This window comes from Geodermatophilus sp. SYSU D01186 (genome assembly GCF_054050215.1).
This window is the reverse complement of the sequence record NZ_JBJGYW010000029.1, coordinates 1-55,490: the sequence shown is the minus strand read 5'-3', so window position 1 is coordinate 55,490 and position 55,490 is coordinate 1. Positions and strand designations below refer to the sequence as shown.

Below are 55,490 nucleotides of genomic sequence, written 5' to 3'. Positions count from 1 at the left end.
CCGGCGCGACCAGCGAGAGGTCGGGCTGGGCGAGCACGTGGTCGACCGGCTCGGGCAGCAGGCCCCGCATGCCGTCGGCCGCGCCGTCCTCGCCGGAGGTCAGCAGGCCGCGCCCGCCGGTGGACAGCACCCCGCCCACCAGCACCCCGAGCCGGGTGGCCTCGGCCAGCAGGTCGGGGACCGGGGCGAGCCGGTCGGCCCGCCGCGGGGTGCGCCAGCGCAGCAGGGCGACCAGGTCGTCGGGGGCCACGCCGCTGCCGCGCGGGTACTCGGCCAGGGCCGTGAGCGCCGAGCGCCGGATCGCCGGTGCGGTGTGCCGCACCAGGTCGGGGGAGAGCGCGTTGACCGCCTTGCCGTTCAGGTCGCGCTGCCCGGCCAGCGAGGGCAGCCGGACGGCGTCCAGCCAGCCGCCGGCCAGGGTGGCCCACCGGTCGGGGAGGTCCTGCTCACGCCACACGTCGTAGGCGCGGGTGGGCAGCCACTCGTCGCGGTGCGGCCCGCCGACGTCGAGCAGGCCCGCCACGTGCGCCAGTTCCAGCAGCCACCCGGCCTCGGGTTCGGAGACGTGCAGGGCCCGCGCCAGCCGCTTCTGGTCCCGGACGGCGACCCCGCCGCTGCGCAGCAGCCCCGCGGGCTCTTCCTCCAGCAGGGCGAGCAGCTCGCCGACCCGGCCCACCGTCTCCATGGCCGCCCCGGCCGCCTGCCGGTCCACCACCGCCGGGTCCCGGGTGACGCGGGCCGGCTCGGGGCGCACCCGCGGGGCGCCGTAGGGGCGGTCGCCGCGCAGCAGCAGCCCGATCTCCCGCGGCAGCTCGACGTTGAGCGCGTCGATCCGGGCCAGCAGGCCCTGCTGCACCAGCCGGCGGGCCGGGGAGACGCCGTTGCCGGTGGTGTCGGGCAGGTGGCCGACCGGCCGGTCGCCGGCCAGCCGCTCCAGGACCCCGCGCTCGTCGGTGCCCAGCTCGCCGATCGCCCGCGGCAGGTCCGACGGCAGCGCCAGCCGCAGCTCGGTCGCCCGCCGGCCCAGCCCGGCGGGGTACCGCACCGCCCGGCGCACCGGGTCCGGCGCGTGCAGGACGTCGTCGCCCCACAGCAGCGCCCGCGTCGCCAGCCGCTCCAGCGCGGCGGTGAGCACGTCGTCGGGCACCTCGGGCAGCGCGGCGGGCAGGTCCGCGGCGTCCACCCCGTCGGTGCCGGCCAGCAGGACCACGTCGAGCACCTGCAGCGTCGCGGCGTCGAGCTCGTCGAGCGCGCGGTCGACCGACACCGGGACCGCCAGCCGGCTGGCCAGGGCCACGACGTCGGACGGCGCCGGGCGGGCCACGTCGGGACGGGCGGCCAGCAACGCGCCGAGCTGCTCGTCGCTGCGGGTGCGCAGCCAGGCGGCCAGCGTGGCCGGGCGGTCGGCAGACATCCGGTCAAAGTTACGTCGCCCGCGCCACCCGGTGCCGCCGTGTCCCCAGGTCCTGGGCCAGCATGACCGCGTGCACCCGGCCGCCGACGACCCGCAGACCAGCAGCGCGCTGACCGGCTACCAGGCCGGGGCGCTGCGCTGGCTGGTCGGCGGCGCGATCGCCGTCGTCCTCGGGGTCCTGCTGGGCGCCGCGGCGGTCACCATCGCCCGCGACCGCGGCCAGGGGATCCCCGGCCTGGGCCTGGTCGTGGTGGTGCTGGTCATCTCGGGCACCGTCGCCGCCGTCGCCGGTGCCGGGGCGCTGGTGCGGCACCGCCGCTGGCGGCGGGCGCTGCAGACGGTGCGGTGGCAGACCGGGGTGCTGCGCATCGCCGGCCCCGCGGTGCTGGCGTTCGAGCCGGAGGGTTACGACGAGACCGACCCGCTCGCCGAGCCGGTGCGGCTGCGCCTGGAGAGCACGAACGTCTTCCGCACGCGGGCGGTCCAGCACCTGCACGACGCGGTGGTGCGGGCCGCGCCCGTGGGTGCCCGGGAGTGGGTGATCACCGCCGACGGGGTGCCCACGGTGTACGGCGCCCGGGCGGTCCGGCGCCGCTGAGCCACCCACCCGTGGCGTAGTGCGTGCGTTCTGGGTACCGCGTCCGAGAAGATGTCCAGCGACGCGGCACCGCGTGGTGTCCGCAGACACGGCAACGGAGGCAACGGCGACATGGCCAAGCGGAAGACCAAGCACGCGCACCTGGTGGAGCCCACCTGGGGCCGGTCCGACGACGGCGGTCCCCCGCTGACCGAGTTCACCGCCGAGCCGGCCGGCCCGCTCAACCCCTTCGGCGAGGACCACCAGTTCCCGCTGCCGCTCAGCCGCCTCCGGTACGCGCACCCCACCGACAAGCCCAACCGGGCCGGCGTCATGGCGGGCGAGTAGGCATGACCACTCCCGCGCTGCCGTCCTACAGCAGTGGCACCTCCACCGTCCCCCTCCTCGGGGACACGATCGGGGCGAACCTGGACCGGACGGCGGCGCGGGTGGGCGACCACGAGGCGCTCGTCGAGTGCGCCACCGGCCGCCGGTACAGCTATCCGCAGTTCGTCGCGGAGGTCGACGCGGTCGCCCTCGGCCTGGACGCCCTCGGCGTGGCCAAGGGGGACCGCGTCGGCATCTGGGCGCCGAACTGCGCGGAGTGGGCGTTCGTCCAGTTCGCCACCGCCAAGCTCGGCGCGATCCTGGTCAACATCAACCCGGCCTACCGCACCCACGAGCTGGCCTACGTGCTGAAGCAGGCCGGCATCTCGGTGCTGGTCAGCGCGCCGGAGTTCAAGAGCAGCGACTACCGGGCCATGGTGGGCGAGGTCCGCGACCAGTGCCCCGACCTGCGCGAGGTGCTGTTCCTCGGCTCGCCGGAGTGGGAGCAGCTGGTGGCCACCGGCCGGGCCGGGGACCGCGGCCTGCTCGCCGAGCGCGAGACCCAGCTGTCGGCCGACGACCCGATCAACATCCAGTACACCTCCGGGACGACGGGCTTCCCCAAGGGCGCCACGCTCACCCACCACAACCTGCTCAACAACGGGTTCTTCGTGGGTGAGGGCTGCGGCTACACCGAGGCCGACCGGATCTGCATCCCGGTGCCCTACTACCACTGCTTCGGCATGGGCATGGGCAACCTCGCGGCCACCTCCCACGGCGCGACGATGGTCATCCCGGCACCCGGCTTCGACCCCGCGCTGACCCTGAAGGCGGTGCAGGAGGAGCGCTGCACCTCGCTGTACGGCGTCCCCACGATGTTCATCGCGGAACTGGCGCTGCCCGACTTCGGCACCTACGACCTCTCGTCGCTGCGGACCGGCATCATGGCCGGCTCCCCGTGCCCGGTCGAGGTGATGAAGCGGGTGGTCGCCGAGATGGGCATGACCGAGGTCACCATCTGCTACGGCATGACCGAGACCTCACCGGTCTCCACCCAGACCGGCGCCGACGACGACCTCGACCGGCGCACCTCCACCGTCGGCCGGGTGCACCCGCACCTCGAGGTGAAGGTGATCGACCCCGAGACCGGGCTCACCGTGCCCCGCGGGACGCCGGGGGAGTTCTGCACCCGCGGCTACTCGGTGATGCTCGGGTACTGGGAGCAGCCGGAGAAGACCGCCGAGGTCATCGACGCCGCCCGCTGGATGCACACCGGCGACCTCGCCGTCATGGACGCCGAGGGCTACCTCAACATCGTCGGCCGGATCAAGGACATGGTGATCCGCGGCGGCGAGAACGTGTACCCGCGGGAGGTCGAGGAGTTCCTCTTCACCCACCCGGACATCATCGAGGCCCAGGTCATCGGCGTCCCCGACGAGCGGTTCGGCGAGGAGCTCATGGCGTGGGTGCGGCTGCGGGCCGGTGCCGAGCCGCTGACCGCCGACGCCCTGCGCGAGTTCTGCACCGGCAAGCTCGCCCACTACAAGATCCCCCGCTACGTGAAGATCGTCGACGCCTTCCCGATGACGGTCACCGGCAAGGTGCGCAAGGTCGAGATGCGCGAGGTCTCGGTCGAGGAGCTGGGCCTGCAGGCGGCCGCCGCCGTCCGCAACGCCTGAGGCGCCGTCCGGCCCCGGTCGGCCTCAGGGGTGGCCGGTGGGGACGACGAGCGCGCGGTGGTCCGACAGCGGCAGCCGCACCGACTCCGCCGGCCCGGTCGCGGCGATCGGACCGCGGGCGAGCACGTGGTCCAGCTGCCGGGTCGGGGTGTCCACCGGGAAGGTGGCGGCCCGGCCCAGCGGTCGCAGGCCGCTCACCCGCACCGCCTGGGGTGCCTGCATGTTCAGGTCCCCCATGAGGATGAGCGGCTCACGGGTGCCGGTGAGCGAGCGCACCAGCTTCGACAGCTGCAGCGCACCCCAGCCGGGGACGAACGACAGGTGCGTGTTGCAGACGGTGAACTGCCCGTGCGGCCCGTCCAGGACGGCGGCGACGGCGACCCGTGGCTCGTCGCCGACCATCGTCGGGCGGGGCGCGCCGCGGAACCACACCGGCACCCGGCTGCGCAGGGCCGGCAGCCGCACCACCCGCCAGGACACGACGGGGTAGCGCGACAGCAGCGCGATGCCGTAGGTGGCCGACCCGGGCTGCTCGTCGCCGGTGGCGGCCATCCAGGTGCCCCCCGGCGTGCCGTGCAGCGCCGCCACGAACTGGGAGTCCACGGCGCCCATCGCCTCGGCGGCGACCGCGGTCAGGTCCGCGCCCATGGACCGCGGCTGGTCGCGGTCGACCTCCTGCAGGCCGAGGACGTCGGCGTCGAGGGTCTTCACCGCCGCGGCGAGGCGCTCGACGTCGACGCGGTCGTCGGCGGGGGAGCGGCCGTGGAGGATGTTGAACGTCGCGATCCGCACGCACTCCCAGTGCCCCGACCGGCGGCGTCCACACCGCCACGTTCCGACATCGCAACGCCGGGTAGCAGTTCCGCGTGCTGCCAGACGACCGGGACGAGATCCGTGACCTCCTCAAGCGCACCGCCGTCGCGCTCAAGCAGGGTGATGTGCCCTTCGCGCTGTGCGGGGGCTACGCCGCGTGGGTCCGCGGCGCACCGGAACCCGACCACGACGCGGACTTCCTCGTCCCGGCCGCGGAGTCCGAGCGGGCGGCGAAGGTGCTGGCCGAGGCCGGCCTGGAGGTCGTCGACCCGGCGGAGGACTGGCTGACCAAGGTCGTCCAGGGCAACTCGTTCGTCGACGTGCTGTGGCGCACCTGCGGCAGCCCGGTGGAGATGGACCTCATCGACCGTGCCGAGGAGCTGCCGGTGCTCTCGGTGCACATGCCGGTGCTGGAGGCCACCGACATCGTCGTCACCAAGCTGATGGCCCTCGACGAGCACTACTGCGACTACTCGCGGCTGCTGCCCGTGGCCCGCGCACTGCGCGAGCAGGTCGACTGGGCGCGGGTCCGCCGGGACGTCGCGAGCAACGACTTCGCGGCGGTGTTCCTCGTCCTGCTCGACCGGCTGGGGGTCGTGGAGGGGGTCCTCAGCGAGGGCTGAGCACCGCGACGAGCGCCGCCAGGGCCACGAGGACGACGACGGCGGTGACCAGCGCCGCCATCCCCGGCACGGCCACACCACGGTGGCGGTCGAGGGCCCGGCGTGTCTGGCGGGCGCGCAGCGGAGCCAGACCGCCGAGCACACCGAGGCCCAGCAGTGCGACGCCTCCGGACAGGGCGAGCCGACCCGGCGCCGCGGCCTCGGCCGACGAGTGCGCGAGCAGACCGGCCACGGCGAGCACGCCCAGGCCGGTGCGCCGCCACGCGAGGTCGGTGCGCTCGGGCTGTGTCTCCCGGAGCGGGCTCACCGGCCGACCACCTGGACGCCGACGAGCACCGCCACCACGACGAGGACGGCGGCCACCGCCGCGACCAGCGTGGGCAGGACCCGACTGGACGGGAGCGGGCGGTCCGCGGCGATCGCCTGCTCGTTGCACCGCCAGCGCCGGTACCCGCCGAGCGCGGCGCCCAGGCCGGTCAGCACGAGGGCCACCGCGACCGCCGCGCTGCCCCAGCGCACGCCCAGGTCGGGGGCGAACTGGGCCACCGCCACCCCACCGGCGACCAGGGCCAACCCCGTCCGCAGCCAGGCGAGCAGGGTCCGCTCGTTGGCCAGCGTGAACCGGTAGTCCGGGTGGCCGGCGGGCTCGTCGGCGGTCGGCACCCGGTCAGGCTAGGGCGAGAGCGGAAAGGGCGCGGAGTCCCGGGACGGGGGCGGCTAACCTGGCAGGCGGCGGCCCCGTGCCGCGACCGTCCGCCCGGCCCGGTGCCGGGACCGTCCGCGACCGACTGAGGGATCAACGTGCCCACCGGCAGAGTCAAGTGGTTCAACCCGGAGAAGGGTTTCGGCTTCCTCTCTCGCGAGGACGGTCCCGACGTCTTCGTGCACAAGGACGCCCTGCCGGCCGGCACCAGCGAGCTCAAGCCCGGCCAGCGGGTGGAGTTCGGCATCGTCGCCGGCCGCCGCGGGGACCAGGCGCTGCAGGTGCGGGTGCTCGACCCGCTGCCCTCGGTCGCGGCGGCGCACGCCGAGCGGACGCGCAAGAAGCCCGACGAGCTGGTCCCGATCATCGAGGACCTCATCAAGCTGCTCGACGACGTCTCCAACGGCCTGCGCCGCGGCCGCCACCCCGACAAGGCGGTGGCCCGCAAGGTCGCCTCGGTGCTCCGCGCGGTCGCGACCGACCTGGAGCACTGAAGAAGGACCCCGTCCTCCTCACCGCTCGCAGGCTCGCGGCGAGCCTCTGGACGGGGCCGTTCCAGCACGTCACCCAGAGGGGCCCCTCCAGTACGTCACCCGGCGGGCGTCGCCGTCCCGCCGGTGGCGCCTCCGGCGCGCAGGAAGCCGATCGGCCACGCCCCGCTGAAGCCGTCGCAGTCCTCGTCGGGGTCCTCGACGACGACGAGGTAGAACGCCGGCGGGACGACGTCGGAGCTGTTGATCTCGTCGAACACCGTCGCGGCGCCCTCGACGTCGACCTCTCCGAGTTGCTCCTCCAGCTTCTCGTCGAAGACCTGCACGCTCCACCCCTGCTCGGCGACCGACTCGGGCACGGTGAGCCGGATCGTCGTGTCGGGGGAGACCTCGAGGATCGGCGGGGTGGTCGAGTAGCGCTGCCCCTCGCCGTCCAGACACGCCTGGGTCGGCGAGACGCTGACCTCCTGCGCGCCCGCCACGACCTCGACGTCCTCGGGACCGGAGGGCTCCGAGCCGCAGCCGGCCAGCAGCAGGACGCCGACGGCCAGCCCCGCCACCGGCCTCACTGCTGCCACTCCGGGGCCGGCTCGGCGGTGCCCGGCGACCATGCCTCCGGGGCGGCCGCGGTGCGGCGGCGCGGCCCCCACAGGACCAGCCCGACGGCGAGCACGAGCAGCGCGGCGGCCACGGTGAACCCGAGCCAGCCGGTGGGCGGCAGGGCGATGCCGAGAGCGCCGCCGACCACCCAGGACAGCTGCAGCATCGTCTCCGAGCGGGCGAAGGCCGAGGCGCGCAGGCTCTCGGGCACCTCCCGCTGGATGATCGCGTCGAGGGCCACCTTGCCCAGCGCGTTGGCCACGGCCGCCACGCCGGCGACGACGGCGGCCATCGTCAGGCTGTAGAAGACCGCGGCCAGCACGGTGATCGCGGCCGCGGTGCCGGCCGACCAGAGCACGATCGGGTCCGGGCTCACCCGGTGCAGCCGGGAGCCGACCGCCGTCCCGAGCACGCTGCCCACACCGGCGGCGCCGGCGATCGCGCCGAGGGCGAGGGTGGCCTGCCAGCCGTCGTCCACCGTGGCCTGCACCAGGAACGCGGAGAAGATGGTCAGGAAGCCGCCGAGCCCGCGCAGCGCGGCGTTGGCCCGCAGCGCCACGACCACGTGCGGGCTGACCGGACGCCGCCGCCGTCCGCCGGTCACCGGCTGCGGGGCGGTGGTGAGCACGTCGGCGGGCAGCTCCCCGGTCGGGACGTCGACGTGGTGCGGCAGCCGCACCGCGGCCACCGCGCCGGCCACGAACACCGCCGCGGTCGCGTACAGCAGCCACTCGAAGCCCAGCGCCCAGGCCAGCCCCGCCCCGATGCCGCCGAACGCACCGGCGGTGAGCAGCCCGAACACCGACGTCCGGGCGTTGGCCGAGGTCAGCGACATCGCACTCGGCAGCACCCGGGGGACCACCGCCGCACGCAGCACGTTGTGCGCCTTCGACAGCACCAGGACGCCGAGGGCGGCCGGGTAGAGGACGAAGTCGTCGAAGTGGGCGGCCATCACCAGCGCGAGCACGGCCCGGCCGAGCAGGCTCGCCGCCATCGCCCAGCGACGGCCGCGCTGGAGCCGGTCCAGCAGCGGCCCGATCACCGGGGCGACGACGGCGAACGGCGCCATCGTCACCAGCAGGTAGAGCGCCACGTTGCCGCGCTGGGCGTCGGTGGTCGCGGCGAAGAACAGCGTGCCGGCCAGCGAGACGGCGATCATCGCGTCGCCGGCCATGTGGAGGGCGTTGACCCACAGCAGGTGCGTCAGCCCGCTCTCGCCCGCGCCGTCGGCCCGGCTGGCCGCGCGGACCCGGCGCACCGCCGCGCCGGTCAGCTGCCGCGACCGCGCCGCGGCCACGCGGGTGACGGTCAGCTTGCGCGGCGGCAGCGGCGCGGTCGGCGGCGGGGCGGGCGGCCCCGGCGGCAGCGCGGGAGGCGGCGCACCGGCCCCGCCCGCCTGTGCCTCGGGCAGCGGCCGGGTGGCCGGCCGGGGGACGTCGATGGGGGTGGTGTCCATCCGCTCCGCGGCCGGTGGCAGCGGACGCCCGCGCAGGACGCCGCGCCGGGGCGCGGGTGGGCGGGGGCTGGGCACCCGCCCATCGTGCCGCACCCGTCTGAACAGGCGGTCGGCGAACCGCCCCCGTGCCGACGGCTGGAGCGCCCCCGTCAGGGACAATGGGGGCGTGACCGACTTCTCCGACCCCGCCCCGACGGGGAACGACGTGCTGTCCGCGGCGGTCGAGCAGGCCCGGGCGGCGGCGGTCGAGACCGCCGGCTCGCCGGACGTCGTCGGTGAGCACCTGGGCGCGACCCCCGAGGTGGGCGGAGCCCCTGAGCTCGGCGACGTGGTCACCCACTCCTTCGCCAGCCGGCTGCCGGGCTACGCGGGGTGGCACTGGGCGGTGACGCTGGCCCGGGTGCCGGGGGAGGACGCCGTCACCGTCGACGAGGTCGTGCTGCTGCCGGGGGAGCAGGCCCTGCTGGCCCCGGCCTGGGTGCCGTGGCACGAGCGGCTGCGGCCGGGTGACCTGTCGGTCGGCGACGTCCTGCCCGCGACGGAGGACGACCCCCGCCTGGTCCCGGCCTACGCGGTCGACGACGACTCCGCCGACGACCCGGAGGGCTCGGTGGTCGCCGCGGAGATCGGGCTCGGCCGGGAGCGGGTCATGTCCCGCGACGGGCGCAACGAGGCGGCCGCCCGGTGGAGCGCGGGGGAGTTCGGCCCGGGCTCGGCGATGGCCCGGCACGCACCCGGGCCGTGCGGCACGTGCGGCTTCTTCCTGCCGCTGGCCGGCTCGCTGCGGCACGGCTACGGCGCCTGCGGCAACGTCTACGCCCCGGCCGACGGGCGCGTCGTGGCGGTCGACTACGGGTGCGGCGCGCACAGCCAGGCCACGCTGGTCGCCGACGAGGCCGCCGAGGTGGTCACCTCGGCGCGCTATGACACCGGCGCCTTCGACGTCCTCTGACGTCGCGGCCCTCCGGGCCGCACGGGCTCGGCCGCTCCTGCGGTGTCCTGACCGGTCCTGCGGCGGTGCAGCACCGCAGCCGCGGGCGGAACACCGCAGGAGGGGTGAGACCGGCCGCGGGCGGGGTACCCGTCCCGGCGGCAGACCGCGAGGCGCTCAGTCCCGGCGGCGGTCCCCGAGCTGGCCCTGCCAGCGCATGATGCCGAGCCCGGCGGCGGCCAGGGCGATGCCGGCGACGCAGGTCCAGGTCCAGACCCGGTCGACGCGGTCGCCGAGCAGCAGGAGCACGAGGAGGGCGACCACCCACACCGCCGTCACGGCCAGCACCACGCGGACGGTGTCCACCCGCAGCGGGGGCGGGGCCTGCTTCGTCGGACCGGGCACCCCCCGACCCTAGGCGCTGCGCCCGACCTGCCTGCACAGCGCCGTCATCCGCGTGTGGCACTCTGTCGCCGCTCGTCCGCAGACCTCACCGGCCGGCCGGCGCGCGCTTCCCCCGCCGCTCGCCCGCCCGTCCACCCGTCCGGGAGTCGTTTCCATGGTTGAGAAGACCGGTCCGTCCACGGGCCGCATCGCCTCCGGTGACACACCGGCCGACGTCGCCGCCGGGGTGCGCACGCCACGCCGGACCGACGGCCCGCGCGTGAAGCCGAGGAACGGCCTGGACCGCTACTTCGAGATCAGCGCCCGCCGCTCGACGGTCGCCCGCGAGCTGCGCGGTGGCCTGACCACCTTCTTCACGATGGCCTACATCGTGATCCTGAACCCGATCATCCTGTCGGGCACGGACGTCACCGGCGGCACGCTGCCGTTCGCCTCCATCGCCGCGGTGACCGCGCTCATCGCCGGCGTCATGACGATCCTCATGGGCGTCGTCGGCCGGTACCCGTTCGCGGTGGCCGCCGGGCTGGGCATCAACGCGATCGTCGCGGTCTTCGCCGCCACCCAGCTGTCCTGGCCGGAGATCATGGGCCTGGTCGTCCTCGAGGGTCTGCTGATCACCGTGCTGGTGCTCACCGGCTTCCGCCGCGCGGTCTTCGAGGCCATCCCGCCGCAGCTGAAGACGGCGATCGCGGTGGGCATCGGCTTCTTCCTCACGATCATCGGCCTGGCCGACGCCGGCGTCGTCCGCCCGGGCTCGCCGCTGATCAGCTTCGGCGTCAACGGTCAGCTGGCCGGGTGGCCGCTGCTGGTGTTCGTCGTGGGCCTGCTGCTGACCGCGGTGCTCGTCGTCCGCCGGGTCAAGGGCGCCCTGCTCATCGGCATCGTCGTCTCGACCGTGCTGGCGATCGTCATCGAGGCCGTCGCCGAGATCGGTCCGCGCGTCGGTGAGGAGAACCCGCACGGCTGGGCGCTGCAGGTGCCCACGCTGCCCGAGGACGTCGTCGGCACGCCGGACCTCTCGCTGCTCGGCAACTTCTCGCTGTTCGGCGGCTTCGAGCGGATCGGCGTCGTCGCCGCCCTGCTCATCGTCTTCTCGATCATGATCGCCGACTTCTTCGACACCGTCGGCACGGTGACCGCCGTCGGCGCCGAGGGCGACCTGCTCGACGAGGACCGCAACCTGCCGAAGTCGCAGCCGGTCCTGCTGGTCGACTCGCTGGCCGCGGCCGCCGGTGGCGCGGGCAGCGTCTCCTCCAACACCACCTACGTCGAGAGCACCGCCGGTGTGGCCGACGGCGCCCGCACCGGCCTGGCCAGCGTCGCGACCGGCGTGCTGTTCCTGCTGGCGATGCTGTTCACGCCGCTGGTGCAGGTCGTGCCGTCGGAGGCCGCGGCGCCGGCGCTGGTCATCGTGGGCGCGCTGATGATCAGCCAGATCCGCAACCTCGAGTGGGACGACATGTCCCTGGTCATCCCGGCGTTCCTGACCATCGCGCTCATGCCGTTCACCTACTCGATCACCAACGGCATCGGCGCGGGCGTCATCAGCTACGTGTTGCTGCGCTCGGTCGTCGGACGGCGCCGCGAGGTGCACCCGCTCATGTGGGTCATCGCCGTCCTGTTCCTCGTCTACTTCGCCCTGGAGCCGCTGCAGCAGCTGTTCTGAGCCGCCCGAGAGACCGTTAGCTAGGCTGAGGAAGTGAGCCGGACGACGCTGGAGACCGCGGCGCTGGCCCACGACCTCCGCCTCGCGGTGATGCGGTTCTCGCGGCGGCTGCGCAGCCAGCGGGTCGACCAGTCGGTCACGCTCACCCACCTCGCGGCGCTGTCCACGCTCCAGCAGCACGGGGCGATGAGCCCGGGGGAGCTGGCGGCGCACGAGCGGGTGCAGCCGCCGTCGATGACCCGCGTCGTGGTCGCCCTCGAGGGGATGGGCCTGGTCACCCGGAGCCCGCACCCCACCGACGGCCGGCAGGTGGTCATCGACCTCACCCCCGCCGCCGAGGAGTTGCTCGCCGTCGAGGCGCGCGCCCGCGAGGCGTGGCTGTCCGGGCGGCTGCAGGAGCTGACCGCCGAGGAGCGCGCGGTCCTGCGCGAGGCGGCGGCGATCATGGGCAAGCTGGCGAGTGGGTGAGCGCTCGCACCGACAGCACGGGCATGTTCCGGTCGTTGCGCGTCCGCAACTACCGGATCTACGCCTCCGCCAACCTGCTCAGCCTCACCGGCACGTGGATGCAACGGATCGGCCAGGACTGGCTGGTCCTGCAGCTCTCCGGTGACAGCGGCATCGCGCTGGGGCTGATCACCGCCCTGCAGTTCGGGCCCACCCTGCTGCTGAGCATGTACGGCGGGGTGCTGGCCGACCGCTACGCCAAGCGGCGCGTGCTCGTGGTCACCCAGGCGCTGATGGGCCTGCTCGCCCTCGTCCTGGGGGTGCTGGTCGCCGCCGACGGCATCGAGCTGTGGCACGTGTTCGTCCTCGCCGGGGCGCTGGGGTCGGTGTCGGCCGTCGACGCACCGGTGCGGCAGGCCTTCGTGTCGGAGATGGTGGGGCCCGAGCTGCTGACCAACGCGGTCAGCCTCAACTCCACGATCTTCAACGGGGCGCGGCTGGTGGGCCCGTCGATCGCCGGCCTGCTCATCGGCGCCGCCTCGGGGGACACCGCGCCGGCGTTCTTCGTCAACGCCGCCAGCTTCGCCTTCACCATCGGCGCGCTGCTGAGCATGCGGCCCGGCGAGCTGCACCCGAGCCCCCGGCTGCCCCGGGCGAAGGGGCAGCTGCGCGAGGGGCTGGTCTACGCCTGGGCCCACCCGGACCTGCGGCTGGCCATGGGGCTGGCCTTCGTGCTGGGCACCTTCGCCTTCAACTACCAGGTGACGATCGCGCTGATGGCCCGCGAGGTGTTCGACCTGGGCGCCGAGGCGTTCGGGCTGCTGTCGACTTGCTTCGCCGTAGGCTCGCTGTCGGGCGCGCTGCTGTCCACCCGCCGCAGCACCCGCCCGCGGCAGCGCTTCCTCGTCGTCTCCGCCGCCGTCTTCGGCCTGCTGACGATCGCCTGCGGGCTGGTGCCCGGCTACTGGGCGTTCGCGGTGCTGCTGGTGCCCACCGGCGCGGCCGGGCTGGTGTTCAGCGTCGCCAACAACAGCTTCGTGCAGCTCGGCGCCGACCCGCAGATGCGCGGGCGGGTGATGGCGCTGTACTTCATGTGCTTCATGGGCGGCACCCCGCTGGGGGCGCCGACGATCGGCTGGATCTCCGAGCACCTCGGGGCGCCGTGGGGGCTGATCATCGGCGGTGCGGTCGCCGTCCTCGCCGGGTGCGTGGGTGCGGCGTGGCTGGCCCGGGGGCGCCGGGTCCGGCTGGAGGCCTCCCTCGCGCCGCCGCGGCTGCAGCTGCACGTGGGCCCGCGCGCGGTGCCGGCGCCCCCGGTGCGCGCCGCGGCGGCGGCCGCGCCGCAGGCACCCGGCCAGCGGGCGGCCAGCGGCGGGTGAGCGCGCGGCTGCCGGTGGACGCCGCCCCGACGTACCGTGACGCAGGTCCCCGTCGAGTCGTCCGCGGAGGCGACATGGCCGCGTCACTGCTGTACCTCGGATCGATCGTGGCGGGCGTGGTCGGTGCGGTGGCCGGCCTCGGTTGGCTCGCCCGCTGGCTGTTCGGGTCCGCGCGGCTGCCGGTGTCCCACCGGCGGCGGGTGCCGGAACCGCCGGCGCCGGTGCACCGCCCGCTGGAGGCGGTTGCGGCGGACCTGCGCCGGCTGGGCCGCCAGCTGGCCCGCGTGCCGGCCGGCGTCCCCATGGCGCGCCGCCGCGGGCTGCAGGCCGCCTACGACGACGTCCTCGTCGAGGCGGCGGAGCTGCTGCAGGTGCCGCACACGATGACCGGCACCCCGCCCGGGCGGCCCCGCGACGTGGAGCGGCTGCGGGTACGGGCGGCGCTGGCCGACGCCGGCCTCGTGGAGCAGGACTGAGCGGCCTGGCGACGCGGCGGCTGTTCTTCGCGGTGACCCCGCCGCCCGCGGCGCGCGACGACCTCGACCGGGCACTGGAGCCGCTGCGCGACGCCGCCGGCGCCCCCCGCTGGACAGCTCCCGGCCGCTGGCACCTCACGCTGCTGTTCCTCGGTGCCGTGCCCGACGCGACCGTGGAACCGCTCGTCGCGGCCGCCGGGCCGGCCGTGGCCGGCACGCCGCCGCTGCGCCTGCAGCTGGCCGGTGCCGGCCGGTTCGGCTCGCGACGGCGGCCGCAGGTGTGCTGGGCCGGGCTCGGAGGGGACGTCGGCGAGCTGGGCGCGCTCGCCGTCCGGCTGGCCCGTGCCGCCCGCCGGCTGCGCCTGGCGGTGGAGGACCGACCGTTCCGGGCGCACCTCACCCTGGGGCGCTGGCGACCGGGGCGTCCGGGGGACGGCGACCTGCCCGACCGGCTGGCCGGCTACCGCGGGCCGAGCTGGCCGGTGACCGAGGTCGAGCTGCTGGAGAGCCACCTCGGACCGGCGGCGCGTTACGACCGGCTCGCCGCCTGGCCCCTCGAGGGGTGACCGGCCTCAGACGACGGGACCCTCCACGGGGGACGTCGCGTCGGGGTTGATCTCCTCGCCCGGCTCGAGCGGCTCGGGCTCGAGCGGCTCTCCCTCGTCGACGTGCTCGCCCTCCTCCTCGCCCGCTTCCTCCTCGCCCTCCACCTCGGGCGGCACGACCGCCCGCGGGTCGATGGCGTCGGCCCGCAGGATGAAGTGGCCCATCGTGGGGCCCGCGCTCGGGGTGTAGGTCGGCTTGGCGTTGAAGTACGAGGTGGGGTCGCAGGCCAGCAGGCCGAGGATCACCTCGGCGACGATCGTCGCGCCGACGGGGCCGAGGCGGTTGCCCCCGAGCAGCTCGGACTCCTTGAGGATGTAGAACCACAGCGGCGCCTTGCCGCCCCATCCCGGCTCGGTGAGGCCGAGCTCCGCGTTGGTGTAGACCTTCTTGGCTCCGATGGCCGTGGCGACGTCCTGGCCGGCGGGCAGCCCCAGCCGCTTCCCGCGCAGCAGGTTCCGCTCGATCAGCGAGACGATCGCGCCCGCGGTGGGGGCGACGACCGTGGGTGGCAGCTTGGTGAGCGGCAGCGACAGGTGGGTGTCGATCTTCCGGGCCATGTTGCGGTCGTCCGGCGCGCTCATGCCGGGGATGTCGAAGAAGTAGTTCCAGTCGATCCACAGGTCGGCGGGGACCGGGCGGTGCCCGCGGAGGTCCTGGTAGCCCTCCTGGGCGAAGATCGGCACGGTGCGCAGGTCCTGCACCTCGTACTCCGCGCGGATCATGCTGTGCCCGAAGCGGTAGGCCGCCCCGGAGTGCTCGATGGGCATGTAGGGGCGCTGCCGGTCGCGGGGCTTGTAGAACTTGCCCACGAACTCGATGGGGCCGCCGCGGCGCTGGGCGATCTTGCTCCGCACGACCTCGCCGCCGACGATGCGGGTCAGGAAGTCGTTGACGATCAGCCACTGGAAGTTCCACCGCAGCTCCTGCTGGGCCTGCTCGAAGGTCTTGCCCTCGTCCCGCAGCTTGTTGTGCATGCGCAGGAAGACCGCGTGCAGTTGCGCGACGATGAGGTTCTCGTCGTTGCGGGGGTCGCCCAGGTACGCCGCGCCCGTGTCGTCGCGGGGCAGGTCGTGCACCCCGTCGTGGTCGTTGACCCGGAGGTACCCCGGCCGGGCCGGGTCGTAGAGCTCCGGGCTGAGGACGGGGCCCTTGCCGTAGACGCTGGCCAGGTCGAAGCGGGGCGTGTCGTAGTTGGTGACGCCCCGGGGGTCGTACTCCTGCTCGGTCAGCGGTGTGGTGTCCAGCGTCATGTCGTGGTCGATGAACTGACCGAGGTAGATGTACCCGGCGGGGATGTTCGAGATGTCGAACTCCGCGTCGGAGAGGGCGACGTCGCTGAGCGGCAGCTTGCCGTCGTTCATCTTCGCGGCGAGCGCCGTGAGCAGCGCGTCCGGCGGGCTGAACGCCGGCAGCTGCTTGAACATGACGCCGAAGCGGGCCTCGCGGTCGCGCCCGACGCGCACCGCGATGTCCGAGCCGCGCGGGTTGCCCACCGCGTGCTCGGCGCGGGCGGCCGGTGGCAGCCGGCGCGTGGGCTGGAGCGTGGTCGTGGTCGCCGGCGCCGCGGTGGTCGCGGTCCGCCGCTCCGGTGCCGCGAACGCCGTCCCGCCCATCGCCGGGACCGCGGCCAGACCGGCCAGCCCGGCGGCCAGCACCGACCGCCGGGACAGCCGTCCGGGCGCACCCCCGTCGTCCCTGGCGCCTGCTCCGCTGAAGGGGCAGCCGCCCCCGGACCCGTCCCCGAACTCGCGCATGAACGCCCCCCGGCGCAGTGAGAGCCCGCCCCCAGCAGCAGCTCTCGGTGCCGTCGACCCTCCCTGGAGCCGAAACCGCAGGCCACACACGGAAGCGGGGGCGGGGAGCCCCCAGAGTTGGGGAGAGAGGGGGCGGCGTGTCGCGCTTCGTGCTCAGCCGGTCACGATGGGTGCGGCGAACTCACCAGGCGTACTCCATGGGCGCCGCACGGTAGCCGGGGAAGATCTCGTCCAGCCGGGCCAGCTGGGCGTCGTCCAGGCGGACGTCGAGGGCACCGAGGGCGCCCTCCAGCTGCTGCGTGGTGCGCGGGCCGACGATGGGTGCGGTGACCGCCGGCTGGTGCAGCAGCCAGGCGACACCGACGTCCGCCGGGGCCAGGCCCCACTCCCGGCAGGCGTCCTCGTAGGCCTGCAGCGCCGGCCGGTGCCGCTCGACGCGCTCCCCGGCGGCGCGGCGCCGGTCGCCGCCCTCCTTCGCGAGGACCCCGGCGAGCAGGCCGCCGGCCAGCGGGCTCCACGGGATGATCCCGACGCCGTAGTGCTGCGCGGCGGGCAGCACCTCCAGCTCGACGTGCCGGGTGAGCAGGTTGTAGTGGGACTGCTCGCTCACGAGGCCGAGGAAGTGCCGGCGGGCGGCCGCCTCGTTGGCCGCCGCGATCTGCCAGGCGGCGTGGTTGGACGAGCCGACGTAGAGCACCTTGCCCTGGGCGACGAGGGTCTCGCAGGCCTGCCAGACCTCCTCCCACGGCGTGGCCAGGTCGACGTGGTGGAACTGGTAGAGGTCGATCCAGTCGGTCTGCATCCGGCGCAGGGAGGCCTCGCAGGAGCGCACCAGGTTGCGGGCGGACAGGAACGTGTCGTTGGGCCAGTCGGTCATCGAGCCGTAGACCTTGGTCGCGAGGACCGTCTTCTCCCGCCGCCGGCCGCCCCGGGCGAACCAGGTGCCGAGCACCTCCTCGGTGCGCCCCTTGCCGGCGTCGAAGCCGTAGGTGTTGGCGGTGTCGAAGAAGTTGACGCCGTCGGCCTGCGCGCGGTCCATGATCGCGTGCGCGTCGGCCTCCTCGGTCTTCCACCCGAAGTTCATCGTGCCCAGGCAGAGGCGGGAGACCGACAGGCCGCTGCGCCCCAGGTGCGTGTACTCCACGGGGGTCCACCCTGGCAGTCTCGGAGACGTGCCGCAGACCGACCCCGTGCTCGCCGCGTTCGACGCCGCCACCGCCGTGACCCGCACCGAGGGCGGCGGCCTGGCCGCGGAGCTGGACCCGGGGTGGGACGTCGGGCCCGGCATCCTCAACGGCGGCTACCTGCTCGCGGTGGTGGCCCGGGCCGCCCTGACCGCGAGCCCGCACGCGCACCCGGTCGCGCTGGCCGCGAGCTTCCTGCGGGCCACCCCGCCGGGGCCAGCCACGCTGACGGTCACCCCGGGTTCGGCCGGCCGCACGCTGGCGCACTCCTCGGTGCTGCTCGCCCCGGCCGGTGGGCCGTCGCTGGCGGTCCAGGTCACCACTGCGACGCTCACCGACGAGCCGCCGGTGTACTCCGGCTGGTCCGCGCCGGTGGCCACCCCGGTGGCCGACTGCCTGCCGGCGGTGGACGACGGCACGCTGGCCCACCCGCTGCCGGAGGTCGGGCTGCGGACCCGCGTGCACACCCGGCTGGACCCGGAGACCGCCGGCTGGGCGATGGGCCGGCCCGGGGGTGAGCCGTACCTGCGCGGCTGGGTGCGGCTGGCCGACGGGCGGGAGCCGGACCCGCTGGCGCTGCTGCTGTTCGCCGACGTGCTGCCGCCGACCAGCTGGGCGACCGGGCGGTTCGGCTGGGCGCCGACGGTGCAGCTGCAGGTGCTGGTCCGCGCCCTGCCGGCGCCGGGCTGGTGCCTGGTGGAGGCCCGGGCGAACGAGGTGGCCGGTGGCTGGCTGGACGAGGACTACCGCATCTGGGACTCCACGGGCCGGCTGGTGGCGCAGAGCCGGCAGCTGGCCCGCCTGCCGCGCTAACGGACCTGCGGCAGCTCGACGTCCCCGGTCAGGTACCGCTGCACGGTCGGCCCGACGGCGGCGACCAGCTCCTCCCGGGGCGCGGAGGCCAGCGGCTCGAGGCGGAACACGTAGCGGGCCATCACCAGCCCCATCAGCTGCGAGGCGACCAGCGCGCCGCGCGCCTCCCGCTCGGCGACGGGCAGGTCGAGGGTGCCGACCACGCGGCGGATCACCCGCGCGACGAGGAACTCCCGCAGCAGCTTCGCCGTCCACTGGTTGCCGACGGCGGAGCGGATGAGCGCCAGCCCGGCCGGGCGGCCCGGGCCGTCCCACACCCGGAGCACCATGCGGACGACGGCCGCGCCGAGCTCGCCCGGGGCGGAGGCGAGTACCTCGGGCAGCAGCTCGCCGGGGTCGGCGGGCGCCTCCACCGCGGCGAGGAAGAGCTTCTCCTTGGTGCCGAAGTAGTGGTGCACCAGGGCCGGGTCGACCGCGGCGGCGGTCGCGATGCCGCGGATGGACGCACCGTCGTAGCCGCGCTCGGCGAAGGCGGTGCGGGCGGCGGCCAGCACCGTGTCGCGGGTGTCCGGGTTGCCGGGACGGCGGCCGGTGGGCCGGCGGCGGGCCTCGCTCAGCTGGTCCTCCTCCGCAGGGTCGCCGCCGCCAGCGCGAGGGCGAGCAGGGCGGCCCCGGCGACGACGCCGAGGTCGGCCCACGTGCCGCCCGTCGGCTCCGGGAAGCGCCCCACCTGCTGCACGGCGTCCACGGCGTAGGTCAGCGGCAGGACGTCGCTGACCCCCTGCAGCCAGCCGGCCATCTGCGCCCGCGGCACCAGCAGGCCGCACAGGAAGAACTGCGGCAGGACGACGACCGGCATGAACTGCACCGCCTGGAACTCGCTGCGGGCGAAGGCGCTGGCCAGCAGCCCGAGGGCCACCCCGAGGACGGCGTCGGCGACGGCGATGAGGACCACCGCCCACAGCGGGCCGGCCACGTCCAGGTCGTAGAGGGTGGTGGCGACCGCGACCGTGACCGTCGCCTGCACCGCCGCGGCGAGGCCGAACGCGATGCCGTAGCCGAGCAGCAGGTCCAGCCGGGCCAGCGGGGTGGTGAGCAGCCGCTCCAGCGTGCCGGTGGTGCGCTCCCGCAGCATGGCGATGCTGGTCACCAGGAACATGACGACGAACGGGAAGACGCCGAGCATCGTCAGGCCCACCCGGTCGAAGACGCCGACCTGCCCGGGCAGTGCCGGGACGTCGTGCCACAGCAGGTACAGGAGGCCGAGCAGCAGGCTGGGCAGCACGAGCATCATCGCGATCGTGCGGTGGTCGTGCCGCAGCTGGCGCAGCACCCGGGCCGTCGTCGCCGCCGTCAGCGACGGGCGCAGGGCGCGCGGGGCGGTCGCCGTCGTCACGCCGCCACCTCCTCGGAGGCGCGGATCAGCCGGAGGAAGCCCTCCTCCAGGTCGTCGGTGCCGGCCTCGGCGCGCAGCCGGTCCGGGGTGTCGTCGAACAGCAGCCGGCCCTCGCGGAGCAGCAGCAGCCGGTCGCAGCGGGCCGCCTCGTCCATGACGTGGCTGGACACCAGCAGGGTCGTGCCGGCGGCGGCCAGGTCGTGGAAGCGCGCCCACAGCTCCACCCGCAGCACCGGGTCCAGGCCCACCGTGGGCTCGTCGAGCACGAGCAGCTCGGGCTCTCCGACGAGCGCACAGGCCAGGGAGACCCGCCCCTGCTGCCCGCCGGAGAGATCGCGCACGAGCCGGCCGCCGGCGTCGGCGAGCCCGACGGCGGCCAGCGCGGCGTCGGCCGCGGCCGCGCCCCGGCCGTACAGGGCGGCGAAGTAGCGGGCGTTCTCCCGGACGGTCAGGTCGGGGTAGACGCTCGGTGCCTGGGTGACGTACCCGACGCGGGTGCGGAGGGCCGGCGCGCCCGCCGACTGCCCCAGCACGGTCACCTCGCCGGAGTGCACCTGCTGGACGCCGACGATCGCCCGCATGAGCGTCGTCTTGCCGCTGCCCGACGGGCCGAGCAACCCGGTGACGCGGCCGCGCGGGACGCCGGCGGAGACCCCGTGCAGCACGGGCCGGTGCCCCCGGCGGACCACGAGGCCGGTGAGGGTGACGGCGTCGGTCATGGTCGCCTCCTGCCGAGGAACTCAACGCCCGATGAAGTCAACGCCAGGTGACTTCGGTTGTCAACGGCTGCCGGCGTGGGGCTTGGCAGGATCGGGCCGTGTCGAGCGCGCCCGTCCTGATCACCGACCCCCGCGACGAGCGGGTCGCCGACTTCCGGGACCTCAAGGCCGGCGACCGGCCGCCGGGCACCGAGCGGGGGACCGGACCGGTGATCGTGGAGGGCGTGCCGGCGGTCGAGCGGCTGCTGGCCTCGCCCTACCGGGTGCGCGCGGTGTTCGGTGTGCCGGGCCGGGTGGCCGCCCTCGACCTGCCCGAGGGGGTGCCGGCCTACGAGGCCGACAAGTGGGTGCTCTCGGAGGTCATCGGCTTCCGGCTGACCCGCGGCGTGCTGGCCGCGGCCGACCGCCGCGCACCGGAGGACGTCGACGCGCTGCTGGCCGGGCCCGACCCGGCGGCGCCGCGGCGGCTGGCGGTCCTCGAGGCGCTCAACGACGCGGAGAACCTCGGCTCGATCGCCCGCTCGGCGGTGGCCCTCGGCGTCGACGCGCTGCTGCTGGACCCGCGCTGCGCCGACCCGCTCTACCGGCGCTCGGTGCGGGTGTCGATGGGCCACGTGCTCGCCCTGCCGTTCGCCGTCCTGCCCGACTGGCCCGGCGGGCTGGCGCGGCTGCACGAGGCCGGCTACCTGACCGTGGCCCTCACGCCGGCCCCGGACGCCGTCGACCTCGGCGCGATCGACCCGCGCGCCCACCCGCGGACGGCGGTGCTGCTCGGCGCGGAGGGGCCGGGGCTCACGCCGGAGGCGCAGGCGGCGGCCCGGGTGCGGGCGCGGATCCCGATGCGGGCCGGCGTGGACTCCCTCGGCGTGGCCGCCGCCGCGGCCGTGGCGTTCGCGACCCTGCGCTGAGAGGAGATCTCTTCCTGCAGGGGCTGGTGCGGCCCCGTCCAGGGGCCCGCCCTGAGCGTGCGAAGGGTGGGGAGGCCGGGGTCCTTCATCAGCGGGGCCGGACGCCGGGCAGCGCGGCGGCCGCGGCGACCGACAGCGCCCCACCGATCGCGGTCAGCCAGAAGACCCCCGTGCCGGCGCCGCCGGCCATGAGGAGGGCCAGCAGGCTCGTGCCGGTGATGCTGCCCAGGTAGCGGCAGGTCGACCACACACCCGAGGCCAGGCCGGCGCGCTCGCGCGGCAGGGCCTCCAGCCCCGCCGTCTGCACCGCGGCCGCCGCCATCCCCTGGCCGATCCCGCACAGGGCCAGCAGCACCGCGGCCGCCGGCACCTGCCGGGCCGGGTCGACGGCGACCAGCGCCACCGCCGGGACGGCCACCAGGACGCCTCCCACGACGGCGGGGCGGCGACGTCCCCAGCGGTCACTGAGCCGGCCGCCGAGGAGCGCGGCGACGCTGGCCCCCACGAGGGCGGGCAGCAGCAGCGCGACGGCCGGGCCGGTGCCCACCAGGAGCGGGACGGCGAGCACGACGGTGTAGAGCGCCAGGTTGCCGGTGGCGACCGCCGCGCCGGCCGCCAGGACCGGGCGCAGCCGCAGCACCCGCACGTCGAGCACCGGCGCCGCCTGGCGCAGCTCGCGCCGGGTGAAGGCGACGGCGACGAGCGCGAGCGCGCCCGCGGCGGCGCCCAGCCAGGCCGCGGGGAGCCGCCCGGCCTCGCTGAGGAGGGCTGCCCCACCGCCGAGCACGGCGAGCAGCAGGAGCGCGCCGGGGACGTCGAACGGCGCGCGTGCGGCCGGCGGCTCGCCCCGCGGGTCGGGCGGGAACCACGCCCGGACGGCCACGACGCCGAGCACGGCCACCGGCAGCGTGACGAGGAACGCGCCCCGCCAGCCGGCCAGGTGCACGGCGAGGCCGCCCAGCGGGGGGCCGGCCGCGGCCGCCGCGGTCGCGCTCGCCCCCACCGCGCCGAACGCCCGGCCACGGCGGACGGCGGGGACCGCCGTCCGGACCGTCGCCGCGGCGTTGACCAGGGCCAGGGCCCCGAACGCCGCCTGCCCGCAGCGCAGGACGCCGACCGCCGGCAGCGCCGGGACGGCGGTGGCGAGCGCGGTGCAGACGCCGAACCCGGCCGTGCCGAGCAGCGCACAGCGCCGGCGACCCCACCGGTCACCCAGGGCTCCGGCGATGGACTGGCAGGCCGCGGTGACGACCAGGTAGGCGGTCACCAGGGCCACCACCCCGGCGACGCCGGCACCCAGGGCCGCGCCGATCCGGGGCAGCGCGACCGCCACGGAGGTCGAGCCGAGCGGGACGAGCGTGGTGGCCAGGCACGCGGCCGCCACGACCGGTCGCTCGCCCGTGCGTGCCCGGGCGGCGGGCTCCGGTCCCGCGGTCACGCCGGGGTCAGCCGGCGGTGATGGGCCGGCGCTGGAGCAGGGCCACGCCGGCGGCTCCCCAGGCCCACTCGACGTCGGAGGGGCCGCCGAACAGCTCGTCGCAGCGGCGCGCCAGCTGAGCCAGCACGGTCAGCTCGGACTCGTCCAGGCACGGCCGGCCGGCGCGCTCGGGGTCGACGTCGACCGTCGCCGTCCCGCCCCCGGGGCGGGGGACGACCGCCCGGTCCTTGCGCCCGACGACGCGGTGCAGCAGCCGGCCATCGCGGTCGAGGCGGAACAGGTCGGGGACGACCATGCCCTCGACCACGGCCTCGCCCAGTGCCCAGCTGGCCTCCACGACCAGCTCGTCGGCTCCGCTGACGGGGTCGTGGGAGAACAGCACCCCCGCGGCCACGGCGGGCACGAGGCGCTGCAGCACCACCGCGCAGCGCGGCGGGGACCGGTCGCCCCGGGCGTGGCGGTAGGCCAGCGCCGACTCGGCGCAGGCCGACGCCGCCACCCGGACGACCGCGTCGACGACGTCCTGCACCGCCACGTTGAGCAGCGACAGGTGCTGGCCGGCGTAGCTCGACGCCGTACCGTCCTCGCCGACCGCCGAGGAGCGGACCGCCAGCGGCTCGCCCAGCTCCGCGGCCGCGGCCCGGACGGCGGCGACCGCCTGCTCGTCCCCGGCGGACACGGCCCCGACGAGACCGGCGGACAACGCCGTCCCCGGCGGGACGGGCAGGCCGCTGCGCAGCGCCCGGCCCAGGGCGACCGCCTTGCCGCCGTAGCCGTCCTCGTCCTCGACCGCGGCCAGCGGCAGCAGTGCGACGGTCACAGGACCGTGACCGTGCCGGTGGCGCCCTCGACGCGGACCCGGGCGCCGTCCGGCACCGCCCGGGTGGCCTCCGAGCAGCCCACGACGGCGGGGACGCCGAACTCCCGCGCCACGATCGCCGCGTGGGACAGCAACCCGCCGCGGTCGGTCACGATCGCCCCGAGGCGGGGGAGCACCAGGTTGAACGCCGGCCCGGTGGACGACGCGACGAGCACGTCACCGGCCTGGATGCGGGACAGCTCGTCAGCGCCTGACACCACCCGTGCGGTGCCCTCGTAGCTGCCGGAGCTGACCCCCAGGCCGTGCAGCACGCGCCCCTCCGGCGGCCGGGCCGCGTCGCGCAGCACGGCGGTGACGCCGAAGCCGACGGCCTCGTGGATGCGGGCCGCCGCCGGCGGCAGCCAGGCCGGCGGTACCGGCTCGGCCGGTGGGGGCCCGAAGAAGGGCGGCATGTCCCGGTAGTCGGCGGTCCGCCTCCGGTGCACCCGGGCGGCGACCTCCTCCCGGCTCGGACCGCGCCCCTCGACCAGCAGCGACCGGACCTCCCCGGGTTCGAGGTCGACGGCGTCCTCGGCGTCCGCCAGCAGGCCGCGGTCGGCCAGCCGGCGACCGACCTCCAGCAGCGCCGTCCGTGCGGTGCTGCCCATCAGCCGGTCGCTGTGGACGGCGCGCTCGTCCCGCAGCCGGTACAGCAGCCGAGCCTCGCCGAGCAGGTCGTCGAAGGCCTCGCGGTGTTCCGGCGGGACGGCCGCCCGCACGTGGGCCTCCGCCTGGGCGGCCGCGGTGTGGTCGCGCGGGCGGTCAGGGGAGAGTGCGCCGCGGATGCGGGCCAGCACCAGCCCCGGGGCCTCCAGGGACCCGGGTTCGGCGACGGAGTCCTCACCGTCGACCGGCAGGGCCGCGAGTGCGGCGAGGTACGCCCCGGCCCGCTCGCCGACCGCACCGGGCCGGCGCAGCAACGCGCTGAGCACGGCATCCGGCTCCGCCGCCTCGTCCTGCAGCAGGGCTGCGGCGTCGGCGTCCTCGCGGAGGGCGGTGACGAGGTCGGCCAGCTCGTCGGGTGCGCCCTCGGTGACCGGGCTGGCGCCGGCGAGGCAGGCCAGGACGTCGGCGGGAGGCAGGCCCGTCCAGCGCACGGCGTGCACGGCGAAGTCCGAGACCGGCAGCAGCGCGGGCACGCTGTACCGGTGGTGCTGCTTCCACCCCTCGACGAGGGCCTGGGCGCACCGGTCGACGTGGTCGGCCAGGCCGGCGTCGTCCAGCGCGCCGAGGTCCATCGCGGACAGCGCCCGGTGCACGCCGTGCAGTGCCGGCTTCACCTCCTCGTCCCACTCCCGCAGCGCCGCCCGCCAGCGGCGCTCGGCGAGGGTCGCCTCGGCGGTGGTCATCCGGTCCCGCAGCGCCGGGTCCTCCTCCAGGAGCCGGCGGAACACCGGCTCCGGCGGCGGGCCGGCGGCGTCCGGGGGTGCGCCCACGGGCCGCAGCCGCTGGTAGAGGAACCCGCCGACGACGGCGGTGTCGAAGTGCTCCAGGAGGGTGCCGTAGCGCGCCAGGCCTTCCTCGAAGCCGGCGGAGAACCCCTGCAGGACGGCCACGGCGGTGAACCGGCACAGCGGCCTCGGGACGTGGCTCGCATCCAGCGTCCAGGTGCCCGGACCGGGGGCGACCCACGTGGGCGCGCTGTCGACCTGCTGGGCGTGGACGTCGGCCATCGTCGCCTCCCGGGCACGTGGAGGCGGAAACGGTAGGGACCGGTCCGGGGACCGGGCCAGGGCCGGAGTGCCCTGCCCGGAGCGGTCAGCCGCGCAGGGAGAACCGGGCGAGCAGGGCCCGGGCGTCCTCGGCGCGGGCCGGGTTGCACATGACGTCGTAGCGGCCGGCGACGATGGCGCTGGTGCTGGTGAAGTCCCGCCGTCCCCGGGTGGCGGCGTAGCCCATGGCGCCGAACAGCAGGCCGAACAGCAGGCCGACCAGCAGGCCGGTGAGCACCGAGCCGACCCAGTTGGCGCCGTCCTCGGCGAAGATGCCCAGCAGCAGGCCGACGAACAGCCCCCACCAGGCGCCCGCGGCCGCACCGGCGGCGACCGCGCGGCCCATCGTCAGCCGGCCGGTGACCTTCTCGACCTGCTTGAGGTCCGAGCCGATGATCGTGACGTTCTCGACGGCGAACTTCTCGTCCGACAGGTAGTCGACGGCGGCCTGGGCCTGCTCGTAGCTGTCGTAGGACCCGACCTGCACGCCGCCGAGCGGCATGGACACCGACGCTGCCATGGGCACCTCCTACCCCTGGACGGACGGCGGACACGCCACGGGCGTTCCGCTGGCCGCAGCCTAGGGCTCAGCGGTGGCGGCGGACCCCGAAGACGATGTCCTCCCACGCCGGGATGCGGGCGCGCGGGTCCTCGTCCTCGCCGTCGCCGTCCCCGCCGGGGCGGCCCAGGACGACGGTGTCGTGCTCGGCGATGTCGTCGTCGAACTCGACGTCGGTGCGCCGCTCGACGTCGGTGCGCCGCTCGCCGCCGGGGGAGCCGGCGTCGGGGAGGACCGGGCGGACGTGCTCGTCGTCGTCCTCCGCGCGGTCGTCGTCGGCCAGGCGGGCGGAGGACGCCGGCGCGGCCACGCCGTCGTCGTCGGGGACGACGGCGACCGGCCGGCCGCGGTACACCGGCACCGGCCGCTCGGTGGGCACGTGCGGGACGACGCGGACCAGGCGGGTGCCCTCGGCGAAGTCGGTGGTGGTGGCGTCGACCGGGGTGACGGTGCGGCCGGGGATGTCGTAGGCCCAGAGGGTGACGCCGGACTTCGCGCCGGCCTGCCAGGCCGCGGTCACCTGCCAGGTGCCGTCGGGGGAGCGGAACGCGTCCCAGCGGACGGCGTCGAGGTCGGCGCCGAGCAGCCGCAGCCGCTCGGACATGAACTGCTGCAGCGGAACGGCAGGGGCGCCGTCGGAGAGGCGGACGCGGGCCTCGCGGGCCTGCTCGGCGACCCGTTCGCGCTCCTGCAGGACCGGGTGGGCGAAGCGCAGGATCCGCTCGACCCGGATGCCGGAGGCCTGGGCGACCTGCTCGGGGGTCTCGCCGGCGCGGATGCGGGCCTGGATCACCCGGGGCGGGAGGGTGGCGCCGATCTCGACGTCGATCTGGCCGAGGCGGCGCGCGTCGCCGCGGGCGGCGGCCCGGACCCGGTCGTCGATGGGCAGCTCGAAACGCTCACCCTCCTCACCCGGCTCGGCGCCGTCCACGGCGAGCACGAGGCTCGTGCCGTCGTCGGAGAGCGCCACGAGGCGCAGCGTGCGCATGGCGACCTCCTGGGGACTGCGGCAGCGGGTGGAGCGGCTCGGGCGAGACAGGCTGGCTCCCGAGGCTATCCGCGGACGGCGGACGGGACCGGCAGGCTCGCCCGGCGTGGCGCGATGCCGGCGGGAACGTCCCCGGTCTCCGTGTCCTCCCTCAGAGCTTCCCGACGACGAAGTCGATGCACGCGGTGAGGGCGCTGACGTCGTCCGGGTCGACGGCGGGGAACATGCCGACCCGCAGCTGGTTGCGGCCCAGCTTCCGGTACGGCTCGACGTCGACCACGCCGTGGGCCCGCAGGACCTTCGCCACCGCGGCCGCGTCGACGGACTCGTCGAAGTCGACCGTGCCGACGACGTAGGAGCGGTGGTCGGGGTCGCGGACGAACGGCGTGGCGAACGAGGACTGCTCGGCCCACCCGTACAGGCGGCGCGAGGACTCCTGGGTGCGGGCCACCGCGCCGGAGAGCCCGCCGAGCGACAGCAGCCAGCGGATCTGGTCGGCCAGCAGGAACAGCGTGGCGACCGCCGGGGTGTTGTAGGTCTGGTCCTTGCCGGAGTTGTCGACGGCGATCGACAGGTCGAGGAACCCGGGGACCCAGCGGCCCGAGGCCTTGATCTCGCTGATGCGCTGCAGGGCGTCACCGGACATGAGGGCGATCCACAGGCCGCCGTCCCCGCCGAAGTTCTTCTGCGGCGCGAAGTAGTAGACGTCGGTCTCCGAGACGTCGACCGGCAGGCCCCCGGCGGCGCTGGTGGCGTCGATGAGCACGAGGGCGTCGTCGGTGCCCGCCGGCCGCTGCACCGGGGCCATGACGCCGGTCGAGGTCTCGTTGTGGGCCCACGCGTAGACGTCCACCCCGTCGGTCGCCGTGGGCAGCGCCAGGGACCCCGGCTCGGCCGTGGCGACCACCGGGTCGGCGAGGAACGGCGCCTCGGCCGCGCCGGACGCGAACTTGGCGGAGAACTCGCCGTAGGTGCCGTGCGCGCTGCGCTCCCGGATCAGCCCGATGATCGCGGCGTCCCAGAAGGCCGTCGTCCCCCCGTTGCCGAGCACGACCTCGTAGCCGTCCGGCAGGTCGAACAGCGCGGACAGGCCCTCGCGCACCTGGCGGACCAGGCCCTTGACCGGGGCCTGCCGGTGGGAGGTCCCCATCAGCGAGGCGCCGCTGGAGGCCAGCGCCTCGAGCGCCTCGGGACGGACCTTCGACGGGCCGCAGCCGAAGCGGCCGTCGGCGGGCAGGAGGTCGGCGGGGATGGTGATGCTCATCCGGGGGGTGTTGCCTCTCAGGTCAGGGCGGGGCGGTGTTCAGGCCGGCGCGGACTCGGTGACGGCCTTGGTCCGGATGGTGTCCCAGCCCTCGACCTCCTCGGGCCGGCGCGGCTCGGGGCCGATGTAGCGGGCCGACGGGCGGACCAGCCGGCCGGTGTTCTTCTGCTCGAGGATGTGCGCGCACCAGCCGGCGGTGCGGGCACAGGTGAACATCGAGGTGAACATGTGGCTGGGCACCTCGGCGAAGTCCAGGACGATCGCCGCCCAGAACTCCACGTTGGTCTCGATCGGGCGGTCCGGACGGCGCTCCCGCAGCTCCTCCAGGGCCGCCTGCTCCAGCGCCCGGGCCGCCTCGAACCGCGGCGCGCCGAGCTCCTCGGCGGCCCGGCGCAGCACGCGGGCGCGGGGGTCCTCGGCGCGGTAGACGCGGTGGCCGAAGCCCATGAGGCGCTCGCCGCGGTCCAGCAGGTCCTTGACGTACTTCTCGGCGTCGCCCTCCTTCTCCACACCGTCGAGCATGTGCAGCACCCGGGACGGCGCCCCGCCGTGCAGCGGGCCGGACATGGCGCCGATCGCGCCGGAGAGGGCGGCGGCGACGTCGGCGCCGGTGGAGGCGATCACGCGGGCGGTGAAGGTGGAGGCGTTCATGCCGTGCTCGGCGGCCGACGTCCAGTAGGCGTCGACGGCGGCGACGTGGCGGGGGTCGGGCTCGCCGCGCCAGCGGACCATGAACCGCTCGACGATGGTGGCGGCCTCGTCGATGCGCTTCTGCGGAACGGCCGGGACGCCGATGCCGCGGGCGGACTGGGCGACGTAGGACAGCGCCATCACCGCGGCGCGCGCCAGCTGCTCGCGGGCCTCCTCGGAGCTGATGTCCAGCAGCGGGCGATAGCCCCAGAACGGGGCCAGCATCGCCAGCGCGGCCTGCACGTCGACCCGCACGTCACCGCTGTGCACCGGGATGGGGAACGGCTCGGCCGGGGGCAGGCCCGGGCCGAACTTCCCGTCGACGAGCAGCGCCCACACGTTGCCGAAGGTGACCTTGCCGACGAGGTCCTCGATGTCGACCCCGCGGTACCGGAGCGCGCCGCCGTCCTTGTCCGGTTCGGCGATCTCGGTCTCGAAGGCGATGATCCCCTCGAGGCCGGGCACGAAGTCGTCGGCCATCTCGCATGCTCCTCTGCGCGCGGGACACGTGCGCACACCGGTGATGGCGCACGACTGCGCCTGCGACCCTAGGCCGTGCCGACACGCCGGGCACAGCGGGGGCGGAGGCCCCGCGCCCTGCGCGCCGGTCACCCACGCCGGTGACAGCATGGAGTCGTGCCCGACCTCTCCCGCATGCGCAGGGACTACGAGACCAGGGGTCTCCGGGAGTCCGATCTCGCCCCCACGTGGGTCGAGCAGTTCGACCGCTGGTTCGCCGACGCGGTGGCCGCCGAGCTCCCCGAGCCCAACGCCGTCGTCGTGGCGACCGCGGACGCCGACGGCGCCCCCGACGCGCGCATCGTGCTGGTGAAGGGCTACGACGAGTACGGCTTCGTCTTCGGCACCAGCTACGCCTCGGCCAAGGGCGCCCAGCTGGCGGTCAACCCGCGGGCGGCGCTGGTCTTCCCCTGGCACGCGCTGCAGCGGCAGGTGCGGGTGACCGGCCGCGTGGAGCGAGTCGGCCCCGGGGCCTCCGACGACCTGTGGGACCCCCGTCCCCGCGGTGCGCAGCTGGCCGCCGCCGCGTCGGTCCAGTCCACCGTCGTCGACTCCCGCGAGGAGCTGGTCGAGCGCCTGCGCCGGCTGGACGCCCAGACGCCCGACGGAGGGGTGCCCCGGCCCGAGGTGTGGGGCGGTTACCGGGTCGTCCCGGACCGGGTGGAGTTCTGGCAGGGCGGCACCGACCGGCTGCACGACCGGCTCCGGTTCGTGCGGGACGACGAAGAGGGCGGCGGCTGGATCGTCCAGCGGCTCGCCCCATGACCTCGCCCGTCGACCCGGTCGAGGGCGCCGGCCCGGTCGAGGAGCCGGTCCCGCTGCCCCCGCCGGCCCCCCGCCGCGCCTGGGCCATCGACACCACCCCGCTGCGCAACCCCGACTACCGGCGGCTGTTCTGGGGCGTCGCGGCCACGATGCTCGGCCAGCAGATGACGCTGGTCGCCGTCCCGTACCAGGTCTTCGCCCTCACCGGCTCCTCGCTGCTGGTCGGCGTCACCTCGATCGTGGCGCTGGTCCCGCTGATCGTGTTCGGCCTGCTCGGCGGCGCGATCGCCGACTCGATGGACCGCCGCCGGCTGATGCTCATCACCGGCGTGGGCTCGGCGGTGACCAGCGCGCTGCTCGCCGTCCAGGCGCTGCTGCCCGGGGGCGGCAACCTGTGGCTGCTGTGGCTGCTCACCGCCTGCGTCTCCGGGTTCAGCGCGGTCAACCAGCCGACCCGCAGCGCGGTCATCCCCGCGGTGGTCGGGGCGGAGGGGGTGCCGGCGGCCAACGCGCTGGCGATGACGGTCCGCCAGGTCGGCGTCATCGTCGGCCCGCTGCTGGCCGGGGTCCTCATCGCCGTGGGCGACCTGTTCATCACCTACACCGTCGACGCGCTCGGGTTCGTCATCGCCGTCCTGCTGCTGCGCGGGCTGCCCCCGTTGCCGCCGGGCCGCGTCGCCGGGCCGCTGCGGCTGGGCGCCGCCGTCCGCGGGGTGGGGGAGGGCTTCGCCTTCCTGCGCACGCAGCCGGTGCTGCTCATGACCTTCGTCGTCGACGTCATCGCGATGTGCTTCGCGTGGCCTCAGGCGGTGTTCCCCGAGCTGTCGGAGGGGCGCTACGCCGACTCGCCGAACAGCCTCGGCTGGCTGTTCGCCGGGATCTCCATCGGCGCGCTGCTCATGGGCCTGACCTCGGGCTGGGTCTCGCGGGTCGATCGGCAGGGCGCGGTGGTGCTGGGCGCGATCGTCGTCTGGGGGGTGGCGATCATCGGCTTCGGCCTCGCCCCGTCGCTGTGGCTGGCCGTGCTGTGCCTGGCGGTCGCCGGGGCCGGCGACATGGTCAGCGCCGTGCTGCGCTCCTCGATGCTGCAGCTGGCCGCCCCGGAGGAGATGCGCGGCCGCATGCAGGGCGTCTTCCTCGTCGTCGTCGCCGGCGGGCCGCGCCTGGGTGACCTGCGCGCCGGGGCGATCGCCAGCGCGGCGGGGGTCAGCGCGGCGATGGTGTCCGGCGGGGTGGTGGTCGTCGTCGCGATGGCGGTCGTCGCGCTGGTCGTGCCGTCGTTCTGGGCGTTCCGCGCCTCCCGCTCGACGTACGCGACGGTGCCCGCCGGGGAACCCCGGCCGTCCTCGCCCGCCCCCGAGAGTGGCGAGGGCCGGCCGGGGCCCGCCTCTTCCTAGCGGACCCGCCCGGTTCCGCCGGACGGGCCCTCAGGCCAGGGCGGACGCGACCACCCGGAGGTCGGCGACCAGCGCGTCGTAGGCGGCGTCGCGGGCCTCGTCCGGCGTGCGCAGGATGGCCGAGGGGTGCGTGGTGGCCAGCATCCACGTCTGGTGCGGGGCGTCCTCGTCGTCGTCGGCCGGGTCGGCGGCCTCGGTGCCCGGCGGGGTCCAGGGCACCAGCTGCCCGCGGTCCTTCGTGATCCGGAAGGACGGCGAGATCAGCGCCTTGGCCGCCGTCGCGCCCAGGCACACCACGACCTCCGGCTGGAGCACGGTGAACTCCGCCTCCAGCCACGGCCGGCAGGCGCGCAGGTGCTCCGGTCGCGGGGTCTGGTGGATCCGCCGCTTGCCCTTCACGGTGTGCGAGAAGTGCTTGACGGCGTTGGTGATGTAGGCGTCGCGGCGGTCGATGCCCGCCTCGGCCAGCGCCTTGTCCAGCAACCGCCCGGCCGGACCCACGAACGGCTCGCCCCGGCGGTCCTCCTGGTCGCCGGGCTGCTCGCCGACGAACACGATCCGGGCGGTCTCGGGCCCCTCCCCGAACACCGTCTGGGTGGTGTCCTGCCACAGCTCGCAGGCCCGGCATCCTGCGGCGGCCGTGCGCAGCCCCTCCAGTCCCACCCCGGTGGGCGGCTGGGCCGGGACGTTCTCCTCGGTCATGGAGCGATGAGACCGCAGGAACGGCGCTCGCGCAGGGCAGACTGACGCGGCCTCCCTTCCCGTCCCGCGAGGAGCCCGCCGTGCCCACCGTCCACCTCCTCGGCGGCGGCTGGGACCCGTCCGCGGCCGAGGCCCTGTACGGCCCGTTCCTGGAGTCCGCGGGCAGCACCCCGGTCGTCGCGACCGTCGTGCTGGACGAGGGGGACGGCGCCGCGCAGTTCGAGCGCTGGGCCGCGGTCCTCCGACGGACGGCGACCTGCGAACCGGTGCCCGTGCTCGTGCCGCTCGGCGGCCGGCTGGACGTGGCGGCCCTGGGCGACGCCGACGCACTGCTGGTCTGCGGCGGGCTCACCCCCGCCTACGCCGACGCGCTGGCCCCGGTGGCCGGGGAGCTGCGGGCCTGGCTGGCGGCGGGGGACCGTCCCTATGCCGGCTTCTCCGCGGGCGCCGCCGTCAGTGCCGGCCCCGCCGTCGTGGGCGGCTGGCGCGACGGCGGCGTCCCCGTCTGCCCGGAGGACGCCGCGGAGGACCTCGAGGAGGTGACGGTCGTGCCGGGTCTCGGGCTGGTGCCCTGGGCCGTCGACGTGCACTGCGCGCAGTGGGGCACCCTGCCGCGGCTGGTCACCGCGCTCGGCGGGGTGCCGGGCGGCCAGGGGCTCGCGCTGGACGAGGACACCGCCGTCCACCTCGCCGACGGCACCGGCCGGGTCGCCGGGCACGGCACGGCCTGGCGGCTGGAGCGGGCCGGGACGGCGACCACCGTGACCGCCCTGCGCGCCGGTGACCGGGTGGGACGGCTCCGTGGCGTGGACGGGGACTCGTCGTCCTGACCGATACGGTCGGCGGGACGAAGGGAGAACCCGCGCCGTGCTGGAGTTCGACGGGCTGTACAAGACCTACGGGTCCAACCGGGTGCTCGAGGGGGTGGCGTTCGCCGTCGCACCCGGCTCCATGTTCGGTTTCTGCGGGTCCAACGGCGCCGGCAAGACCACCACGATGCGCATCGCGATGGGCCTGGCCCGCGCCGACGCGGGCGAGGTCCGCTGGCGGGGCCGCGCCCTCGACCAGGCGGTGCGCCGGCGCATCGGGTACATGCCGGAGGAGCGCGGCCTCTACCCGAAGATGAAGGTCGCCGAGCAGGTCACCTACTTCGCCCGGCTGCACGGCATGGACCGGGCCGCGGCCGGGCGCGCCGCCGACGAGTGGGTCGAGGTGCTCGGGCTCGGGCCCCGCCGCGGCGACGCGGTGGAGAAGCTCTCCCTGGGCAACCAGCAGCGGGTGCAGCTGGCCGCCGCGCTGGTGAGCAGGCCGGAGGTGCTGATCCTCGACGAGCCCTTCTCGGGCCTGGACCCCATCGGGGTGGACTCGCTGGCCGGCGCGCTGCTCGGGCAGGTCCGTCAGGGCGTGCCCGTGGTCTTCTCCAGCCACCAGCTCGACCTGGTCGAGCGGCTGTGCGACTCCGTCGGCATCCTCGCCCGCGGCCGGATGGTCGCCACCGGGCCGGTCGCCGAGCTGCGCCGGCGGGAGGCCGGCCGGCTGCTGCGCGTCGTCGTCCCCGACGCGGCCCCGGGGTGGGCCGCCGACCTGCCGGGGGTGCGCGTGGTGTCCGAGCAGGCCGGCGACACCGTGCTGGAGCTGAAGGGCGACACCGACGACCAGGTGGTGCTGGCCGCGGCGCTGGCCACCGGCCGGGTCACCCACTTCGCCTGGCAACAACCGACGCTGGTGGAGCTGTTCCGCGAGGCCGTGGCCGCACCGACCGCCCAGGAGGTGGCGGCGTGAGCGCGCCGCAGGAGGTCGGCAGCGCCGCCATGGTCCGGCTGGTCGCGAGCCGGGAGCTCTCGGCCCGGCTCCGGGACAAGAACTTCATCATCAGCTCGGTGGCCATCCTGGTGCTGCTGCTCGGCACCCTGGGCCTGCAGGTGGCGCTGAACTCCGGCAGCGAGGAGACGCGGATCGGCGTCGTCGGCGAGGTCCAGGGGCTGGAGCAGGCGCTGCAGGCGCAGGGGGAGGCCCTCGGCGTCGACGTCGTGGTGGAGCCGCTGGACGGCGCGGCGGCCGCCCGCGCCGCGATCGAGGACGGCGACGTCGACGGCGTGGTGCTCGCCGACGGCGGTCAGGAGCCCGAGCTCCTGGTCGAGCAGTCGGCGGACGGGTCGCTGCAGGCCGTCGTCCAGGGCGCGGTCGGGCAGCTGGCCGTCGCCGAGCAGCTGGCCGAGGCGGGGGTGACCAACCTCGACGTCCCGGAGGTGGCGGTCACCGCGCTCGACCCCGACGCGGACCGGGACGGCCAGCGCGTCGTGGTCGCGATCATCGGCACGGGTCTGCTCTACGGCCTGCTGATCCTGTTCGGCCAGTTCGTGGCCCAGGGCGTGGTGGAGGAGAAGTCCAGCCGGGTCGTGGAGCTGCTCCTGTCGAGCATGAAGCCCTGGCAGCTGCTCGCGGGGAAGATCCTCGGCCTCGGCCTGCTGGGGCTGGCGCAGATCGTGATCATCGCGGCCGTGGGGGTGACCGGCGCGCTCGCCTTCGACCTCGTCGACATCCCGGGCGAGCTGGTCGGGACGGCGGTGTCGGTGGTGCTGTGGTTCGTCCTGGCCTACGCCCTCTACGCCTCGATCTTCGCCGTGGCCGCCTCGCTGGTCAGCCGGCAGGAGGACCTCGGCACCGTCCTGATGCCGACCACCCTGGTCCTCGTGGTCGGGTTCTTCATCGGCATCCAGGCCGCGGCCGACCCCGACGGCACCCTCGCCGTCGTCACCTCCTTCGTCCCGGGGCTCTCGCCGCTGGTGATGCCCGTCCGGATGGCGGCCGGCAACGTCGCCGCCTGGGAGGTCGGTGTGGCGGCGGTCCTGGCGGCCGTCGCGGTGGCGCTCGTCGTCCGGGTCGGCGGGCGGGTCTACGCCGCGTCGCTGCTGCGCACCAGCGGGAAGACCAAGCTGCGCGAGGCGCTGCGCGCCGAGCGCGTCTGAGGTCGGGTCACCCGGGTCGGGCGTGTCGTGCGCCCGGCCCGGGTAGCGCCACCGCATGGCGATGCAGCTGGGCTACACGATGATGACCGAGCAGGCCGGCCCGAAGGCCCTGGTCAGCCACGTGGTCGGCGCCGAGGAGGTCGGCTTCGACTTCGCGGTCAGCAGCGACCACTACTTCCCGTGGCTGGACGAGATGGGGCACGCGCCGCACGCCTGGACGGTGCTCGGCGCCGCCGCGCAGGCCACCAGCCGCATCCCGCTGATGACGTACGTGACCTGCCCGACCTTCCGCTACCACCCGGCCGTCGTCGCGCAGAAGGCGGCGACGCTGCAGCTGCTCTCCGACGGCCGCTTCACCCTCGGCCTCGGCGCGGGGGAGAACCTCAACGAGCACGTCGTGGGCGCCGGCTGGCCCCCGGCCGACGTCCGGCAGGAGATGCTCGTCGAGGCGATCCAGATCATCGGCGACCTCTTCGACGGCGGGTACACCAACTTCCGCGGTGAGCACTTCGACGTCGAGTCGGCCAAGCTGTTCGACCTGCCCGAGAAGCGGGTGCCGATCGGGGTCGCCGTCTCCGGTGCGCAGTCCTGCCAGATCGCCGGGGAGCTCGCCGACGCGATGATCGCCGTCGAGCCGGACGCGGAGCTGGGGGAGCGGTTCGACGCCGCCGGCGGGGCCGGCAAGCCCCGGATCGGGCAGATGCCGATCTGCTTCGATCCCGACCGGGACGCCGCCGTCACCCGGGCGCACACGCTGTTCCGCTGGTTCGGCCTCGGGTGGAAGGTCAACGCCGAGCTGCCCGGCACCCAGGCGTTCGACTCCGCCAGCCAGTTCGTGCGGGAGGAGGACGTCGCCGGCAGCATCCCCTGCGGGGACGACGTCGACGCGGTGGTCACGGCGGCGAAGGCCTACGCCGACGCCGGGTTCACCCACCTCGCGCTGGTGCAGATCGGCGGCGACCACCAGGCCCCGTTCCTGGAGTGGACGCGACGGCAGCTGCTGCCCGCCTGGCGGGAGGCGTTCGGCGGGTGATCGCCGGCACCGCCTCCGAGGGGTGAGACGCCACCGTCGGGGGACGACGCGGCGACGGCACCCGGTGATGATCACCGCATGGGGAAGGACCTCGACGGGCGCCTCCGTCGGCTGCGCGCCTGCCGGGACGCCGACGCGATCATCGAGCTGGGCTGCGACCTGGCCGATGCCGGGCGTGACCAGGACGCGGAGCGCTGCTTCCGGCGCGCGGCCGAGCTGGGTGCCGCCCTCGGGTGGTTTAACCTGGGCAACTCCCTGGCCGCCCGCGGTCGCGTCGAGGAGGCCGTCGACGCCTACGAGCAGGCGCTGGCCGGCGGGGAGGCCGAGGCGTGGGTCAACCTCGGGCTGGTGCTCGAGGAGCTCGGGGACCTCGCCGGCGCCATGCGGGCCTACGAGGGTGCCGGCGCCGCCGGGGACGCCCTCGGTGGCCTGCAGGTGGCCTTCCTGCTGCACGACCAGGGGGAGCGGGCCGAGGCGCTGACCGTCGCCGACGAGCTCGCCGCCGCCGGGGACCCGCTGGCCGCCGCCGTCGCCGCGACGTGGCGGTGGGGCGCGACCCTGGACGCCGACCTGGAGGCGGACCTGCGCGACGGCCAGGACCTGTTCCCCGGCGCCCGCGTCGCCCTCGCCCAGCTGCTGCGGGAGACCGGCCGGCCGGAGGAGGCGCGGTTCGCCCTCGAGCGGGGGGCCAAGCGCGGCGAGCTGCAGTCCTGGCTGCCCCTGGGCAACTTCTACGCCGACCAGCTCGGTGACGTGGAGGCCGCCGAGGAGGCCTACCGGGCCGGCATCACCGCCGGGGACACCTACTGCCACCACAACCTCGCCGTGCTGCTCGCCGACCGCGGCGACCTCGAGGGCGCCGTCGAGCACTTCCGGCTGGGGGCGGCCGACGGGGATGCCCTCGCCGCGCAGGCGCTGCGCGAGCTGGGGGACTGAACTCGCCCCACCGCCGCGCCGGTGTGGGGGTGCGCCCACTCCTGCGGTGTCGCGCCCACTCCTGCGGTGTCGCGCACGCTCCTGCGCCGTCGCAGCAGCGCAGGAGGGTGCGGAACGCCGCAGGAGCCGGCGTCAGACCACCTGGCGGAGGGCGCCGAGCGGCCCGCGGTAGGGCGATGCCGGCGGCCCGGTGACCCCGGCGGGCACGGTGAACAGGCGGCCGGCGTCGGGCTGGGCCGCCCGCGCCGCGTCGTCCATCCCCTCGGCCGAGGTGCTGACCACCAGCAGGTCGCGGCCGGGCCCGGCGAACGCGCAGCTCGACGTGTGGGCCACCGGCACCTCGACCACGGCGAGGAGCTCGCCCTCGGGGGACCAGCGGCGCACCTGCCCGGCACCCCACAGCGCCGTCCAGAGGCAGCCCTCGTCGTCGACGGTGAGCCCGTCGGCGACCCCGTCGTCCCCCTCGAGGTCGAGCAGGACCCGGCTCCTGCTGAAGCTGCCGTCGGCCGGGTCGTAGTCGAACGCGTGCACCAGACCGGGGCCGGAGTCGGCCAGGTAGACCGTGCGCCCGTCGGGGGCCCAGCCCAGGCCGTTGGAGACGGTGAGCGCGTCGTGCACGGTGGTCACGGTGCCGTCGAGGTCCAGGCGGTAGAGCGCGCCGGCGCCGGACCGCTGGTCGAAGGCCATGGTGCCGGCGTAGAACCGGCCGACCGGGTCGCACTTCGCGTCGTTCATCCGCGTCCCGCCGCCGGTCTCCGTGCCGCCCTCGCCGGCCAGGTCGAGCAGGACCCGCGCGGTGCCGTCGGCCGCCAGGTGCGTGAACCCGCCGCCGGCGGCGAGCAGCCACCCGCCGGCCGCGGCCGGGACGACGGCGCCGACGGTGTCCCCGCCGCGCAGGGCGGGCCCGGTCTCGGTGAGGGTGCCGTCGGCCGCGACGCCGGCGCGCCGGACGAGTCCGGCCGGGATGTCCACCCAGAGCAGCTCGTTCCGGTCGGCGTCCCACGTCGGCCCCTCCGCGTGGGCGGCGGGCGTGGGAGCGGCCGGGACGGCGGTGAGGGTCTGCACCGGCTCATCGTGGCGGACGGCCGGCGGTCCCCGCCGGGGGAACGCGTGTGGCCGCCGGGGTGGGTGGGCGTACCGGCGCAGGTGCGCCCTGGTCGTCGGCGTCGCACCGACACGCACTCGACACACGGACGGTCGATACTGCAGCGATGTCCGAAGCCACCGTGGACGTCGCAGACCTGCGCCATCACGGCGCCGACGAGGGGGACGGCACCGACGCCCCGCTGCGGGAGGACATCCGGTTGCTCGGCCGCGTCCTCGGCGAGGTGATCGGCGAGCAGTCGGGGGCCGACGTCCTCGACCTCGTCGAGTCCACCCGGGTGGAGGCCTTCCGCATCCGCCGCTCGGAGGTCGACCGGGCCGAGCTCGCCGGCCGCCTGGGTGACCTCGACGTCCGGTCGGCCAACCATGTCATCCGCGCGTTCAGCCACTTCTCGCTGCTGGCCAACCTCGCCGAGGACATCCACCACGAGCGGCGGCGCCGCTTCCACCGGCGGGAGGGCTCACCGCCGCAGAAGGGCAGCCTGGCCGCCACCTTCGACCTGCTGGACGCCGAGCCGCTCGACCCCGACGTCGTCGCCCGCGAGCTCACCGGCGCACTGGTCTCCCCGGTGGTCACCGCGCACCCGACCGAGGTGCGCCGCAAGACGATCTCCCGGGTGCAGCGGCAGGTCACCGAGCTCATCCGCCGCCGCGACCTCTCCGCCCCCGGGGCGGCCGAGGACGCCGAGTGGTCCGCGCAGCTGCAGCGGGCGGTGCTCACCCTGTGGCAGACCGCCCTGCTGCGGCTGTCCCGGCTGCGGCTGGCCGACGAGATCGACGAGGCGCTGCACTACTACGACCTGTCCCTGTTCCAGGTGGTCCCCGCGCTCAACGCCGAGCTGCGCCGGGCCCTGCGCGAGCGGTGGCCGCACGCCGGCCTGATGGCGCAGCCGATGCTGCTGCCGGGGTCGTGGATCGGCGGGGACCGCGACGGCAACCCCTTCGTCACCGCCGACGCCGTCCGCCGCGCCAGCACCCGGCAGGCCGAGACGGCGCTGGCCCACCACCTCGCCGAACTGCTCGTGCTGCACGACGAGCTGTCGATGTCCGACCGGCTGGTCACCCCCACTCCGGCGCTGTACCACCTCGCCGAGGTCTCCCGCGACGACTCCCCGTTCCGCGCCGACGAGCCCTACCGGCGGGCGCTGTACGGCATCCACGCGCGGCTGGCCGCGACCGCCCAGAGGGTGCTCGGCTCGGTCCCCGGGCAGCCGCCGCACCACGAGCTCGCGCCCTACGAGGCCCCCGAGGAGCTGCTGGCCGACCTCGCCACGATCGACGCGTCGCTGCGCAGCCACGGCGCCGGGGCACTGGCCGACGACCGGCTGACCCGGCTGCGCGACGCCGTCGAGGTGTTCGGCTTCCACCTCTGCGGGCTGGACATGCGGCAGAACGCCGCCGTCCACGCCGACGTGCTCGCCGAGCTGCTGGCCTGGGCGGGCGTGTGCCCCGACTACGCGGCGCTGGACGAGGAGCAGCGGGTCGAGCTGCTGGTGGGGGAGTTGCGGATGCGCCGTCCGCTGACCCGGCCGGACGCCGAGCTGTCGGAGACGGCCCGCGGCGAGCTCGACGTGCTGATCGCCGCCGCCGAGCAGGTGGGGAAGCTGGGTCCGCGGGCGATCCCGAACTACGTCATCAGCATGTGCGAGTCGGTCAGCGACGTCCTGGAGGTCGCCGTCCTGCTCAAGGAGGTCGGCCTGCTCGACCCGGACGGCGAGGACGGCCCGACCTGCCCGGTCGGCATCTCCCCGCTGTTCGAGACGATCGGCGACCTGCAGCACGCCGCGCAGACGGTGTCCGCCGTCCTCGAGCAGCCGCTCTACCGGGCCCTGCTGGCCAACCGGGGCGACGTCCAGGAGGTCATGCTCGGCTACTCCGACAGCAACAAGGACGGCGGCTACCTCGCCGCCAACTGGGCGCTGTACCGGGCCGAACTGGCGCTGGTCGAGGTCGCCCGCCGCGAGGGCATCCGGCTGCGGCTGTTCCACGGCCGCGGCGGCACGGTCGGCCGCGGCGGCGGGCCGAGCTACGACGCGATCCGCGCCCAGCCGCCCGGCGCGGTCGCCGGCGCGCTGCGGATCACCGAGCAGGGCGAGGTCATCGCCGCCAAGTACGCCGATCCCGACCTCGCCCGGCGCAACCTGGAGGCGATGGTGGCGGCCACCCTGGAGGCCAGCCTGCTCGACGTCGAGGGGCTGGGGGACGACGCCGAGCCGGCCTACGTGCTGCTCGACGACCTCGCCGAGCGGGCCCAGGCCGCCTACCGGGCGCTGGTGCACGAGACGCCGGGCTTCGTCGACTGGTTCCGCGCGGCGACGCCGATCGGCGAGCTGGCCGAGCTGAACATCGGCAGCCGGCCGCCCTCGCGCAAGGCCGGCACCTCGATCGCCGACCTCCGCGCCATCCCGTGGGTGTTCAGCTGGTCGCAGGCCCGCATCATGCTGCCCGGCTGGTACGGCACCGGCACGGCGCTGGAGGACTGGGTGGGCGGGGACGACGCCAGGCTCGCCCGCCTGCAGGAGCTGCACCGGCGCTGGCCGTTCTTCCGCACGGTGCTGTCCAACATGGGCATGGTGCTGGCCAAGACCGACCTGGACCTGGCCGCCCGCTACGCCGAGCTGGTGCCCGACCCGGTGCTGCGGGTCCGGGTGTTCGGCGAGATCACCGCCGAGCACGAGCGCACCTGCCGGATGCTGCTGGCCGTCACCGGCGACGACCGCCTGCTGGCCGACAACCCGTCGCTGGCCCGCTCGATCCGCAACCGGTTCCCCTACCTGGAGCCGTTGCACCACCTGCAGGTGGAGATGCTGCGGCGGCGCCGGAGCGGGGACGACGACGAGCTGGTCCGCCGCAACATCCAGCTGACCATCAACGGCATCGCCACGGCCCTGCGCAACAGTGGCTGAGCAGCTGGTGGGGACGCGCGCGCTGACCGTCGCCACGGGCCCGCAGCTCTCCCGCGCCGGCGCGGCCCTCGGGTTGTCGCCCGCGGCCCTGGCCCCCGCCGTCAGCGACCCGGCCTACCGCGTGCTGGTGGGGGACGACGGTGCGGCGGTGCTGCTGCGCCGGCAGTGGACCGCCGCGGGGGTGGCCGAGGCGGTGCTGCTCGCCGCCACCGGGATCGGGCCGGACGCCCCGGCCGTGCTCGCCACCGCGGCCGGCTGGGGCTGCGCACGGGTGCGGGACCGGCCCGGCGGCCGCGGGATCGTGCCCGTGGACGAGCCGCCGCCTGCGGCGCCGGTGGTCGACCGGTTCCTCCACCTGGCGGCACTGGCCGCCACCCGCGTCGAGACGGCGGTCGCGCTGGCCCGCGGCGCGGGGGAGGACCGGGTGAAGGCCGACGGCAGCCCGTCGCTGGCCGCCGACGAGGCGGCCCACGTCGCCGCGATGGAGGTGCTCGGCGGGGTCGGCGTCCCCCTGCTCAGCGAGGAGCGGCCCGACCGGCCGGTGGACGCCGCGCGCCCGTGGGTGGTGGTCGATCCGCTCGACGGCACCGGCAACTTCCGGGCCGGGCTGCCGCCGTGGGCGTTCTCCGCCGGGCTGGTGCAGGACGGCCGCGCAGTGGCCGGCGTCGTGGTGGACCTGTCCTCTGGGCGGCGCTGGTCGGGGGCGGAGGGGGCCGGCGCGGTCCGTGACGGGGTTCCGGTCCGGCCACGGCCCGGTGGCACCGTCGTCGTCCCGAGCGCGCCCTCGGGGGAGACCGTGATCGTGCCGCCGTCGGCCCGGCGGATCCGCGTGACCGGGTGCACCGCGGTCGAGCTGTGCCTGGTCGCCGACGGCTCGGCCACCGCCTGGCACGATCTCGACCGCAGCGGCACGCACGTGCACGACGTGGCCGGCGGGCTGGCCGTGCTCGCCGCCGCCGGCGGGGTCGCGCTCACCTCGGACGGCGAGCCGCTGCTGCTGCGGCCCGACACCGAGTCGCTGGTCCGGCTGGTCGCCGCTGGGAGTGAAGAGACCGCTGGGGACCTGCTGCGGTCGTTCGAGTCGTCCCCGTCGCTGCACGAACGCTGAGGCGCCTCGTCGGCCGCGGCGAGCAGACCGCCGGCGTTCCCGCGGGAACGTCCCGGGCGCCGGCCGGTCAGCGGGGGTGCGCGGCGGCCTCCCGCACCGCGGCCAGCAGCGACTCCCACTCGTGCAGCGTGGTGCGGGCCCGCCCTCGGGTGGCGCCGAGGGCCACCTCGGCGGCGTCGATGGCCCGCCAGTCGGACAGCAGCACCGGGTCGGCGCCGCGGGCCCGCAGCTCGGACACCAGGTCGTCGACCCCGCCGTGGCCCGGGCGGACCACCCCGGCGGCGACGTCCTCGAGCAGCACGGCGATCGTCTCCCGCGCGTCGTGCTTGTTGGTGCCGACGACGCCGGTGGGGCCGCGCTTGATCCAGCCGGCCACGTACTCGCCGGGGGCCGGCCGGCCGTCCCGCAGCACCCGGCCGCCGTCGTTGGGCACCACGCCGCGGCGGTCGTCGAGCGGCAGCTCGGGCAGTCCGCAGCCGCGGTAGCCGACCGAGCGCACGACGAGGTCGGCCGGCAGCACGCTGGTCTCCCCGGTGCCGGAGGCACGGCCGTCCTCGTCGACGACGGTGCGCTCCACCTCGATCCCGGTCACCCGGTCGGTGCCGAGCAGCCGCACCGGTCTGGTGTAGAAGCGCAGCCGCACCGGCGTCCGGCCCGGCGAGAGCGTGTGCCGGGCCCACTCGCGCAGCACGTCGAGGTTGCGGTGCACGACCCGGTCGGCGGCGGCGCGCTCCTCCGCCGCGGGGTCCAGCTCCAGGTCGGCGGGGTCGACCAGCACCGTGGCCTGCGCCAGCTCGTCGAGCTCCCGCAGCTCCTGGGTGGTGAAGCTGGCGTGCACGGGGCCCCGGCGGCCGAGGACGGTCACCTCCTGCACCGGCGCCGCGGCCAGCGCGTCGAGCACGTGCTGGGGCATGTCGGTCGGCTCCAGCTCGTCCGCGGTGCGGGCCAGGACGCGGGCCACGTCGAGGGCCACGTTGCCCACGCCGACCACCACGACCGACCGGGCCCCGGCCAGCGCGGCCTCGACCTTGGCGCGGTCGGCGTCGGGGTGGCCGGTGTACCAGGCGACCAGCTCGGTGGCGGCCAGGCTGCCGGGCAGCTCCTCGCCGGGGATGGCCAGCTGCCGGTCCAGGGCGGCCCCGTAGGTGTAGACGACGGCGTCGACCGCGCCGTGCAGCTCCGCGCACGAGAGGTCGCGGCCGATCTCCACGTTGCCGACGAACCGCACCCGCGGGTGGTCCAGCGCCCGGTGCAGGGTGTCGCGGATGGCCCGCATCTTCGGGTGGTCGGGGGCGATGCCGTGCCGCACCAGACCGAAGGGCGTGGGCAGCCGGTCGATCAGGTCGACGGCGACCGGCACCTCCTGCTGGCGGGTCAGTGCCTCCGCGGCGTAGATGCCGGCCGGGCCCGCGCCGACGACGGCCACCCGCAGGGGTGACGCAGTGGACGGGGGACCGGGGTCTTCGTCGACCGACACGACAGGCATCCTGACGGGCACACGGGGCGCTGCACCAGGCATACGCCCCCACCGCACCCGAGGAGCAGCCCGTGGCCGTCGTCGTCGTCGCGACCATCACCCCCCAGCCCGAGCACGCCGACGCCGTCCGGGAGGCCGTGCTGACCGCGATCCCGCAGGTGCACGAGGAGGACGGGTGCCAGCGCTACGCGCTGCACGAGGGCCAGGACGGCCGGCTGGTGATGATCGAGCAGTGGGCCAGCCCCGAGGCGCTCGCCGCCCACGGCAAGGGGGAGCCGTTCGCCGCGCTGAGCAAGGCGCTGGAGGGCCGGCTCGCCGGCACCCCGGAGCTGCAGGTGCTCTCCGCGGTCCCGGCGGGGGAGCAGGGCAAGGGCGCCCTCTGAGGAGGTCCACCCGGGCTGCTGCCGGCGCACCGTCTCCGTGATCCAGGTCGGCGCGAAGGGAGAGGTGCGCGTCGGGTGTTCCTCCGGCCCGCGCCCGCTCTAGTCGCAGGCGTGGTCGTGGTCCAGCCCGTCGGAGACGTACTGGGTGAGGACCACCTCGCCGCCGCCGGTCAGCGCCGGCCGCCCGCAGGCGGCCTCGGCGCCGGCGAGGGTGGTGGCCCCGGCCAGCCAGCTGTCCAGCTCGTGGAGGGGGCTGCCCGGGGGGACGTCGCCGGCGATCAGGCTCCACTGGGCGCCGGTCGAGTAGAGCCCGACCTCGGCGCCGCGGTCGGTCAGGTAGGTGGTCATGCCCTCCAGCGCCGCGCGGTTGCGCGCCCGGGCGGCCGCGGAGCCGTACTGCCAGGTGTTCATCGTCTCGACGTCGAGCCACCAGCGGTGCGCGGCCGGGTCGGCGACGACCCCGGCCTCCTGCGCCGCCCGCACGAAGAACGCCTCGACGGTCACGTAGGCGCGCAGCCAGCCGTACTGCCAGGAGCACGCGGTGCTGTTGCCGCCCTGGCAGGCGCCGTACGGGGTGCTGCCGCGCAACGGCCAGGTGTGCAGGACGTCGATGAACTCCCCGGGGTTGGCCGTGTTGACGTAGAGCTGCAGGCCGGGCTGCCCGTCCACCGCACCGGTCGCGTCCGCGGCCCACTCGAGCTGCTCGGCCAGGCAGGGGTTGGGCCGGGTCGCCAGCCCGCCGTTGACGCCGACGATGGCGAAGGCGTGGTCCTCGGGGAGGTCGTCGCCGCACTGCGGGTGCGAGACGTCGTACCCGACGGCCGAGGGCTCGTCGGGGGTGGACGCCGCGGCCGCCGGCAGCCCCAGGGCGAGACCGGCGCACGCCAGCACGGCGACGACCACAGCGCGCGCCGTACCGACCATCCCGCCACGATAACCACGGCTGTGGCGGTGGTCACTCACCCCGCGGAGGGTCACCCGCGGGCGGTCACGCAGCCTGGCAGACGGGGCACCAGTGCAGGTTGCGGCCGACCATCTCCTGGGTCCGGACCTCGGTGCCGCAGATGCGGCAGGGGAGGCCGGTGCGGCGGTACACGTAGTGCGCGTCCTCCCGGACCACCGCGCCGCGACGGCGGGTGCGGTCCTCCGGGCGGGTGGTCACGATCCGGCCCATCCGGACCCCGGCCCGCATGAGCACCACCAGGTCGGCCCACATCCGCGCCCACAGGTCGGCGTCGACGTCCCGGCCCGGGCGGAACGGAGAGACCCGGTGCCGGAACAGGAGCTCGGCGCGGTAGACGTTGCCGACGCCGGCCAGCACCGACTGGTCCATGAGCAGCGCGCCGATCGCGGTGCGGCTGCCGGAGATCCGGCGGTGGGCGCGCATGCCGTCGGTCCGGGGCCGCAGCGGGTCGGGGCCGAGGCGGTCCAGGATCCGGTCGACCTCGGCGGTGGTGAGCACCTCGCACGCGGTCGCGCCGCGCAGGTCGGTCCACACGCCGAGGCCGTCGGGGCCCTCGCCCTCCCAGCGCATCCGCAGCGCGCCCCGCGGCGCCGGGGGGACGCCGGTGCCCGACGTGTAGGTGCCGTAGAGCCCGAGGTGCACGTGCAGGGTGTCGGCGCCGAAGCAGGCGAACAGGTGCTTGCCGTAGGAGGTCACGTCGTCGAGCACCCGCCCGTCCAGCAGCGCCGCACCCGCGGCGAACCGGCCCTGCGGGCTGGTGACGTGCACCGGGCGACCGGCGAAGGCCAGCGACTGGTCCCGGGCCAGCCGGAACAGGGTGTGTCCCTCAGGCACGGGCGGCTCGACCGGTCACGTCTCCAGCTTCGCGCCTGACCTGCGCATCCGCCACGATGCCCGTGTGACACCGGTGACACCGCAGCTGGCGCGGGCGGCCTGGGGCTCGCTGGAGACCGTGCACGTCGTGGGGTTCTTCGCCCCCGAGGTGCAGGAGGCCTACGACGGGTTCGGCGTGCCCGCGACCCGCGCCGGCTACTTCGCCGCCCGCGCGTCCGCCCTCGGGCCGGTCGACCCCGCCGTCGTCGTCGCGACCTTCTACGTGTTCTCGCCCGACCTCGTCGCCGGTGCGGTGCCGGCGGTCTGGGCGGCCGGGACGCCGGAGCAGAGGGCCGCCGCCCGCGTCCGGGGCGTCGCAGCGGCCCTGCACCGGGTGCTCGGCGAGCCCGACGTCGGGGAGGCGCTGGCGCTGGCGCGGGAGGCCTGCGCGGGGCTGTCCGCCGCCGGCCGCCCGCTCTACGCGGCCTGGAGCGGCGCCGCGTGGCCCGACGACCCGCTGCTGCAGCTGTGGCATGCCGGCCTGCTGCTCCGCGAGCACCGCGGCGACGGTCACGTCACCGCGCTGATGGCCGCCGGTCTGGGCCCGGTGGAGGCCCTGGTCACCGGCGGACTGGCGTCGGACAGCACCGACTTCGTGCGCACGACCCGCGGCTGGTCCGACGACGAGTGGACGGCCGGTGTCGAGCGGTGCCGATCGCGTGGGCTGGTCGACGACGGCGGCCTGACCGCGGCCGGGCGGGCGCTGCGCCAGGAGGTGGAGGCGACGACCGACGTCCTCGCCCTGCCCGGCTGGGCGCATCTCGGCGCGACCGGCGCGCAGCGGCTGGTCGAGCTGGTGACGCCGCTGCGGGAGCGGCTGTTCGACTCCGGCCTGCTGCCCGGCTGGATCCGCTCGCGGGGCTGAGTTCCGCGAGGCCGGGTCAGGCCCCGCGCAGCCGGGCGTAGCGGTCCAGCGCCACCCGGCGCTCCTCGGCGTGGTCGACGATCGGCAGCGGGTACCCGTCGGGGACGCCGTCCGGCGCGAGCCACGGCTCGTGCACGTACCGGGTCGGGACGTCGCGCAGCTCGGGCACCCACCGCCGCACGTAGGCACCGTCCGGGTCGTACTCCCTGCCCTGACGGACGGGGTTGAAGACGCGGTGGTAGGGCGAGGCGTCCGTGCCGGTGCCGGCGACCCATTGCCACCCGTGGTTGTTGCTGGCCAGATCGCCGTCGACCAGGTGGGCGAGGAAGTGCCGCGCGCCGCGCCACCAGTCGACGTGCAGGTCCTTGACCAGGAACGACGCCACGACCATGCGCACGCGGTTGTGCACCCACGCCTCGCCGAGCAGCTGCCGCATCCCGGCGTCGACGATCGGGTACCCGGTGCGACCGGCCGCCCAGGCGGCGAACCGCTCGTCGGCGTCCGGGCCGGTGTCGTACGCGAGCGCACGCATCCGCCGGTCGAAGGCCTCCCGGTGCGTCTCGGGGCGGTGCCACAGGACGTCGGCGTAGAACTCCCGCCACGCCAGCTCGTCGACGTAGCTCGCCGCCGACTCGCCGGCCTCCTCCGCCAGGTCGGCCAGCAGCGTGCGGGGGTGGAGGCAGCCGTACTTCAGGTACGCCGACAGCCGGCTGGTGCCGTCGGTGCCCGGGGTGTTGCGGGTGTCGCGGTAGCCGGCCAGCCGCTGGTCCAGGAAGCGCCGCCACGCGGCCCGGGCGGCGGCCTCACCGGCGGGCGGCAGGACGACGCCGTCCAGCGGCGGGGCCTGAGGGGGCGGCTCGGAACGGACGCCGGTGCACCAGCGGGCCGACCGTGGCCGCGGCGCCGGTGCGCGCCACCCGTGCGCGCGCCAGGCCCGGGCGAAGGGGGAGAACACGCGGAACGGCGTCCCGTCGCCCTTGGTCACCCGCCCCGGCGTCACCGCGTACGGCGAGCCGGTCCGCACCAGCGGCACCTCGCCGAGGGCGTGCTCCACGGCGGCGTCCCGCCGGCGGCCGTAGGGCCCGGCGTCGGCGGAGACGTGCACGCTGCCGGCGCCGACCTCGCGGGCCAGCGCGGGGACCACCCGCGCCGGGTCGCCGGAGCGCAGCACGAGCGCTCCGTCGACCGCCGTCCCCAGGTCGGCGAGGCAGTCGAGCAGGAACCGCCGGCGTGGGGCCCCGGCGGGGTCCCACAGCCGGGGATCGATGACGAAGACGGGCAGGACGGCGCCGTCGGGACCGGCCGCGTCGCGCGCGGCCAGCAGTGCCGGGTGGTCACCGAGCCGCAGGTCGCGACGGAACCACAGCAGCGCGGTCGGCACCCGCCCCAGCGTAGGGAGCCGCCCGCGGCTCCGCAGGTCAGCGGGCGGCCGTCTCCAGGCCGAAGTGTGGACGCTCGTCGTCGGCGACGAGGTCGAGCTCCTCGGGGTGCTGCTGGATGTAGTGGCGGACGAAGGAGCAGTAGGGGAGCACGTGCAGGCCGCGCTCACGGGCGGCGGCGAGGACGCCGGCGACCAGCACCTTCCCGATGCCACGCCCGCCCACGGAGGGATCCACCTCGGTGTGCGGCAGCGCCATGGTGCCGTTCTCGACGTGGTAGCTCGCCAGACCGACGACCCGGCCGTCGAGCAGCACCTCGAAGCGCCCCCGATCGGGGACGTCGACCACGCTCGTCTCCATGCTCGTGTTCCACCTCCGCTCGCCCTGGCGCCGTTGCCGGGGCTCGACATGCGTACTGGAACGGTAACGCCTCGGAGCCCCCGAGTGTTTCGCCGCGCCGGGCTCCCCCCGGCCGCGTGACCGGCGGTGGCAGCCTCCTCACGGTCGGGGGCGGGGGTCGGTCCGCGTCCAGCGCCGCTCGTCCCGGCGGGCGCCCTGGGCCGCCCGGCAGCGGCGGCACACGGCCTGGACACCCTCCGCGTGCCGGCCCGACTCCGGCTGGACGTCGGCCCAGCTGACGTGCGGGAAGCGGGTCAGCCGTGACTTGCTGAGCGACAGGCCGCAGGCCGTCTCGTTGCGCCCGCGCTCCCACGCGTGGACCTCGCCGGCGGGGTAGCGGATGCCGTCGTCTGGGTCGGTCCACTGGTCGGCGGCGGCCACCGCTGCACTGCGCGTTCCCATGGGACACCGGTACCCGCTCGCCGGTGGGAAGTGCGCATGCGCGCCGTCGTCCACCACCGCGACTGACGCGTCATCGGGGCCGCAGGCTCCCGGCGGCCCCGACCACGCGGTCGGACGCGGCCACCAGCAGGTCGCGTACCGCGTCGCACCGGCCGCCTGCGTCATCTGCCCCCGGACCGCCGACGTCGAGCCACAGGAGCTGGTTGTTCGGCTCGATCACGCGTTGGAGCGTCGCCTGGCCGGGCAGGAAGCTGCCGCCGGGGACGCGCTCCCAGGGGTGGCGGTCCTCGAGCAGAGCGCTGTTGGCGAAGGCCTCCTCGTGGAACTCGACCGCGGTGGCGCCACCGACCTCTGCTGCGGCGTCCTCGTCCTCGTAGGTCACGAAGAAGGGTCCGTAGCTGAAGTCCCGGATGGTCGCGTGGACCTGCGAGGCGCCGGTGACGCACCCCGGCACGGTGAACGGCTCCTCGCCCCGCGTGGTGAGCACGCAGGCGAGCGAGCTGGCCTCGCCGGGGATCTCCCGCACGGGCCCGGGGACCACGTCGAACGGCCCGGCCACCGGTCGTCCGGCAGCGGCCGACAGTCCCCGGTGCACGGTGTCGGGCTGGAGGGCGCTGCAGAGGGCTGCACTGCGCTGCGTGTCAGCGGCGGTCGTGACCTCCGCGGCCCGGCCGGGGGTCTGCACCGCGGTGCAGCCGCTCAGTGCCGCCACCACGAGGGCGCACGAGACGGCCTGGACCGTTCTCGACATGGACCGCCCCCGCAATCGGCTCCGATGACAGTGGCGGGCCGCGCCCGCCGCTGTGGCTGGTGTACCAGGCGGGGAGCCGCGTCGGGATCGGTGCCCCTCGAAGGAGGGAGGGTGCCCCCGGCAGGATTCGAACCTGCGACACACGGTTTAGGAAACCGATGCTCTATCCCCTGAGCTACGGGGGCTCGTCGGCGGACCGACCGGGGCGTACCCGAGGAGGTTAGCGGGCGCGGGGCGAGGTCCCCCCGGGGCGGCCCCGGCGAACTACCGTCAGCGCATGGTGGTCGCGCTGGCCGAGCTCACCCTCCTGGTGCTGCTGGCCGCCCTGCTGCTGTACGCGCTGGGCACCTGGTCCACCCGGCCGGTGCTGCGCACGGGCGCGGGCCAGACCCGGTTGCCCGCCCGTGCGAAGTCCGAGATCGCCGCCGCCGTCGCCCAGGCCCGCTGGGCGCCGGCCCACGACGAGGTGGACGGTGTCACGCGGGTGCTGCTGCGGCGTTCCTACACCGGGCTCGACGGGCTGCCGGTGGTGCTCGAGGACCGCGTGTTCGAGACCTTCCCGGCGGCCGACCCGGCGTGGGAGGCGCGGTTCACCGAGGCGATGTCCGGTGCCCGGTTCCGCTGCGCCTACCTCAACGCCGAGGAGAGGCCCGGCGGCTGACGCCCCGCTGCTGACGGCCGGTCAGGCGACGGCGCGCAGGCGCTCGGGCTCCCGGCGTCCGGCGGTCTCCGACACCAGGCGGGCGATCGTCGCCGGCCGGTCGGACTGCGGGGCGTGGCCGGCCATCATCAGCGGGCTGAAGCGCGAGCCGGGGACCAGCGGCAGGTAGCGCACGGTCTGGCCCGAGGCGACCCAGTCCCCGACGCCCTGCACGAGGGTGACCGGACACGCGATCCGGTCCAGGCCGCGGGGGACGTCGAGCATCAGGGCCCACAGCACGGTGCGCCAGAAGTCGCGGGACTCCGCGAACCCCTCCCGCGCGCCGACGGCCTCCTCCGGGGAGGTGCTCCACGGGCGGGCCTTCAGCGGCGCCAGCAGCGCGGCCCGCCCGACGGCCGAGCGGGAGACGGTCTCGATCAGCGGCTGGGCCACCCGCATGGCGATCCGCGCCGTGCCCATGCCGAGGCCCTGGTGGACGCGCTCCTGCGGCACGTTGAGGCCCGACGGGGAGATCGCCACCACCGACAGGGCACGGCCGCGGACGGCGAGCTCGAGGGCGATGCGGGCGCCCAGCGAGTTGCCCAGCACGTGCACCCGGCCGAGGCCCTGGGCGTCCAGGGTCTGCTCGACGGCGTCGGCGATCGCCGCGACGGTGGGGCGCTGCTCCAGGTGCGGTGAGCGCCCGATGCCGGGCAGGTCGACGTTGACCACGTCGAAGTGCGCGCACAGCTCGGGCAGGACGGCGGTGAAGTCGCGCCGGGAGCTGCCCATGCCGTGCAGGAGCAGGAGCGGCTCACCGGAGCCGGAACGGGTGAGGGACAGCGGAGCGGTCACCCGTCCGTGGTACCCGGCCCCGGCGGCGAGCGGTCGTGAGATCGGTCACCCGGCGTCCGTGGGGCACGCGGGTCGCGCGCCCCACGGACGACGGGTCAGCGCCGCGCGCCGACCGGCGTCGGGGCGCCCGTGAGGGACAGCCCCATCGACAGGGCGATGGCGACGACGATGCCGATCACCGGCGGGATGCCGATGCCGAGCTCGCCGCTGAGCCACGCCAGGAAGGCGGCCACCGCGTAGGCGAGGAGGTTCGGCCACCGGACGGCGGGCGGGACGGTGTCGGCGGGGATGCCGCGCCGCCGCCAGCGGGCGAGGAAGTCGCCGATGATCACGCCGCCCAGCGGCGGGATGAAGGTGCCGAGCAGGACCAGGTAGTCGACCAGGTGGTTCTGCACCCCCGTCAGGGCCAGCACGGTGGCGATGATCGACCCGCCGATGACGAACGGCGCCTTGCTGGGCCGGTTGAACAGCTCCGCGCCGGCCACGCCGAAGGCGTAGGCGGTGTCGGCGTTGCTCTTCCAGAGGTTGCCGAACAGCAGCACCAGGCCCCAGCCGACCAGCCCGAGCTGGTACAGCACGAGGACGAAGTCGCCCTCGCCGAAGGTCAGCGCCCCGACCGCGCCGAAGAAGATCATCAGCCCGTTGCCGACGAGGAACCCGATGATGCAGGCCCAGACCGCGTGCGAGCCGCGCCGGGCGAACCGCGTCCAGTTGGGCGCCTGGGTGCCGGCCGACACGAAGGTCCCGACCACGGTGGTGACGGCCACGGCGAGCGCCATGGACGTCGTCGGCTCGACCCCGGCCAGGCCGCCGAACCCGCCGACCTCCTGCAGTGACCGGGCCAGCACCCAGAAGGCCAGGATCAGGATCAGCGGCGTGGAGACCAGGGACACCCAGTACATGCCGTGGTAGCCCCAGTAGGCGGTGGCGCACATGAGCGCGCTGGTCACGATCATGATCGCGGCCCGGGCCCCGTAGGAGTTCCAGCCCGTGGCCTCGGCGGTGAGGTCGCCGATCGTCCCGACGACGACGGCGTACCAGCCGATCTGCGTGCCGCCGAGCAGCACCGAGGCGAGCTTCGCGCCGCGCGAGCCCAGCGTGTAGCGGGCCATCACGACGGTGGTCAGCCCGGTCCGCGCGCCGATCCAGCCCATGACGGCGACGTAGGCCCCGAGGATCACCGAGCCCAGGCCGATGACCACCAGCAGGCTGCCGAAGGAGAACGCCGGCCCGAGCGCGGCGCCGGCCAGCATCGTGGGGGTGAAGACGGTGAACCCGAGCAGCACGACGGCCACCGAGAAGAACGACTTGCGGGCGTGCGCCGGGACCGGCGTGACCGGGTAGTCGGGGTCGACCACCTCGGTCCCGGTGGCCGCGGGGGCGGACCGCTCCGGGGCGGTCACGACTCCTCCCCGATGTCCTCGAGCCACAGCTCCGGCCGCTCGGCCAGCATCCGCTCCATGAGCGCGACGCACTCGGCGTCGTCCAGGACGTCGACCTGCACACCCTTGGACCGGAGCAGCTCCTCCGACGCCTGGAAGTTGCGGTTCTCCCCGACGACGATGCGCGGGATGTCGTAGAGGAGCGCCGTCCCCGCGCACATGAAGCAGGGGGAGAGGGTCGTGTAGAGCGTGCTGCGGCGGTAGACCGACGCGGGCAGCCGGCCCGCCTGCTCGATGCAGTCGGTCTCGCCGTGCCGGATGGCGCTGCCCATCTGGACGCGGCGGTTGCGGCCGACGGCCAGCACCCGGTCGCCGTCGACCAGCGCGGCGCCGATCGGTACCCCGCCCTCCTCCCAGCCGATCCGCGCCTGGTCGATCGCGAGACCGAGGAAGAACCGGTCACGGTCGGCGGGATCGAGGTCAGGGGGGACGACGGGCAGGGCGGGTGTGGTCACGGGGGCTCCTCGCGGGTGGGTGGCGCGCGCTGACGTCGGCAGCGAACCGCCGGTGCGGGGTACCCGACAAGGGACACGACGTCTCCTCGGCAGGGTCCTGTGCTTGACGCCGTGCCCCGCGCCCCGGAGGCTGCTGCGCCGTGCTGCCAACCGTGTCCGAGGTGCTGGAGCTGCCGTCGCTGCGTGCGGCCGGCCCGGAGGTGCTGGCCGGGGACCCGCACGCCGCCGTCGTCCGCTGGGTGCACTCCTCCGAGGTCTACGAGATGGGCGGGCTGCTGGCCGGGGGCGAGCTGCTCCTGACCACGGGCCTCGGGCTGCACGGCCGCTCCGCGCAGCAGGTCGTCGACTACGTGGAGATGCTGGCCGACGCCGGGTGCGCCGCGCTGGCGCTGGAGGTGGGGCGCACCTTCTCCGTCGTCCCGCCGGAGCTGGTCGCGACCGCCCGGCGGCGCGGGGTGGTCCTCCTCGCGCTGCGCGAGGTGGTGCCCTTCGTCCGCATGGTCGAGGACTTCCACGACCTGCTGCTGCGCCGCAAGCTCTCCTGGCGGCACGCCGGAGAGCCGGTCTGGCAGGAACTGCTCGGCCTGGTGGTCTCCGGGCAGGGGCTCGCCGCGGTGCTCGACGCCGTGGCCCGGATGGCCGACTGCCCGGCCGAGCTGGTGGACGTCGACGGCCGGGTGGTCGAGCGCAGCCGCCTCCCCGGCACCGCGCACCCCACCGACCGGACCGTGGCCGAGGTGCGCGGCCAGCACGGGCCGGTCGGCCGGCTGGTCCTGCTGGGCCGGCGCACCGCCCGGCGCACGGGGGTCGCCGACCGGGCCGCGGTCGCCGTCGCGCTGGAGCTCGGCCGGCACCCGGACGTCGGCTCCCGGCCGTCGCTCGCGCAGGCCGTGGTCACCGACCTCGTCGCCGGCGTGCTGGCCTCCGAGGGCGAGCTGCGGGCCCGCCTGTCCGCCGCCGGGTGGGTGCCCGCCCCCGGCGTGCCGGTCCTCGTGGCCGCGGTCGAGTTCGACCGCCGCACCCCCACCAGCGAGGCGGTGCCCGCGGTGCGGCAGGCCGCCGAGGAGGTCCTGGGGCAGTGCCTCGTCGGCGCCGCCGGGAGCGCGGTGCTCGTGCTGGCGCGGGGCCGGCCGCGCCCCGAGCTCCGGCAGCAGCGGGAGGCCGTGGCCGCCCTGCGCACCCGGCTGTGCGCCGGCCCCTCGGGCAGCGCCATCCGCACCGTCGGCGTGGCCGACGCGGTCGGCGCGCTGGCCGACGTCCCGGCCGCCGTGGCCGAGGCGCGCGAGGTGGTGGCGCTCAGCCGGCGGGTCGGCAGCCGGGAGCCCGTGGTGCTCGCCCGCGACGTCGCCGTCCACCGGCTGCTGGCCGCCGGCGCCTCGCCGGTGGAGGTCAGCCGGTTCGTCACCGGCCAGCTCGGGCCGTTGGTCGACCACGACGCCGCGCACGGCACCGAGCTGCTGCGCACCCTCGACGCGCACCTGGCCACCGGGCTGAGCAAGACGCGCACCGCGGCGGTCCTGGGCATCCGCCGGCAGTCCCTGTACGCCCGGCTCGACCGCATCGAGCAGCTGCTCGGCGCGCCCGTGGAGGACCCGGCGCAGCACGTCGGGCTGGGCGTGGCGCTGGCCGCCTGGCGGATGCGGACCGGGCTGGACCCCCAGGCGGTGCCCGGTCCCACCCGCGGCTGACGGGGGTGGGCAGGATGGGGTCCATGGGACAGGTCGTGGCCACCGCCGAACACGTCGTCAGCGCTCCCTCGGAGCGGGTGATCGCCGCCCTCGCCGACTACACCGAGACCCGGCGGAAGGTGCTGCCCGAGCAGTTCAGCGACTACCGGGTCGAGGCCGGCGGGCAGGGTGCGGGCACCCGCGCCGCCTGGCGGTTCGCCGCCACCTCCAAGCGGGTGCGGGACCAGCTGGTGGAGGTGACCCAGCCGGACGCCTCGACGCTCGTGGAGACCGACACCCGCTCGTCGATGGTGACCACCTGGACGGTGCACCCCGCCGACGCCGGCAGCAGCACCGTGCGGGTCCGCACCACCTGGAACGGCGCGGGCGGCATCGGCGGCTTCTTCGAGCGCACCTTCGCCCCCAAGGGCCTGCGCCGCGTGTACGAGGACCTGCTGGGCCGGCTGGACCGGGAGGTGGCCGCCGGCTGAGCCGGCCCCGGGGGGGGGGGGGGGGGGGGGGGGGGGGGGGGGGGGGGGGGGGGGGGGGGGGGGGGGGGGGGGGGGGGGGGGGGGGGGGGCGGGCGGGGGGGGGGGGGGGGCCGCGGGCGCGGGGGGCGCGG

The 55,490-nt window shown here is 75.7% G+C and carries 57 protein-coding genes, 1 tRNA gene and 1 pseudogene (1 of these 59 running past the window's edge); 27 read left to right on the top strand and 32 right to left on the bottom strand.

Annotation, left to right across the window (positions count from 1 at the left end):
- On the bottom strand, nucleotides 1–1,414 hold the 5' portion of the coding sequence (locus tag ACI784_RS19490; RefSeq protein ID WP_457014572.1) for a helicase-associated domain-containing protein. It extends 845 nt beyond the left edge of the window; the window shows 1,414 of its 2,259 coding nt (coding positions 1–1,414); its start codon is at nucleotides 1,412–1,414; its stop codon lies off the left edge, out of view.
- 70 nt (nucleotides 1,415–1,484) lie between these two features.
- Here ACI784_RS19490 and ACI784_RS19485 point away from each other — a divergent pair, with 70 nt between their 5' ends.
- The 3 genes from ACI784_RS19485 (at nucleotide 1,485) to ACI784_RS19475 (ending at nucleotide 3,997) form a co-directional block, all read left to right on the top strand.
- Nucleotides 1,485–2,012 (top strand): hypothetical protein, encoded by a 528-nt coding sequence (locus tag ACI784_RS19485; protein WP_456921531.1) that lies wholly within the window; start codon nucleotides 1,485–1,487, stop codon nucleotides 2,010–2,012.
- 111 nt (nucleotides 2,013–2,123) lie between these two features.
- Nucleotides 2,124–2,339 carry a hypothetical protein gene (locus ACI784_RS19480; RefSeq protein ID WP_456921532.1) on the top strand — a complete coding sequence of 72 codons (216 nt, stop codon included), beginning with the start codon at nucleotides 2,124–2,126 and terminating at the stop codon, nucleotides 2,337–2,339.
- Between the two features lie 2 nt (nucleotides 2,340–2,341).
- Nucleotides 2,342–3,997, top strand: coding sequence for an AMP-binding protein (locus tag ACI784_RS19475; RefSeq protein WP_456921533.1), 1,656 nt, complete (start codon nucleotides 2,342–2,344; stop codon nucleotides 3,995–3,997).
- A 24-nt stretch (nucleotides 3,998–4,021) separates the two neighbouring features.
- Here ACI784_RS19475 and ACI784_RS19470 read toward each other — a convergent pair whose 3' ends face one another.
- Entirely contained in the window at nucleotides 4,022–4,789 is a 768-nt protein-coding gene (locus ACI784_RS19470; RefSeq protein WP_456921534.1) for an endonuclease/exonuclease/phosphatase family protein, read from the bottom strand.
- A 74-nt stretch (nucleotides 4,790–4,863) separates the two neighbouring features.
- Between ACI784_RS19470 and ACI784_RS19465 the strand changes: the two genes are divergently transcribed.
- Nucleotides 4,864–5,433 carry a hypothetical protein gene (locus ACI784_RS19465; protein ID WP_456921535.1) on the top strand — a complete coding sequence of 190 codons (570 nt, stop codon included), beginning with the start codon at nucleotides 4,864–4,866 and terminating at the stop codon, nucleotides 5,431–5,433.
- Here the strand turns inward: ACI784_RS19465 and ACI784_RS19460 are convergent.
- Both ACI784_RS19460 and ACI784_RS19455 read right to left on the bottom strand, forming a co-directional pair.
- Entirely contained in the window at nucleotides 5,420–5,740 is a 321-nt protein-coding gene (locus tag ACI784_RS19460; RefSeq protein WP_457014571.1) for a DUF202 domain-containing protein, read from the bottom strand. The genes ACI784_RS19465 and ACI784_RS19460 overlap by 14 nt on opposite strands.
- Nucleotides 5,737–6,096, bottom strand: a complete 360-nt coding sequence (locus ACI784_RS19455) for a YidH family protein (RefSeq protein WP_457014570.1) — start codon at nucleotides 6,094–6,096, stop codon at nucleotides 5,737–5,739. Before ACI784_RS19455 ends, ACI784_RS19460 begins: the two co-directional genes overlap by 4 nt.
- A 138-nt stretch (nucleotides 6,097–6,234) precedes the next feature.
- Here ACI784_RS19455 and ACI784_RS19450 point away from each other — a divergent pair, with 138 nt between their 5' ends.
- Entirely contained in the window at nucleotides 6,235–6,630 is a 396-nt protein-coding gene (locus ACI784_RS19450; RefSeq protein WP_456921538.1) for a cold-shock protein, read from the top strand.
- Between the two features lie 95 nt (nucleotides 6,631–6,725).
- Here ACI784_RS19450 and ACI784_RS19445 read toward each other — a convergent pair whose 3' ends face one another.
- Both ACI784_RS19445 and ACI784_RS19440 read right to left on the bottom strand, forming a co-directional pair.
- Nucleotides 6,726–7,196: a DUF2771 family protein gene (locus tag ACI784_RS19445; protein ID WP_457014569.1), complete on the bottom strand. Its 471-nt coding sequence runs from the start codon at nucleotides 7,194–7,196 to the stop codon at nucleotides 6,726–6,728.
- A complete protein-coding gene (locus tag ACI784_RS19440; protein ID WP_456921540.1) occupies nucleotides 7,193–8,758 on the bottom strand; it encodes an MFS transporter in 1,566 nt (521 codons plus the stop codon). Before ACI784_RS19440 ends, ACI784_RS19445 begins: the two co-directional genes overlap by 4 nt.
- Nucleotides 8,759–8,849: 91 nt before the next feature.
- Between ACI784_RS19440 and ACI784_RS19435 the strand changes: the two genes are divergently transcribed.
- Nucleotides 8,850–9,635: a DUF3027 domain-containing protein gene (locus tag ACI784_RS19435; protein WP_456921541.1), complete on the top strand. Its 786-nt coding sequence runs from the start codon at nucleotides 8,850–8,852 to the stop codon at nucleotides 9,633–9,635.
- Nucleotides 9,636–9,791: 156 nt separating this feature from the next.
- Here the strand turns inward: ACI784_RS19435 and ACI784_RS19430 are convergent, their stop codons facing one another.
- Complete coding sequence (locus tag ACI784_RS19430) at nucleotides 9,792–10,019, bottom strand: DUF2530 domain-containing protein (protein ID WP_456921542.1); 228 nt, start codon at nucleotides 10,017–10,019, stop codon at nucleotides 9,792–9,794.
- A 154-nt stretch (nucleotides 10,020–10,173) separates the two neighbouring features.
- Between ACI784_RS19430 and ACI784_RS19425 the strand changes: the two genes are divergently transcribed.
- The 5 genes from ACI784_RS19425 to thpR all read left to right on the top strand — a co-directional run bounded on the left by ACI784_RS19425 (nucleotide 10,174) and on the right by thpR (nucleotide 14,553).
- Nucleotides 10,174–11,685, top strand: a complete 1,512-nt coding sequence (locus ACI784_RS19425; RefSeq protein ID WP_456921543.1) for an NCS2 family permease — start codon at nucleotides 10,174–10,176, stop codon at nucleotides 11,683–11,685.
- A 33-nt stretch (nucleotides 11,686–11,718) separates the two neighbouring features.
- A complete protein-coding gene (locus tag ACI784_RS19420) occupies nucleotides 11,719–12,153 on the top strand; it encodes a MarR family winged helix-turn-helix transcriptional regulator (RefSeq protein ID WP_456921544.1) in 435 nt (144 codons plus the stop codon).
- Entirely contained in the window at nucleotides 12,150–13,511 is a 1,362-nt protein-coding gene (locus ACI784_RS19415) for an MFS transporter (protein WP_457014568.1), read from the top strand. Before ACI784_RS19420 ends, ACI784_RS19415 begins: the two co-directional genes overlap by 4 nt.
- 74 nt (nucleotides 13,512–13,585) lie before the next feature.
- Complete coding sequence (locus tag ACI784_RS19410) at nucleotides 13,586–13,987, top strand: hypothetical protein (RefSeq protein ID WP_456921824.1); 402 nt, start codon at nucleotides 13,586–13,588, stop codon at nucleotides 13,985–13,987.
- A complete protein-coding gene (gene thpR, locus ACI784_RS19405) occupies nucleotides 13,984–14,553 on the top strand; it encodes an RNA 2',3'-cyclic phosphodiesterase (RefSeq protein WP_457014579.1) in 570 nt (189 codons plus the stop codon). Before ACI784_RS19410 ends, thpR begins: the two co-directional genes overlap by 4 nt.
- 6 nt (nucleotides 14,554–14,559) lie before the next feature.
- On the opposite strand, the gene ACI784_RS19400 is transcribed toward thpR, so the two are convergent.
- A complete protein-coding gene (locus tag ACI784_RS19400) occupies nucleotides 14,560–16,347 on the bottom strand; it encodes a peroxidase family protein (protein ID WP_457014567.1) in 1,788 nt (595 codons plus the stop codon).
- Between the two features lie 181 nt (nucleotides 16,348–16,528).
- Nucleotides 16,529–17,491, bottom strand: a complete 963-nt coding sequence (locus ACI784_RS19395; RefSeq protein ID WP_457014566.1) for an aldo/keto reductase — start codon at nucleotides 17,489–17,491, stop codon at nucleotides 16,529–16,531.
- Nucleotides 17,492–17,519: 28 nt separating this feature from the next.
- On the opposite strand from ACI784_RS19395, the gene ACI784_RS19390 reads away from it, so the two are divergent.
- Nucleotides 17,520–18,344, top strand: coding sequence for a thioesterase family protein (locus tag ACI784_RS19390; protein ID WP_457014565.1), 825 nt, complete (start codon nucleotides 17,520–17,522; stop codon nucleotides 18,342–18,344).
- Here ACI784_RS19390 and ACI784_RS19385 read toward each other — a convergent pair.
- The 3 genes from ACI784_RS19385 to ACI784_RS19375 are packed head-to-tail and all read right to left on the bottom strand — an operon-like array spanning nucleotide 18,341 to nucleotide 20,459.
- A complete protein-coding gene (locus ACI784_RS19385) occupies nucleotides 18,341–18,898 on the bottom strand; it encodes a TetR/AcrR family transcriptional regulator (protein WP_457014564.1) in 558 nt (185 codons plus the stop codon). The two genes, ACI784_RS19390 and ACI784_RS19385, sit on opposite strands and share 4 nt — an antisense overlap.
- 59 nt (nucleotides 18,899–18,957) lie before the next feature.
- Nucleotides 18,958–19,740 (bottom strand): ABC transporter permease, encoded by a 783-nt coding sequence (locus tag ACI784_RS19380; RefSeq protein ID WP_457014563.1) that lies wholly within the window; start codon nucleotides 19,738–19,740, stop codon nucleotides 18,958–18,960.
- Complete coding sequence (locus ACI784_RS19375; RefSeq protein WP_457014562.1) at nucleotides 19,737–20,459, bottom strand: ABC transporter ATP-binding protein; 723 nt, start codon at nucleotides 20,457–20,459, stop codon at nucleotides 19,737–19,739. Before ACI784_RS19375 ends, ACI784_RS19380 begins: the two co-directional genes overlap by 4 nt.
- A 98-nt stretch (nucleotides 20,460–20,557) precedes the next feature.
- Here ACI784_RS19375 and ACI784_RS19370 point away from each other — a divergent pair, with 98 nt between their 5' ends.
- Nucleotides 20,558–21,367 (top strand): TrmH family RNA methyltransferase, encoded by an 810-nt coding sequence (locus ACI784_RS19370; protein WP_457014561.1) that lies wholly within the window; start codon nucleotides 20,558–20,560, stop codon nucleotides 21,365–21,367.
- Between the two features lie 88 nt (nucleotides 21,368–21,455).
- On the opposite strand, the gene ACI784_RS19365 is transcribed toward ACI784_RS19370, so the two are convergent.
- The 7 genes from ACI784_RS19365 to ACI784_RS19335 form a co-directional block, all read right to left on the bottom strand.
- Nucleotides 21,456–22,805, bottom strand: a complete 1,350-nt coding sequence (locus ACI784_RS19365; RefSeq protein WP_457014560.1) for an MFS transporter — start codon at nucleotides 22,803–22,805, stop codon at nucleotides 21,456–21,458.
- 7 nt (nucleotides 22,806–22,812) lie between these two features.
- Entirely contained in the window at nucleotides 22,813–23,625 is an 813-nt protein-coding gene (locus ACI784_RS19360) for a PEP/pyruvate-binding domain-containing protein (protein WP_456921554.1), read from the bottom strand.
- Nucleotides 23,622–25,337, bottom strand: coding sequence for a PEP-utilizing enzyme (locus ACI784_RS19355; RefSeq protein WP_457014559.1), 1,716 nt, complete (start codon nucleotides 25,335–25,337; stop codon nucleotides 23,622–23,624). The genes ACI784_RS19360 and ACI784_RS19355 overlap by 4 nt, the downstream gene beginning before the upstream one ends.
- Before the next feature lie 85 nt (nucleotides 25,338–25,422).
- A complete protein-coding gene (locus ACI784_RS19350) occupies nucleotides 25,423–25,896 on the bottom strand; it encodes a general stress protein (RefSeq protein WP_456921556.1) in 474 nt (157 codons plus the stop codon).
- 67 nt (nucleotides 25,897–25,963) lie between these two features.
- Entirely contained in the window at nucleotides 25,964–26,923 is a 960-nt protein-coding gene (gene sepH / locus ACI784_RS19345) for a septation protein SepH (protein WP_456921557.1), read from the bottom strand.
- A gap of 151 nt (nucleotides 26,924–27,074) precedes the next feature.
- Nucleotides 27,075–28,187 (bottom strand): phosphoserine transaminase, encoded by a 1,113-nt coding sequence (gene serC, locus ACI784_RS19340; RefSeq protein ID WP_457014558.1) that lies wholly within the window; start codon nucleotides 28,185–28,187, stop codon nucleotides 27,075–27,077.
- Between the two features lie 39 nt (nucleotides 28,188–28,226).
- Entirely contained in the window at nucleotides 28,227–29,357 is a 1,131-nt protein-coding gene (locus ACI784_RS19335) for a citrate synthase 2 (RefSeq protein ID WP_456921559.1), read from the bottom strand.
- 156 nt (nucleotides 29,358–29,513) lie between these two features.
- On the opposite strand from ACI784_RS19335, the gene pdxH reads away from it, so the two are divergent.
- Together pdxH and ACI784_RS19325 are read left to right on the top strand one after the other, a co-directional pair.
- A complete protein-coding gene (pdxH, locus tag ACI784_RS19330; protein ID WP_456921560.1) occupies nucleotides 29,514–30,161 on the top strand; it encodes a pyridoxamine 5'-phosphate oxidase in 648 nt (215 codons plus the stop codon).
- Entirely contained in the window at nucleotides 30,158–31,558 is a 1,401-nt protein-coding gene (locus ACI784_RS19325) for an MFS transporter (RefSeq protein ID WP_456921561.1), read from the top strand. The genes pdxH and ACI784_RS19325 overlap by 4 nt, the downstream gene beginning before the upstream one ends.
- 30 nt (nucleotides 31,559–31,588) lie before the next feature.
- Here ACI784_RS19325 and ACI784_RS19320 read toward each other — a convergent pair whose 3' ends face one another.
- The gene (locus ACI784_RS19320; RefSeq protein ID WP_456921562.1) at nucleotides 31,589–32,260 is read right to left on the bottom strand and encodes a UdgX family uracil-DNA binding protein; all 672 of its coding nucleotides are present in this window, start codon (nucleotides 32,258–32,260) and stop codon (nucleotides 31,589–31,591) included.
- Nucleotides 32,261–32,340: 80 nt separating this feature from the next.
- Between ACI784_RS19320 and ACI784_RS19315 the strand changes: the two genes are divergently transcribed.
- The 5 genes from ACI784_RS19315 (at nucleotide 32,341) to ACI784_RS19295 (ending at nucleotide 37,198) form a co-directional block, all read left to right on the top strand.
- Nucleotides 32,341–33,090 carry a hypothetical protein gene (locus ACI784_RS19315; protein ID WP_457014557.1) on the top strand — a complete coding sequence of 250 codons (750 nt, stop codon included), beginning with the start codon at nucleotides 32,341–32,343 and terminating at the stop codon, nucleotides 33,088–33,090.
- Nucleotides 33,091–33,127: 37 nt separating this feature from the next.
- Nucleotides 33,128–34,042 carry an ABC transporter ATP-binding protein gene (locus tag ACI784_RS19310; RefSeq protein ID WP_457014556.1) on the top strand — a complete coding sequence of 305 codons (915 nt, stop codon included), beginning with the start codon at nucleotides 33,128–33,130 and terminating at the stop codon, nucleotides 34,040–34,042.
- The gene (locus ACI784_RS19305) at nucleotides 34,039–35,229 is read left to right on the top strand and encodes an ABC transporter permease (RefSeq protein ID WP_457014555.1); all 1,191 of its coding nucleotides are present in this window, start codon (nucleotides 34,039–34,041) and stop codon (nucleotides 35,227–35,229) included. Before ACI784_RS19310 ends, ACI784_RS19305 begins: the two co-directional genes overlap by 4 nt.
- Nucleotides 35,230–35,284: 55 nt before the next feature.
- A complete protein-coding gene (locus ACI784_RS19300) occupies nucleotides 35,285–36,262 on the top strand; it encodes a TIGR03557 family F420-dependent LLM class oxidoreductase (RefSeq protein ID WP_456921567.1) in 978 nt (325 codons plus the stop codon).
- 78 nt (nucleotides 36,263–36,340) lie between these two features.
- Complete coding sequence (locus ACI784_RS19295; protein ID WP_456921568.1) at nucleotides 36,341–37,198, top strand: tetratricopeptide repeat protein; 858 nt, start codon at nucleotides 36,341–36,343, stop codon at nucleotides 37,196–37,198.
- A gap of 132 nt (nucleotides 37,199–37,330) precedes the next feature.
- Here ACI784_RS19295 and ACI784_RS19290 read toward each other — a convergent pair whose 3' ends face one another.
- Complete coding sequence (locus tag ACI784_RS19290; protein WP_456921569.1) at nucleotides 37,331–38,263, bottom strand: SMP-30/gluconolactonase/LRE family protein; 933 nt, start codon at nucleotides 38,261–38,263, stop codon at nucleotides 37,331–37,333.
- A 146-nt stretch (nucleotides 38,264–38,409) separates the two neighbouring features.
- On the opposite strand from ACI784_RS19290, the gene ppc reads away from it, so the two are divergent.
- Both ppc and ACI784_RS19280 read left to right on the top strand, forming a co-directional pair.
- Nucleotides 38,410–41,208: a phosphoenolpyruvate carboxylase gene (gene ppc / locus ACI784_RS19285; protein WP_456921570.1), complete on the top strand. Its 2,799-nt coding sequence runs from the start codon at nucleotides 38,410–38,412 to the stop codon at nucleotides 41,206–41,208.
- The gene (locus ACI784_RS19280; RefSeq protein WP_457014554.1) at nucleotides 41,201–42,316 is read left to right on the top strand and encodes an inositol monophosphatase family protein; all 1,116 of its coding nucleotides are present in this window, start codon (nucleotides 41,201–41,203) and stop codon (nucleotides 42,314–42,316) included. The genes ppc and ACI784_RS19280 overlap by 8 nt, the downstream gene beginning before the upstream one ends.
- A gap of 67 nt (nucleotides 42,317–42,383) precedes the next feature.
- Here ACI784_RS19280 and ACI784_RS19275 read toward each other — a convergent pair whose 3' ends face one another.
- Nucleotides 42,384–43,802: an FAD-dependent oxidoreductase gene (locus ACI784_RS19275; protein ID WP_457014553.1), complete on the bottom strand. Its 1,419-nt coding sequence runs from the start codon at nucleotides 43,800–43,802 to the stop codon at nucleotides 42,384–42,386.
- A gap of 62 nt (nucleotides 43,803–43,864) precedes the next feature.
- Between ACI784_RS19275 and ACI784_RS19270 the strand changes: the two genes are divergently transcribed.
- A complete protein-coding gene (locus ACI784_RS19270; RefSeq protein WP_456921574.1) occupies nucleotides 43,865–44,176 on the top strand; it encodes a putative quinol monooxygenase in 312 nt (103 codons plus the stop codon).
- Nucleotides 44,177–44,275: 99 nt separating this feature from the next.
- Here ACI784_RS19270 and ACI784_RS19265 read toward each other — a convergent pair whose 3' ends face one another.
- Nucleotides 44,276–45,100: a hypothetical protein gene (locus ACI784_RS19265; protein WP_456921575.1), complete on the bottom strand. Its 825-nt coding sequence runs from the start codon at nucleotides 45,098–45,100 to the stop codon at nucleotides 44,276–44,278.
- A gap of 64 nt (nucleotides 45,101–45,164) precedes the next feature.
- Nucleotides 45,165–45,974 carry an Fpg/Nei family DNA glycosylase gene (locus tag ACI784_RS19260; protein ID WP_456921576.1) on the bottom strand — a complete coding sequence of 270 codons (810 nt, stop codon included), beginning with the start codon at nucleotides 45,972–45,974 and terminating at the stop codon, nucleotides 45,165–45,167.
- Between the two features lie 64 nt (nucleotides 45,975–46,038).
- Between ACI784_RS19260 and ACI784_RS19255 the strand changes: the two genes are divergently transcribed.
- A complete protein-coding gene (locus ACI784_RS19255) occupies nucleotides 46,039–46,878 on the top strand; it encodes an SCO6745 family protein (RefSeq protein WP_457014552.1) in 840 nt (279 codons plus the stop codon).
- Nucleotides 46,879–46,894: 16 nt separating this feature from the next.
- On the opposite strand, the gene ACI784_RS19250 is transcribed toward ACI784_RS19255, so the two are convergent.
- From ACI784_RS19250 to ACI784_RS19230, 5 genes and pseudogenes are all read right to left on the bottom strand, one after another.
- Nucleotides 46,895–48,259, bottom strand: coding sequence for a cryptochrome/photolyase family protein (locus tag ACI784_RS19250; protein WP_457014551.1), 1,365 nt, complete (start codon nucleotides 48,257–48,259; stop codon nucleotides 46,895–46,897).
- Between the two features lie 37 nt (nucleotides 48,260–48,296).
- Nucleotides 48,297–48,626, bottom strand: a pseudogene (locus ACI784_RS19245) (GNAT family N-acetyltransferase); the annotation flags it as partial.
- 129 nt (nucleotides 48,627–48,755) lie between these two features.
- Nucleotides 48,756–49,058, bottom strand: coding sequence for a hypothetical protein (locus ACI784_RS19240; RefSeq protein ID WP_456921579.1), 303 nt, complete (start codon nucleotides 49,056–49,058; stop codon nucleotides 48,756–48,758).
- Between the two features lie 70 nt (nucleotides 49,059–49,128).
- A complete protein-coding gene (locus ACI784_RS19235) occupies nucleotides 49,129–49,809 on the bottom strand; it encodes a hypothetical protein (RefSeq protein WP_457014550.1) in 681 nt (226 codons plus the stop codon).
- Nucleotides 49,810–49,921: 112 nt separating this feature from the next.
- Nucleotides 49,922–49,994: transfer RNA gene (locus ACI784_RS19230), tRNA-Arg, on the bottom strand.
- Nucleotides 49,995–50,086: 92 nt separating this feature from the next.
- Between ACI784_RS19230 and ACI784_RS19225 the strand changes: the two genes are divergently transcribed.
- Nucleotides 50,087–50,470: a hypothetical protein gene (locus tag ACI784_RS19225; RefSeq protein WP_456921581.1), complete on the top strand. Its 384-nt coding sequence runs from the start codon at nucleotides 50,087–50,089 to the stop codon at nucleotides 50,468–50,470.
- Between the two features lie 21 nt (nucleotides 50,471–50,491).
- Here ACI784_RS19225 and ACI784_RS19220 read toward each other — a convergent pair whose 3' ends face one another.
- From ACI784_RS19220 to ACI784_RS19210, 3 genes are all read right to left on the bottom strand, one after another.
- Nucleotides 50,492–51,304, bottom strand: a complete 813-nt coding sequence (locus ACI784_RS19220) for an alpha/beta fold hydrolase (RefSeq protein WP_457014549.1) — start codon at nucleotides 51,302–51,304, stop codon at nucleotides 50,492–50,494.
- Nucleotides 51,305–51,399: 95 nt separating this feature from the next.
- On the bottom strand, nucleotides 51,400–52,707 hold the full coding sequence (codB, locus tag ACI784_RS19215) for a cytosine permease (protein ID WP_457014548.1): 1,308 nt from the start codon (nucleotides 52,705–52,707) through the stop codon (nucleotides 51,400–51,402).
- Nucleotides 52,704–53,201 (bottom strand): nucleoside deaminase, encoded by a 498-nt coding sequence (locus ACI784_RS19210; RefSeq protein WP_456921584.1) that lies wholly within the window; start codon nucleotides 53,199–53,201, stop codon nucleotides 52,704–52,706. Before ACI784_RS19210 ends, codB begins: the two co-directional genes overlap by 4 nt.
- 140 nt (nucleotides 53,202–53,341) lie before the next feature.
- Here ACI784_RS19210 and ACI784_RS19205 point away from each other — a divergent pair, with 140 nt between their 5' ends.
- Together ACI784_RS19205 and ACI784_RS19200 are read left to right on the top strand one after the other, a co-directional pair.
- Nucleotides 53,342–54,889 (top strand): PucR family transcriptional regulator ligand-binding domain-containing protein, encoded by a 1,548-nt coding sequence (locus ACI784_RS19205; RefSeq protein WP_457014547.1) that lies wholly within the window; start codon nucleotides 53,342–53,344, stop codon nucleotides 54,887–54,889.
- A 23-nt stretch (nucleotides 54,890–54,912) separates the two neighbouring features.
- Nucleotides 54,913–55,359: an SRPBCC family protein gene (locus ACI784_RS19200; protein WP_457014546.1), complete on the top strand. Its 447-nt coding sequence runs from the start codon at nucleotides 54,913–54,915 to the stop codon at nucleotides 55,357–55,359.
- The last annotated feature ends 131 nt before the right edge of the window (nucleotides 55,360–55,490 follow it).

Bases quoted from the DNA above. Each gene is read 5' to 3' on its own strand.
- ACI784_RS19480 (WP_456921532.1), top strand. From the start codon at position 2,124: ATGGCCAAGCGGAAGACCAAGCACGCGCACCTGGTGGAGCCCACCTGG.
- ACI784_RS19475 (WP_456921533.1), top strand. From the start codon at position 2,342: ATGACCACTCCCGCGCTGCCGTCCTACAGCAGTGGCACCTCCACCGTC.
- ACI784_RS19425 (WP_456921543.1), top strand. From the start codon at position 10,174: ATGGTTGAGAAGACCGGTCCGTCCACGGGCCGCATCGCCTCCGGTGAC.
- ACI784_RS19410 (WP_456921824.1), top strand. From the start codon at position 13,586: ATGGCCGCGTCACTGCTGTACCTCGGATCGATCGTGGCGGGCGTGGTC.
- ACI784_RS19400 (WP_457014567.1), bottom strand. From the start codon at position 16,347: ATGCGCGAGTTCGGGGACGGGTCCGGGGGCGGCTGCCCCTTCAGCGGA.
- ACI784_RS19375 (WP_457014562.1), bottom strand. From the start codon at position 20,459: ATGACCGACGCCGTCACCCTCACCGGCCTCGTGGTCCGCCGGGGGCAC.
- ACI784_RS19355 (WP_457014559.1), bottom strand. From the start codon at position 25,337: ATGGCCGACGTCCACGCCCAGCAGGTCGACAGCGCGCCCACGTGGGTC.
- ACI784_RS19350 (WP_456921556.1), bottom strand. From the start codon at position 25,896: ATGGCAGCGTCGGTGTCCATGCCGCTCGGCGGCGTGCAGGTCGGGTCC.
- sepH (WP_456921557.1), bottom strand. From the start codon at position 26,923: ATGCGCACGCTGCGCCTCGTGGCGCTCTCCGACGACGGCACGAGCCTC.
- serC (WP_457014558.1), bottom strand. From the start codon at position 28,187: ATGAGCATCACCATCCCCGCCGACCTCCTGCCCGCCGACGGCCGCTTC.
- ACI784_RS19335 (WP_456921559.1), bottom strand. From the start codon at position 29,357: ATGGCCGACGACTTCGTGCCCGGCCTCGAGGGGATCATCGCCTTCGAG.
- ACI784_RS19325 (WP_456921561.1), top strand. From the start codon at position 30,158: ATGACCTCGCCCGTCGACCCGGTCGAGGGCGCCGGCCCGGTCGAGGAG.
- ACI784_RS19320 (WP_456921562.1), bottom strand. From the start codon at position 32,260: ATGACCGAGGAGAACGTCCCGGCCCAGCCGCCCACCGGGGTGGGACTG.
- ACI784_RS19300 (WP_456921567.1), top strand. From the start codon at position 35,285: ATGGCGATGCAGCTGGGCTACACGATGATGACCGAGCAGGCCGGCCCG.
- ACI784_RS19295 (WP_456921568.1), top strand. From the start codon at position 36,341: ATGGGGAAGGACCTCGACGGGCGCCTCCGTCGGCTGCGCGCCTGCCGG.
- ppc (WP_456921570.1), top strand. From the start codon at position 38,410: ATGTCCGAAGCCACCGTGGACGTCGCAGACCTGCGCCATCACGGCGCC.
- ACI784_RS19275 (WP_457014553.1), bottom strand. From the start codon at position 43,802: ATGCCTGTCGTGTCGGTCGACGAAGACCCCGGTCCCCCGTCCACTGCG.
- ACI784_RS19265 (WP_456921575.1), bottom strand. From the start codon at position 45,100: ATGGTCGGTACGGCGCGCGCTGTGGTCGTCGCCGTGCTGGCGTGCGCC.
- ACI784_RS19240 (WP_456921579.1), bottom strand. From the start codon at position 49,058: ATGGGAACGCGCAGTGCAGCGGTGGCCGCCGCCGACCAGTGGACCGAC.
- ACI784_RS19235 (WP_457014550.1), bottom strand. From the start codon at position 49,809: ATGTCGAGAACGGTCCAGGCCGTCTCGTGCGCCCTCGTGGTGGCGGCA.
- ACI784_RS19225 (WP_456921581.1), top strand. From the start codon at position 50,087: ATGGTGGTCGCGCTGGCCGAGCTCACCCTCCTGGTGCTGCTGGCCGCC.
- ACI784_RS19200 (WP_457014546.1), top strand. From the start codon at position 54,913: ATGGGACAGGTCGTGGCCACCGCCGAACACGTCGTCAGCGCTCCCTCG.